Annotated in this window: 48 protein-coding genes and 9 pseudogenes (1 of these 57 running past the window's edge); 28 read left to right on the top strand and 29 right to left on the bottom strand. The window is 54.4% G+C overall.

All coding sequences use genetic code 11. From position 1 onward, the window contains the following. Window positions 1-136 (bottom strand): annotated as a pseudogene (locus F6X59_RS00185) (2-methylcitrate synthase); the annotation flags it as partial. Window positions 137-192: 56 nt separating this feature from the next. Beyond that, window positions 193-1,080 carry a methylisocitrate lyase gene (prpB, locus tag F6X59_RS00190; protein ID WP_152953871.1) on the bottom strand — a complete coding sequence of 296 codons (888 nt, stop codon included), beginning with the start codon at window positions 1,078-1,080 and terminating at the stop codon, window positions 193-195. Between the two features lie 1,095 nt (window positions 1,081-2,175). On the opposite strand from prpB, the gene F6X59_RS00195 reads away from it, so the two are divergent. The 5 genes from F6X59_RS00195 (at window position 2,176) to F6X59_RS00215 (ending at window position 8,438) form a co-directional block, all read left to right on the top strand. Beyond that, entirely contained in the window at window positions 2,176-4,119 is a 1,944-nt protein-coding gene (locus F6X59_RS00195) for a methyl-accepting chemotaxis protein (RefSeq protein WP_013972331.1), read from the top strand. 898 nt (window positions 4,120-5,017) lie between these two features. Continuing rightward, a complete protein-coding gene (locus tag F6X59_RS00200) occupies window positions 5,018-6,085 on the top strand; it encodes an LLM class flavin-dependent oxidoreductase (protein WP_013972330.1) in 1,068 nt (355 codons plus the stop codon). Beyond that, window positions 6,082-6,612, top strand: a complete 531-nt coding sequence (locus tag F6X59_RS00205) for a flavin reductase family protein (RefSeq protein ID WP_013972329.1) — start codon at window positions 6,082-6,084, stop codon at window positions 6,610-6,612. Before F6X59_RS00200 ends, F6X59_RS00205 begins: the two co-directional genes overlap by 4 nt. After that, complete coding sequence (locus F6X59_RS00210; RefSeq protein WP_152953872.1) at window positions 6,609-6,911, top strand: EthD family reductase; 303 nt, start codon at window positions 6,609-6,611, stop codon at window positions 6,909-6,911. The genes F6X59_RS00205 and F6X59_RS00210 overlap by 4 nt, the downstream gene beginning before the upstream one ends. 24 nt (window positions 6,912-6,935) lie before the next feature. Continuing rightward, window positions 6,936-8,438 carry an aldehyde dehydrogenase family protein gene (locus F6X59_RS00215; RefSeq protein ID WP_013972327.1) on the top strand — a complete coding sequence of 501 codons (1,503 nt, stop codon included), beginning with the start codon at window positions 6,936-6,938 and terminating at the stop codon, window positions 8,436-8,438. Between the two features lie 92 nt (window positions 8,439-8,530). On the opposite strand, the gene F6X59_RS00220 is transcribed toward F6X59_RS00215, so the two are convergent. The 3 genes from F6X59_RS00220 to F6X59_RS00230 all read right to left on the bottom strand — a co-directional run bounded on the left by F6X59_RS00220 (window position 8,531) and on the right by F6X59_RS00230 (window position 11,714). Continuing rightward, complete coding sequence (locus tag F6X59_RS00220) at window positions 8,531-9,541, bottom strand: Lrp/AsnC family transcriptional regulator (RefSeq protein ID WP_080563773.1); 1,011 nt, start codon at window positions 9,539-9,541, stop codon at window positions 8,531-8,533. Between the two features lie 62 nt (window positions 9,542-9,603). Then, window positions 9,604-10,719 carry a 3,4-dihydroxy-2-butanone-4-phosphate synthase gene (ribB, locus tag F6X59_RS00225; protein ID WP_152953873.1) on the bottom strand — a complete coding sequence of 372 codons (1,116 nt, stop codon included), beginning with the start codon at window positions 10,717-10,719 and terminating at the stop codon, window positions 9,604-9,606. 41 nt (window positions 10,720-10,760) lie between these two features. Further along, window positions 10,761-11,714, bottom strand: a complete 954-nt coding sequence (locus F6X59_RS00230) for a GTP-binding protein (protein ID WP_013972324.1) — start codon at window positions 11,712-11,714, stop codon at window positions 10,761-10,763. Between the two features lie 239 nt (window positions 11,715-11,953). On the opposite strand from F6X59_RS00230, the gene F6X59_RS00235 reads away from it, so the two are divergent. The 5 genes from F6X59_RS00235 to F6X59_RS00255 all read left to right on the top strand — a co-directional run bounded on the left by F6X59_RS00235 (window position 11,954) and on the right by F6X59_RS00255 (window position 16,374). Further along, the gene (locus F6X59_RS00235; protein WP_013972323.1) at window positions 11,954-13,612 is read left to right on the top strand and encodes an amidohydrolase; all 1,659 of its coding nucleotides are present in this window, start codon (window positions 11,954-11,956) and stop codon (window positions 13,610-13,612) included. A gap of 63 nt (window positions 13,613-13,675) precedes the next feature. Beyond that, the gene (locus tag F6X59_RS00240; RefSeq protein ID WP_152953874.1) at window positions 13,676-13,828 is read left to right on the top strand and encodes a hypothetical protein; all 153 of its coding nucleotides are present in this window, start codon (window positions 13,676-13,678) and stop codon (window positions 13,826-13,828) included. Continuing rightward, window positions 13,825-15,261, top strand: coding sequence for a cytosine permease (locus F6X59_RS00245; RefSeq protein ID WP_013972322.1), 1,437 nt, complete (start codon window positions 13,825-13,827; stop codon window positions 15,259-15,261). The genes F6X59_RS00240 and F6X59_RS00245 overlap by 4 nt, the downstream gene beginning before the upstream one ends. Before the next feature lie 54 nt (window positions 15,262-15,315). Continuing rightward, on the top strand, window positions 15,316-15,684 hold the full coding sequence (locus F6X59_RS00250; RefSeq protein ID WP_080708157.1) for a nuclear transport factor 2 family protein: 369 nt from the start codon (window positions 15,316-15,318) through the stop codon (window positions 15,682-15,684). A gap of 63 nt (window positions 15,685-15,747) precedes the next feature. Beyond that, on the top strand, window positions 15,748-16,374 hold the full coding sequence (locus F6X59_RS00255; RefSeq protein WP_218572239.1) for an NAD(P)H-dependent oxidoreductase: 627 nt from the start codon (window positions 15,748-15,750) through the stop codon (window positions 16,372-16,374). 522 nt (window positions 16,375-16,896) lie between these two features. Here F6X59_RS00255 and F6X59_RS00260 read toward each other — a convergent pair. The 3 genes and pseudogenes from F6X59_RS00260 to F6X59_RS28855 all read right to left on the bottom strand — a co-directional run. Beyond that, window positions 16,897-17,505: a TetR/AcrR family transcriptional regulator gene (locus F6X59_RS00260; RefSeq protein ID WP_178120019.1), complete on the bottom strand. Its 609-nt coding sequence runs from the start codon at window positions 17,503-17,505 to the stop codon at window positions 16,897-16,899. 708 nt (window positions 17,506-18,213) lie between these two features. After that, a complete protein-coding gene (locus tag F6X59_RS00265) occupies window positions 18,214-19,125 on the bottom strand; it encodes a LysR family transcriptional regulator (RefSeq protein ID WP_152953876.1) in 912 nt (303 codons plus the stop codon). A gap of 407 nt (window positions 19,126-19,532) precedes the next feature. Further along, window positions 19,533-19,795 (bottom strand): annotated as a pseudogene (locus tag F6X59_RS28855) (IS5/IS1182 family transposase); the annotation flags it as partial. A 706-nt stretch (window positions 19,796-20,501) separates the two neighbouring features. Here F6X59_RS28855 and F6X59_RS00270 point away from each other — a divergent pair. Next, window positions 20,502-21,377, top strand: coding sequence for an alpha/beta fold hydrolase (locus F6X59_RS00270; protein ID WP_218572240.1), 876 nt, complete (start codon window positions 20,502-20,504; stop codon window positions 21,375-21,377). A 130-nt stretch (window positions 21,378-21,507) separates the two neighbouring features. On the opposite strand, the gene F6X59_RS00275 is transcribed toward F6X59_RS00270, so the two are convergent. Continuing rightward, window positions 21,508-21,885 (bottom strand): hypothetical protein, encoded by a 378-nt coding sequence (locus F6X59_RS00275; RefSeq protein WP_152953877.1) that lies wholly within the window; start codon window positions 21,883-21,885, stop codon window positions 21,508-21,510. A 384-nt stretch (window positions 21,886-22,269) separates the two neighbouring features. Here F6X59_RS00275 and F6X59_RS00280 point away from each other — a divergent pair, with 384 nt between their 5' ends. Beyond that, window positions 22,270-23,007, top strand: coding sequence for a hypothetical protein (locus F6X59_RS00280; protein ID WP_152953878.1), 738 nt, complete (start codon window positions 22,270-22,272; stop codon window positions 23,005-23,007). 98 nt (window positions 23,008-23,105) lie between these two features. On the opposite strand, the pseudogene F6X59_RS00285 reads toward F6X59_RS00280, so the two are convergent. From F6X59_RS00285 to F6X59_RS00295, 3 pseudogenes are all read right to left on the bottom strand, one after another. Beyond that, a pseudogene (locus F6X59_RS00285) lies at window positions 23,106-23,402 on the bottom strand (IS3 family transposase); the annotation flags it as partial. Continuing rightward, a pseudogene (locus F6X59_RS00290) lies at window positions 23,401-24,777 on the bottom strand (IS30 family transposase). The pseudogenes F6X59_RS00285 and F6X59_RS00290, both read right to left, overlap by 2 nt. 64 nt (window positions 24,778-24,841) lie before the next feature. Continuing rightward, window positions 24,842-25,707, bottom strand: a pseudogene (locus F6X59_RS00295) (IS3 family transposase); the annotation flags it as partial. A gap of 62 nt (window positions 25,708-25,769) precedes the next feature. Between F6X59_RS00295 and F6X59_RS00300 the strand changes: the two are divergent. The 3 genes and pseudogenes from F6X59_RS00300 to F6X59_RS00310 all read left to right on the top strand — a co-directional run. Further along, a pseudogene (locus F6X59_RS00300) lies at window positions 25,770-26,099 on the top strand (transposase); the annotation flags it as partial. Then, entirely contained in the window at window positions 26,099-26,236 is a 138-nt protein-coding gene (locus F6X59_RS00305; RefSeq protein ID WP_152953879.1) for a hypothetical protein, read from the top strand. The pseudogene F6X59_RS00300 and the gene F6X59_RS00305, both read left to right, overlap by 1 nt. Before the next feature lie 11 nt (window positions 26,237-26,247). Further along, the gene (locus F6X59_RS00310) at window positions 26,248-26,556 is read left to right on the top strand and encodes a DUF202 domain-containing protein (RefSeq protein ID WP_042132572.1); all 309 of its coding nucleotides are present in this window, start codon (window positions 26,248-26,250) and stop codon (window positions 26,554-26,556) included. A gap of 98 nt (window positions 26,557-26,654) precedes the next feature. Here the strand turns inward: F6X59_RS00310 and F6X59_RS00315 are convergent. From F6X59_RS00315 to F6X59_RS00350, 8 genes and pseudogenes are all read right to left on the bottom strand, one after another. Next, window positions 26,655-26,774: pseudogene (locus F6X59_RS00315) on the bottom strand (IS5/IS1182 family transposase); the annotation flags it as partial. A 203-nt stretch (window positions 26,775-26,977) separates the two neighbouring features. Then, window positions 26,978-28,210, bottom strand: coding sequence for an MFS transporter (locus F6X59_RS00320; RefSeq protein WP_196171641.1), 1,233 nt, complete (start codon window positions 28,208-28,210; stop codon window positions 26,978-26,980). An 81-nt stretch (window positions 28,211-28,291) separates the two neighbouring features. Then, on the bottom strand, window positions 28,292-29,503 hold the full coding sequence (locus F6X59_RS00325) for a M24 family metallopeptidase (protein ID WP_152953881.1): 1,212 nt from the start codon (window positions 29,501-29,503) through the stop codon (window positions 28,292-28,294). 315 nt (window positions 29,504-29,818) lie between these two features. Then, on the bottom strand, window positions 29,819-30,211 hold the full coding sequence (locus F6X59_RS00330; protein WP_075045744.1) for a hypothetical protein: 393 nt from the start codon (window positions 30,209-30,211) through the stop codon (window positions 29,819-29,821). An 86-nt stretch (window positions 30,212-30,297) separates the two neighbouring features. Then, the gene (locus F6X59_RS00335; protein ID WP_075045745.1) at window positions 30,298-31,386 is read right to left on the bottom strand and encodes an ABC transporter ATP-binding protein; all 1,089 of its coding nucleotides are present in this window, start codon (window positions 31,384-31,386) and stop codon (window positions 30,298-30,300) included. 28 nt (window positions 31,387-31,414) lie between these two features. Continuing rightward, window positions 31,415-32,224, bottom strand: coding sequence for an ABC transporter permease (locus tag F6X59_RS00340; protein WP_028699712.1), 810 nt, complete (start codon window positions 32,222-32,224; stop codon window positions 31,415-31,417). Then, on the bottom strand, window positions 32,221-33,138 hold the full coding sequence (locus F6X59_RS00345; protein ID WP_024717429.1) for an ABC transporter permease: 918 nt from the start codon (window positions 33,136-33,138) through the stop codon (window positions 32,221-32,223). The genes F6X59_RS00340 and F6X59_RS00345 overlap by 4 nt, the downstream gene beginning before the upstream one ends. A gap of 24 nt (window positions 33,139-33,162) precedes the next feature. Continuing rightward, window positions 33,163-34,290, bottom strand: coding sequence for a spermidine/putrescine ABC transporter substrate-binding protein (locus F6X59_RS00350; protein ID WP_152953882.1), 1,128 nt, complete (start codon window positions 34,288-34,290; stop codon window positions 33,163-33,165). Between the two features lie 316 nt (window positions 34,291-34,606). Here F6X59_RS00350 and F6X59_RS00355 point away from each other — a divergent pair, with 316 nt between their 5' ends. From F6X59_RS00355 to F6X59_RS00365, 3 genes are all read left to right on the top strand, one after another. Continuing rightward, window positions 34,607-35,389, top strand: a complete 783-nt coding sequence (locus tag F6X59_RS00355; protein ID WP_016488025.1) for a creatininase — start codon at window positions 34,607-34,609, stop codon at window positions 35,387-35,389. Window positions 35,390-35,462: 73 nt separating this feature from the next. Then, window positions 35,463-36,848: a GABA permease gene (gene gabP, locus F6X59_RS00360; protein WP_075045747.1), complete on the top strand. Its 1,386-nt coding sequence runs from the start codon at window positions 35,463-35,465 to the stop codon at window positions 36,846-36,848. A gap of 196 nt (window positions 36,849-37,044) precedes the next feature. Beyond that, window positions 37,045-38,064, top strand: coding sequence for a GlxA family transcriptional regulator (locus F6X59_RS00365; RefSeq protein WP_070094692.1), 1,020 nt, complete (start codon window positions 37,045-37,047; stop codon window positions 38,062-38,064). A gap of 248 nt (window positions 38,065-38,312) precedes the next feature. Here F6X59_RS00365 and F6X59_RS00370 read toward each other — a convergent pair whose 3' ends face one another. Then, window positions 38,313-39,530 (bottom strand): PucR family transcriptional regulator, encoded by a 1,218-nt coding sequence (locus F6X59_RS00370; RefSeq protein ID WP_075045748.1) that lies wholly within the window; start codon window positions 39,528-39,530, stop codon window positions 38,313-38,315. Between the two features lie 725 nt (window positions 39,531-40,255). Between F6X59_RS00370 and F6X59_RS00375 the strand changes: the two genes are divergently transcribed. The 3 genes from F6X59_RS00375 to F6X59_RS00385 all read left to right on the top strand — a co-directional run bounded on the left by F6X59_RS00375 (window position 40,256) and on the right by F6X59_RS00385 (window position 42,200). Continuing rightward, entirely contained in the window at window positions 40,256-40,894 is a 639-nt protein-coding gene (locus F6X59_RS00375; RefSeq protein WP_152953883.1) for a LysR substrate-binding domain-containing protein, read from the top strand. 463 nt (window positions 40,895-41,357) lie between these two features. Next, window positions 41,358-41,660: a hypothetical protein gene (locus F6X59_RS00380; protein ID WP_152953884.1), complete on the top strand. Its 303-nt coding sequence runs from the start codon at window positions 41,358-41,360 to the stop codon at window positions 41,658-41,660. Window positions 41,661-41,882: 222 nt separating this feature from the next. Continuing rightward, a complete protein-coding gene (locus F6X59_RS00385; protein ID WP_028699719.1) occupies window positions 41,883-42,200 on the top strand; it encodes a hypothetical protein in 318 nt (105 codons plus the stop codon). 311 nt (window positions 42,201-42,511) lie between these two features. Here F6X59_RS00385 and F6X59_RS00390 read toward each other — a convergent pair whose 3' ends face one another. From F6X59_RS00390 to tnpB, 4 genes and pseudogenes are all read right to left on the bottom strand, one after another. Further along, on the bottom strand, window positions 42,512-42,838 hold the full coding sequence (locus F6X59_RS00390) for a hypothetical protein (protein WP_152953885.1): 327 nt from the start codon (window positions 42,836-42,838) through the stop codon (window positions 42,512-42,514). Window positions 42,839-43,024: 186 nt separating this feature from the next. Beyond that, window positions 43,025-43,501 carry a hypothetical protein gene (locus F6X59_RS00395; protein ID WP_152953886.1) on the bottom strand — a complete coding sequence of 159 codons (477 nt, stop codon included), beginning with the start codon at window positions 43,499-43,501 and terminating at the stop codon, window positions 43,025-43,027. Between the two features lie 97 nt (window positions 43,502-43,598). Then, window positions 43,599-45,130, bottom strand: a pseudogene (locus F6X59_RS00400) (IS66 family transposase). 18 nt (window positions 45,131-45,148) lie between these two features. Next, the gene (gene tnpB / locus F6X59_RS00405; protein WP_028699721.1) at window positions 45,149-45,508 is read right to left on the bottom strand and encodes an IS66 family insertion sequence element accessory protein TnpB; all 360 of its coding nucleotides are present in this window, start codon (window positions 45,506-45,508) and stop codon (window positions 45,149-45,151) included. Between the two features lie 297 nt (window positions 45,509-45,805). On the opposite strand from tnpB, the gene F6X59_RS00410 reads away from it, so the two are divergent. Further along, a complete protein-coding gene (locus F6X59_RS00410) occupies window positions 45,806-47,356 on the top strand; it encodes an EAL domain-containing protein (protein ID WP_075045751.1) in 1,551 nt (516 codons plus the stop codon). Between the two features lie 595 nt (window positions 47,357-47,951). On the opposite strand, the gene F6X59_RS28515 is transcribed toward F6X59_RS00410, so the two are convergent. Next, window positions 47,952-48,464 (bottom strand): recombinase family protein, encoded by a 513-nt coding sequence (locus F6X59_RS28515; RefSeq protein ID WP_075045752.1) that lies wholly within the window; start codon window positions 48,462-48,464, stop codon window positions 47,952-47,954. Between F6X59_RS28515 and F6X59_RS00420 the strand changes: the two are divergent. Continuing rightward, window positions 48,445-48,570: pseudogene (locus tag F6X59_RS00420) on the top strand (IS30 family transposase); the annotation flags it as partial. The gene F6X59_RS28515 and the pseudogene F6X59_RS00420 overlap by 20 nt on opposite strands. An 87-nt stretch (window positions 48,571-48,657) precedes the next feature. Here F6X59_RS00420 and F6X59_RS00425 read toward each other — a convergent pair. Genes F6X59_RS00425 through F6X59_RS00435 form a run of 3 tightly spaced genes read right to left on the bottom strand, consistent with a single transcriptional unit; the run spans window position 48,658 to window position 52,799 of the window. Continuing rightward, entirely contained in the window at window positions 48,658-50,247 is a 1,590-nt protein-coding gene (locus F6X59_RS00425; protein WP_152953887.1) for an aldehyde dehydrogenase (NADP(+)), read from the bottom strand. Between the two features lie 20 nt (window positions 50,248-50,267). Then, entirely contained in the window at window positions 50,268-51,611 is a 1,344-nt protein-coding gene (locus F6X59_RS00430) for an MFS transporter (RefSeq protein ID WP_152953888.1), read from the bottom strand. 45 nt (window positions 51,612-51,656) lie between these two features. After that, window positions 51,657-52,799 carry an iron-containing alcohol dehydrogenase gene (locus F6X59_RS00435; protein WP_152953889.1) on the bottom strand — a complete coding sequence of 381 codons (1,143 nt, stop codon included), beginning with the start codon at window positions 52,797-52,799 and terminating at the stop codon, window positions 51,657-51,659. Window positions 52,800-52,954: 155 nt separating this feature from the next. Between F6X59_RS00435 and F6X59_RS00440 the strand changes: the two genes are divergently transcribed. From F6X59_RS00440 to F6X59_RS00460, 5 genes are all read left to right on the top strand, one after another. After that, complete coding sequence (locus F6X59_RS00440) at window positions 52,955-53,908, top strand: LysR family transcriptional regulator (protein ID WP_070095587.1); 954 nt, start codon at window positions 52,955-52,957, stop codon at window positions 53,906-53,908. A gap of 213 nt (window positions 53,909-54,121) precedes the next feature. After that, the gene (locus F6X59_RS00445) at window positions 54,122-54,859 is read left to right on the top strand and encodes a hypothetical protein (protein WP_152953890.1); all 738 of its coding nucleotides are present in this window, start codon (window positions 54,122-54,124) and stop codon (window positions 54,857-54,859) included. Between the two features lie 113 nt (window positions 54,860-54,972). Next, on the top strand, window positions 54,973-55,188 hold the full coding sequence (locus F6X59_RS00450) for an AlpA family transcriptional regulator (RefSeq protein WP_010799440.1): 216 nt from the start codon (window positions 54,973-54,975) through the stop codon (window positions 55,186-55,188). A gap of 4 nt (window positions 55,189-55,192) precedes the next feature. After that, complete coding sequence (locus tag F6X59_RS00455) at window positions 55,193-56,080, top strand: ParA family protein (RefSeq protein WP_070087315.1); 888 nt, start codon at window positions 55,193-55,195, stop codon at window positions 56,078-56,080. A gap of 91 nt (window positions 56,081-56,171) precedes the next feature. After that, window positions 56,172-57,671, top strand: the 5' portion of a protein-coding gene (locus F6X59_RS00460; protein WP_152953891.1) for a ParB family protein. Its footprint extends 63 nt past the window's final position; only the first 1,500 of its 1,563 coding nucleotides appear in the window; it begins with the start codon at window positions 56,172-56,174; the stop codon falls past the right edge of the window.

Raw genomic sequence — 57,671 nt, forward strand, 5'->3', positions numbered from 1 at the left:
CACCGGCGGCCAGGTCACGGACGTCGTAGCCACGGTAGGTCAGGCCGGCACCGGCCTGGCCCACGGTCGACAGTGCGGTCTGCCCAGCCACCTGACCACGCAAGCCTGCGCCACTGAGTACTTTTGCTTCGGCCATGAGTTACTCCACCCTTGAATTTCCTGTTGAAGGCTAATCATTAGTCCTGAAGCCACTCAGCCCTTTTTCTGGGCAAACAACGCATCGAGGCTCTGCTCGAAGGCGTGGTAACCAATGGCATGGTAGAGCTCCATGCGGGTCTGCATGGTGTCGATCACGTACTTCTGCGTGCCGTCGCGTCGCAGTGCGGTATAGACGTTCTCGGCAGCCTTGTTCATGGCACGGAACGCCGACAGCGGGTACAACACCAGCGACACGTCGACCGAGGCCAATTCTTCGGTGGTGTACAGCGGCGTGGCGCCGAATTCGGTGATGTTGGCCAGGATCGGTGCCTGCACCCGGTCGGCGAAGGTCTTGTACATCGAAAGCTCGGTGATGGCTTCCGGGAAGATCATGTCGGCGCCAGCCTCGATACAGGCGGCAGCGCGGTCTAGGGCCGCGTTCAGGCCTTCCACCGCCAGAGCGTCGGTACGCGCCATGATCACGAAGCTGTCATCGATGCGGGCATCCACCGCTGCCTTGATACGGTCGACCATCTCCTGCTGGGTGACGATCTCCTTGTTCGGGCGATGGCCGCAGCGCTTGGCGCCGACCTGGTCCTCGATGTGGATCGCCGCGGCACCGAACTTGCACATCGAACGCACGGTGCGGGCGACGTTGAAGGCCGAAGCGCCGAAACCGGTGTCGACATCCACCAGCAAGGGCACGTCGCAGACGTCGGTGATGCGGCGCACATCGGTCAGCACGTCATCCAGGCCACTGATGCCCAGGTCTGGCAGGCCCAGGGAGCCTGCGGCCACACCGCCACCGGACAGGTAGATGGCCTTGAAACCGGCACGCTTGGCCAGCAACGCATGGTTGGCGTTGATAGCGCCGACCACTTGCAGGGGATGTTCGGCGGCTACGGCATCGCGGAAACGCTTACCAGCAGTAAGTAAAGTCATTCGTACCTCCATCGTTGTTGAAAATAGCGGTCAGCGAACAACATTCGGCAACACTGAGCGAACATCGATGTAGCGCCGCACCGGTAAAGCAGCCCGCAGACCGTTAAACCTCGTCTTGAGGGGCTGAAGTATCGTTTGCAGAGCTCAACAAAGGGGCCGGGGTAATAACACCTGCCACTACAAACTCATAGTTATCTCGCAATGCGCACCTCTAAAAATCATGACGACAAACAAGCTCATTGCTGGCACATAACAGAGTGAGCCCAATGCATTAATGAAACCGCCCATTATTTATGGCTACTGCAGCGCTTGAGCACTTCACCTTCACTGTCGAAATCTTGCATCAGAAGGCTCCGCCTGCTGACCGCCACTCCCGCACACTACCACATTGTCGACACATTATTGCAAGCAAAAAAACTCCGAACAACGCATAAATACGATAGACGAATTCAGCAGCAGTAAAATTCTGATATAAATCAATGAATTACGTGAATAAATGAAAATTTCACGCATGCCAAGCGTGAGCCTCCCAGCTAAAAAATCTACAAGCTGATGAGAAAAATCACAGATTGTCGACAATCAGCCCGAAACCCTGGCCCTGACACGCAGCCAAAGAAGCCCCCCCTTCCATTCGACGTTGTCTTCAAGCACAAGCCGACGCGCACGCCAATAAATCTAATGCGCGCATAAATTCTATTGACTTGCACACCATAATCGCACCGCTGCATCATTCATGAACATATCATTAGTTAAAATCAAAAAAACAGAAAACAAAAACCATCACCCTACACCCACCCAACAAAACTAGCACCTCTAAAACCTGAAGAGCCAAAGCCAACAAATTTAAAACCATTGAGACCATGAAAACATACAGCCTTAATCGATAACACCCCAAAGGCATAATTAGGGCTCATAGGCACGCACTCTAAAATTAAAAACAGTAGAAGACCGCACACGGCTCGCCAAATTAGACAATCGTCAAAAAGCACGCACTCCTTGTTATAATCAAGTTTACTTTTAAAAACAAAAATTGAACACTATCGATACCATCGACATCTGCCGCACGTATGGAAAATAACAATTTGGGGAGCATCAATGAACATCAAACAGAAACTAACCTGGGCATTTGCGGTTATTGCATGCCTGCCCGTCGTCCTTGTAGCCACCCTAGTAGTTCTCAACCTACGCGGCGAAGCCCGTGAAGAGTTCATTGATGGCAGCAGTCGCGAAATGCGCCAGGTCAGCAACGCGATGAGCATCTTCTTCCAGAGCATCCAGCAGAACGTCGACTACCTAGCGGCACAACCCTTAGTCGGCGTCACTGGTAGCGATTTGAACAAGTTCATGAACGCTAACCCGTCGTACGAATTGGGCGAGCAGGACAAAAAATTACTTACCGTTTTCACTCGCCTAGCAGAAACACACCCTAATTATGCCTATATATCCTATGGAACTAGCGACGGTGGTTACGTTGGCTGGCCAGCCGGCCAGAAGGTAAGCAACTACGATCCTCGCGTACGCCCATGGTATCAGCTGGCTATGTCAAACCCTGGCAAAACCCTTCGTACGGGAGCTTATTATTTTGCCGTAGATGATGCGGTGTTAGTCAGTACCGTACGAACTGTAGCCAACCAGCTTGGTAACCCCGGGGGCGTAATCAACATTGATGTATCTCTCAAAGGGCTTACCAAAATCGTCAAAGAGATAAAATTGGGCGAGAAGGGCTATTTGATGCTGATGGAAGGGAACGGCAATGTGTTGGTTGATCCACGTGACGCCAACCACAACTTCAAGCAACTGGCCAGCTTCGGTGACGGCTACGCCGAACTGGCCAAGGCCGGCAAAGGCTTGGTGGAGATCGAACTCAATGGCGTACGTTACATGGCCAACGTCTACCCCGACGAACAACTGGGTTGGACCTTCATCGGCCTGATCGAACAAAGCGAAGTGATGCAGACCACCACACGACTGACTTGGCTGATCGGCGCCATCGCCGTGGTGCTGGCCGTGCTGTTCGCCGTGGTCGGTGCGGCCTTCGCCAAGCTCATCGTGCGCCCGATCAACAGCGTCACCAACGGCCTGGAAGACATTGCCCAAGGCGAGGGTGATCTGACCCGCAACCTGGAAATCCGTGGCCGCGACGAAACCGCGCAACTGGCCAGTTGGTTCAACCAGTTCCTGGGGTCCATCCGCACCCTGATTCAGCACATCGGTGCCGCCGCCGGCAAAATCCTCAGCACCTCCAACAGCTCCACCCGCGTCTCCAGCGACATGGCTGAAGCCGCCGGTCGCCAGCGTGAAGCCGTAGACATGGTGTCCACCGCCTTCCACGAAATGGTTGCCACCGCCAACGAAGTGGCACGCTCTTGCAGCCAGGCAGCACAGTCGGCCGACAGCGGCCAACAACAGGCCCGCGAAGGCCAGCAACAGATCGATGCGGCGGTAAACAGCGTGGACCGCTTGAGCCAAGAGATCGAGCAGTCGGCGCAGTCGATCCAGCAACTGGAACGTGACAGCAACGCTATCCAATCAATCCTCGGCACCATCCGCTCGATTGCCGAACAGACCAACCTGCTGGCGCTCAACGCCGCCATCGAAGCCGCCCGTGCCGGTGAGCAAGGCCGTGGCTTTGCCGTGGTCGCCGACGAAGTGCGGGCCTTGGCCAAGCGCACTGCCGACTCCACCGCCGAAATCGACGGCCTGCTCGGCAACTTGGCCAGCCGCACGGCCGAAGTGGCCGATCAGATGCATGCCAGCCTGGAAGTGTCGCAGCAGTCGGTAAGCCGAATCGGCCTGGCCCGCGACAGCTTCGGGCAAATCCGTGAGTCGGTGGATGTGATCCGCGACATGAACACGCAGATCGCCACGGCCGCCGAGGAACAGCACCAAGTGGCCGAGGACATCAACCGGCACATCAGCCAGATTCACGGGGACGCCCAACTGGTGGCCGAACTGGCCCAGGCCGCACGGGTGGATTCGGAGAGCCTGGCCGGATTGTCCAATGAGTTGGATGCGCTCGTGCGCAGGTTCCGAACATGATAGCACCGTGCATGTAACTTCCTGGTAACAGTTGCCCTCTCAGAGGGATCGCTTCTTTAGGGACGAGGCAGGTCGAAGGAATCGACTAATTTGGGATGCCATTCCTTGCCGAGGTCTCAGAAAACTTAACCCTAGTACGTTCAGCCCATTTAATGAATGCACCGCGTAGAGCCTTACTGACCTCGGACACCTTTAGGGGGAAATGACCGCCACCCAAGGGTGCTTGATAAGCAGGCAACGACGCACCTCCACACCCGAGCTTAAGCGCAAAACTACCAAGCTAGTTCTCGATCAGGGCTACAGCCACTTAAAAGCCGCACGGTCACAGGGCCTGATCGAGTCGGTGCAATGCCGCCGGATGAGTCAACCCCTATCAGAGCGCGGCTTTACTTAGCCAACGAGCAAAGTGCTGACACCCAAGCAGCAGAGGACTTACGGGCTGAAGGCTCGGATCAACAGCTTGCCATGGGAAAATCTAGTTAAAAAGCCACTGCGCACTTGATGACCAAGGAGCATGAGCGCTTGCGCTGATTGATCAGCTCCGCCGTGAGGAGTCGATCGAGTTACAAGCTTGACGTTTGACGTGTACCCAGGAAAAGCCTGGCACTTTCCGCCCAAAATCCGCAGGGGATGAACTGGACAGGTAAACGCTGAGTCGATCTCCCGCAATTCCCCACCTCCTCAGGCCAAGAGTATGGGGTTGTCGAACGCCCATCCGAATCCAGCCTCCCCTCCCCCCCATTCCCCCTCTCTCATCCTGCACCCCGCACTGCACTGGGCGGCAGCCAGGCAGCGAAAACAGAAAACGCCAAAAAAAAACACAAAAAACTTGAAACAGGACATATTTCAAGACTAATCTGCGGAAACCGGAAAACAAAAACCAACCTGGAGACGAAAAATGAAGATCAGCCTGTTGCAAGAAGGCGAAACCATCCAAGGCGTCAGTGTTGCACAGCGTTATCAGGAAATGATCGCTGAGGCATGCCTAGCCGATAAGCTTGGCTTCTACGCTTGGGGCACATCTGAGCAACACTTCAACCCTCCAAAATTCACGGTTTCCGCACCTGAAGTGCTCTATGCAGCCATCGCCGCGCAAACCAAGGACATCAAACTGCGCACCATGTGCGCGGTCATGCTGCAGTGGAACCATCCAATCCTGGTGGCCGAGCGCACTTCGACACTGGATATTGTCTCCAACGGCCGCGCCGAAATTGCAACTGCTCGCTCCAACAACCTGGTTACCCTTGAAGCCTTTGGCGTCGATCCAAGCACCACCCGCGCGCAGTGGGAAGATGGCATGGAAGTGCTGGTCAAGGCCTTTGCCGACGAAACACTGCAACATGAAGGGCCGATCTGGAACATTCCTCCTCGCACCATCGTTCCACGCCCACTGCAAACTCCACACCCGCCGATCTATGTCTCGGCTTCCAGCGTCCAGACCCACAGCAACGCGGGTGAGCGCGGTATCGGCGTACTGAGCTTCGAGAACTACTTCGGCTTCGACTACCTCCAGGAATGTATCGATGCCTATCGTGCCGGCCTGGCCACCAACAAAAGCACCATTCCACGCCGCACGGAGCAAGCCGGGCTGTATGTTGCCACCGCCTTCTGCGACACCACGCGTGCTCGTGCGGTAGACATCGCCCGCAATGTCACCACCAGCTACTTCAAGTTCATCATCGACCTGTATGCCCCGCTCGGTAAGAAGGGCTCTTACGAGTACCTGGATGGCCGCATGCTGCGCTTGCTCGAACACGAAGGCGACATGGACTTCCTGATTTCGGAAACGCCTTCGGTAATGGTTGGCGACCCGGATGACTTCATCAAGCGCATCCGCCAACTCGAACAAATGGGCATTGACGAAATTCTGCTGCGCATCGATGGCATTCCACACGAAGACATCATGCGTTCCATCGAACTGATCGGTCGCGAGGTCATGCCTGTCATCAATGGGGGTGGCAAATGAGCCAAGTCCAACTGAAAGCGCCAATCGAGGCGGCAGGTATCGACCTTCAGGTATTCAAGGATGCCATGGCCGACTTTCCGGCAGCGGTCACGATCATCACCACTTGGGACGATAATGGCCAACCGGTCGGTGCGACGCTCTCCGCCGTCTCGTCGCTGTCTGCCTCCCCACCAATGATGCTGGCGTGCTTCGATCGCAAGTCGAAGACCCTTGAATACCTGAAAGCAGGCAAGCCCTTTTTGATTCACGTGCTGGGCGAAGGCCAGGAAGAACTGGCCATGCTGTTTGCGGGTAAGTCCACAGATAAATTCGCTGCTGTCAGCTGGCACCGAGGTGAACTTGGCCTGCCAACACTGAGCGACGCCAATTGCGCGCTGGCGTGCGAGGTCGCAGATGTTTTGCCAGGCGGTGATCACCTGATAGTGACCGGACACATCCGCCATATCGACCATAACCGCGAGCAGCTACCGCTTCTGTATCACCGCCGCAAAATGTTCGGCGTGCCACAACAGGCAGCGCAAGCATGAAGCGGGTGGTGGTGGTTTATGGCATTCCCATAGACACGTGCGCATTCGAGCGCCACTACCGCGACGTGCACGTGCCGCTGGTAAAGCAAATGCCTCTGCTGGCCGGCTTCGAAGCCAGCCTCAGTGATGCAGGCGCCGATGCCGAGAACTGGCATGCCATCGCGATCTTGACCTACCGCGACCAGGCCGATCTGGACACTTCACTGGCATCCCCCGAAGGCGTTGCCGCCGTTCAGGACGTTGGCAATTTTGCTAGCGGCGGCTGCCAGATCTACACCTGCGAATTTGAAAGCTTCTAAAAACAATCAGAGTGAGGCCTTGCCATGAATCTACCACTGGACCCTTTGAAACACCTGAGCGTCAACGCTCGGGCCTTTTTGAAGCAGCCAATGAAGCTGATGATTGACAATCAGTTCGTAGACGCTTGCGAAGGTAAAGTATTTCCTACCTATGACCCTGCGACCAGCCAGCTGATCGCTAATGTTTCCGAAGCAGGGATCGCCGATGTAGAAGTAGCGGTTGCGTCCGCCAACCGTGCACTGGTTGGGCCTTGGGCGAAAATGCTGCCAAACGAGCGAGAAGCGATTATCCGCCGGCTGGCCGACCTTATCGAAAAACACGCCGATGACCTCGCCCAGATCGAGAGCCTGGACAGCGGCAAACCTGCCGCCCAAATCCGCGCAGTAGACATTGAACTTTCGATTGGCGCACTGCGCTACAACGCTGGCTGGCCAACCAAACTGCACGGTCAGACAATTCCGGTCAGCGCTCCGGAAATGCACGTCTATACACGTCGCGAACCGCTGGGGGTAATTGCGGCCATCGTGCCGTGGAACTTCCCACTCTGCCAAGCCTGCTTCAAGCTGGCTCCTGCATTGGCAGCCGGCTGCACTGTCGTACTCAAGCCTGCCGAGCAGACTCCTCTGTCCGCTCTGTTCCTGGCTAATCTGGCAATCGAGGCGGGCCTTCCACCTGGTGTACTGAACGTGCTGCCTGGCTTCGGAAAAGTGGCAGGACAAGCACTTGTGGAACACCCTGGCGTAGCAAAGATTGCCTTCACCGGCTCCGAAGCCGTGGGCAAGCACATCGTGCGCACTGCCGCCAGCGATCTCAAGCACGTGTCCATGGAACTGGGCGGCAAGAACCCCAACGTCATCTTTGCCGATGCTGATCTGGACAAGGCTGCAGCAAGCGCTGCGATGGCGATTTTCTTCTACTCCGGCCAAGTTTGCGCCGCCGGCTCACGGCTGATGGTTGAGCGCAAGGTCTACGAGCGGGTGCTGGAAATCGTCATGGCTGAAACAGCGAAGCTCAAAGTTGGGCATGGCCTTTCTCCAGATACGTTCCTTGGCCCACTTATTTCGGCAGATCAGTTCTCCAGGGTCAGCGGCTTTGTCGAGCGCGCAAAAGCACAAGGCATTGAGTGCGTGATGGGCGGCAACAAAGCAGGTGGTGCACTGTCCGACGGACACTTCCTGGAGCCAACCATCCTGCTGAATGCTTCCGATAACCAGGAGGTCGTGGCCGACGAAATTTTTGGCCCGGTATTAGTGGTCCAGACATTCGACTCGATCGACGAACTCACCACCCGCGCCAACAACACCGGCTTTGGCCTTTCGGCCGGTGTCTGGACGCGCGACGTCGGCAAAGCACATAAGGTGGCTGCCGCGCTGCAGGCTGGTACGGTCTGGATCAATACCTACGGCAACTTCGACTGTGCTGCGCCGTGGGGGGGCTACAAGCAGTCTGGTTATGGCCGTGACAACGGAGCGGAAGGCATCGAGAAATTCCTTCAGACCAAGACTGTATGGACCAACTGTAATTGATACCGTGCTGGAGCCATTCCCACGAATGGCTCCGATACGTCTTCGCAGGAGCTTGAATCACCCTTTTAGCCGACCACCTGGTCGGCTTTTTTTCAGACTCGATCAGACCCTAGCCGCTTGTACAGAAGATCGATGTACGGGAAGCTTTCGATTCGTTCGATACCCTCCACCATCCGTAAGGAGTCGTCAATCAACTCGAACAGGGACGCCCGCGACGCACACACCACTTCAACAAATAGGTCGAATCTGCCGGCACAAATCGTGATGTAGGAAACATTATCGAGCGCCCGCAGACGCTCAGCCACATCCTTGACACGCACCCCGGGGCGTACGGTAATCGCCACCCAAGCCAGCGCTCTCTGCTCAAGGTTCATTGGGCTGGTGATCGCCATGATATTGAGCAACCCCGATTCGAGAAGCGCATTCAGCCGCCCCCGAACCTGGGATTCAGAGATGTCCAGCGCGATCGCGATGTTCTTCAGGGGGGCTCGACCATCGAAACTGAGCTCTCGCACAATCTTGCGGTCAACCTCATCCATCTCCCTGCTCAAGACGCCCGGCGTCTGCGAAGTCGGCGCACGGCCGAAGAACTGCGCCCTCTGGTAAAAAACGCTGTAATAGGGAAAGACCTCAATGCCCTTAACGCCTTGTAATACGGCGACCTGGCTATCCAGAATCCGCTGCATCCGCCCCATGTCTGAACAGATGATTTCCACGAAAAGCGGAAAACGACCAGTGGTGGTAACAACGTAATCGACCTCGGCAATTCCTATCAGCGCCTCCGCCACGGCGGAGACCGGTGCTGTCAGGTCCAAGCTAATACCCATCAGCGCACCTGCCTGGAACCCCAGCGAAGCGGGATCCGTCAGTGCCACGATCTGAATGACGTTCTGCTCCAGCAATTGGTGCACTCGATTGCGGACTGTCCGCTCGGAAATGTTCAGTTCACGTGCGATGGCGACAAAGGGGCGGCGTCCATCTTCTTGCAGATGTGCAATGATTTCTCGATCGGTCGCGGACAAGGGCTGCTCTGAAAGCGGCCCATGCCCCGTCGGCTGAAGTCGTGTAACGGAAGGTGCTTCTCGCAGATCGGCTATGTTCATGTCGTTGACGGTCTAGAAGGCAGATGGCGGTATTATCCACCGCCACCTCTATCGGGCAAGTGTTAACACTCGGCCTCTACAGCCAATACCTCGACCACTTCAAGGTCGTAACCCGCCAACCCCAGGAATTTGGCAGGAGACCCCATGTTTCGCAACTTCCTTACCCCCAGATCCTGAAGGATCTGGGCTCCAGTGCCCAGTTCCGCATAGGTGCGCGAATGACTGCGCTGGCACGATCGGTTAGGTTTGGTCAGTTGTGGAACGCGCTCGAGCAGCGCTTGCGAAGATTCGTGCGTTGCCAGAATCACGACGACCCCATGCCCCACGGATGCCACCTTTTCCAGCGCACCCCAAAGCGTCCAACTGCTGGGCGTCACGCAATCAGCACCAACGAGGTCACACAGTGGGTCAATCGCGTGCACCCTTACCAACGTCGCCTCGTCACCACAAACATCGCCCATGACCATCGCCATATGAACGCCGCCTTCAATCACATCTTCATACGTCACAAGGCGGAAGGTGCCGTGAACCGTGGGCAACTCCCTCTCGCCGATCCGCACAACGGTGTGCTCGGTCGCAAGCCGGTGGTGAATCAGGTGAGCAATGGTACCCATCTTGATGCCATGCTTTTCGGCAAATCGTTCCAGGTCATTGCGTCGAGCCATGGTTCCGTCATCATTCATGACCTCGACGATCACGGAGGCCGGCGTGAGTCCAGCCATGCGGGCGAGGTCGCATCCCGCCTCGGTGTGACCTGCCCTGGTCAGAACCCCACCTTCACGTGCTCTCAGCGGAAAGATATGACCAGGCTGCACCAGGTCATCAGAGGTAGCACCAGGACGAACCGCAGTGAGCACCGTATGAGCCCTGTCAGCCGCGGAAATCCCCGTGGTTACTCCGTGAGCCGCCTCAATCGAGACCGTGAACGCGGTTGAAAATGCAGCACCGTTACTCGGCACCATTTGCTCGAGCCCAAGGCGCAGGCAATGCTCGTCAGTCAGGGTAAGACAGATCAACCCACGCGCCTCACGGGCCATGAAATTGATGACCTCAGGGGTGCATTTCTCTGCGGCGATCAGTAGATCGCCCTCATTTTCGCGATCCTCGTCATCGACCAACAGGACCAGCTTACCTTGGCGATAGTCCTCGAGGATCGATTCGATTGTATTAAAAGGCATATTGTTGTCTTCTTTGGCCTGTACGTGTATGCCTGCCTGCGCTAGCGCAGGCAGGCTTCGAAGGAAGTGCGCAGTGCCTGGGCGTCGAGATTGCGCCCTATGAACACAAGCTTGCTGGCGCGCGGTTCGTCATCCGCCCAACGGCGCTGAACATCGCCATCGGCCATGGCCTGGACGCCTTGGAAAACGAACCGGCGAGGTTCGTTGGTAAGAGACAGTACGCCTTTGTAGCGCAGGAGATCTTCACCGTAGGCTTGTTGCAGCGTCTGTATGAACTTCATGAACCGATCTGGGACTACATCTCTGTCTGTAGCCAACGAGACACTCACGACTTCATCATCATGCCGATGCAAGAGAACAGGCGTCTGCGGCAATGCGGCGTCGAACCGAGTATCGTCCAAGCTGTAGGCAGCGCGCCCTGCCAGAGCGAGCACATCAAGATCACAGTGACTTGTGCGGATAAGCTCAGCCCTGGGGCTTAAGCGGCGCAACAAGTCTTCTACCAGCTGGGCCTTGCTGCCAGACAGCAGTTCTGCCTTGTTCAGCACCACCGTGTCTGCAAATGCCAGTTGGTGAACGATTTCCGGGTGGCGTTTCCAATACCCCTGGATATGCGCACCGTCCACGACGCACACGACAGAATCAAGGATCAGCTCATCATTCAGGTCGTCATCCAGCATGAACGTCTGGGCAATTGGCGCAGGGTTAGCCAACCCGGTGGTCTCGATAATCAACGCATCGAAGCCCCCTTTTTGCACCAAGAGCTCCAAGCTTCTCAGTAGGTCTCCTCGTACGGAGCAGCACAAACATCCGTTGCTGAGCTGGATGACCTGTTCATCGCTGCTCTCGATCAGCTCCGAATCAATCCCCAGCTCGGCAAATTCATTGACGATGACTGCAAATTGCTTCCCGCCTGGATTTGCAAGCATGCGCCTGAGCAGCGTCGTCTTCCCTGCCCCCAGATAGCCCGTCAATACAGTGACTGGAATTTTCATCGTGTTTGCTCCATCGGCAGATTACAGCAACGGTGTCGCCCGGCGGAAACCAGGCATGACCGGGAAAAAAGACGTTGACATCTACTTTCGTTGCTGATTATGTATCATCTCGCTAAGAAAAAAAACAAAAGCGGAAATTTTCAAGACAGAAAGCACGTTTTCCGAATCTGATAGACGGCTGCTGCAGCGCGACGTCTGTAGCGTTAGTTTCTTGAGAACTCCGCAATGGAGAAGCAACGATGATCGAAAGAGAAGCACCGGCCGAGAGAATTCTTTTGGGCGGGAAGGTGATTGCCATGAGCCCCGATGCAGATCCGCAAGCGCAAGGCGTGATCATTCGCGGCGACAGGATCGTAAGGTTGATCCGTCGCGACGAAGTCGAGCAGTTCCGTACGGCATCGACAGTCGTAACCGACCTGGGCAACCGCACGCTGATGCCAGGCTTCGTTGATGTGCATGCCCATGCGGAAGTGGTTTGCCGCACCACCTTCAACACCATCGATTGCCGAGCACCTGAGTGCTCTTCGATTGAAGAGGTGTGCGCGCTTTTGGCAAAAGCCCGTGATGAGCGAGCACCCGGCGAATGGATCGTCGGCCAAGGCAATCTGTTCTTTGACCGCAAGCTCAAGGAAGGCCGCCTTCCCAGCAAGGCCGAGCTGGATGCCGTCAGTACAGATTCACCGATTGCCGTGCGCGCCGGTGGACACATTACCGTGCTGAACAGCAAGGCGCTCGAAGTGGCCGGCATCGACCGCAATTATGTCGCCCCCGAATTCAGTGTGACCGGCCTGCCGATCGTCGAACGAGATGAACACGGTGACCCCACCGGCGTGGTGAAGGAAATGGACACCTTGCTGCCCTTTCCGGGCTGCGACCGCTCGACCCTGAAAAGCGCGCTAAAGGAAGGTTTGTTCGAATACTTCACCCGCTTTGGGGTAACGACAATCGGAGAAATCTCCGAGACCGTCGAGGGTATTCAATGCATGGATGAAATGGCATGTGAAGGTGAATTGCCAGTTGCCATGCGTGTGTACATTTGGGCGCCAGGCACGATGGAGCTCGACGACGCCTGCAATTGGCAAGACAAATTCCAACTCAATGCATCGGAACACATGATCCGCATGCAGGGCATCAAGCTGTTCGCCGACGGTGGTTTCTCAGCCAAAAGCGCCGCCGTGAGCTGCCCTTACCTTGGCATGAATGGCCAATGTGGTGAAATCGCCTTCCCCAAGTACTTCTTCCGCAGGGCGTACGAGCAATCGCAAAAAAGCGGCCTGCAGTTGGCGGTTCACGCAAACGGCGATCGTGCCCAAGAATGGCTATGCGAACTGGTGCAATCCATGGGCGGCGCGAGCAGTGGTCGCACTCGTATGCGCATCGAGCATGCTGGCAACTTCATGCCTCGCCAGAAAACCATGGAAGCGTGGGCAACCGCCGGCATCATTCCCGTCCCGCAGCCAGTTTTCATCTACACCTTCGGGGAGTACTTCCCCGATTATCTGGGTGAAACTGGCCGAATCGGACGCTTCCCGTTCAAAGATCTGCTTGCCCAAGGCTGGCGCCTGTCCGGCAGTTCGGATGTCTGGATTGGCTCAGAACGCGAGGCCACCAACCCGCTGTTCAGTGTCTGGTGCTGTGTCAAGCGCGAAACCTACTCCGGCAATTTCATTGACCCTGAGCAAGCCGTCACCTTGGAGCAAGCTTTGCGCATGCACACACTGGATGCCGCAGCGACCATGGGAGAAGAAGACATCCGAGGCAGCATTACGCCTGGCAAGTTGGCCGACATTATTGCCTTGGATCGCGACCCCTTTGCAGTACCCGTTGATGACCTTAGAAAACTAAAAGTGGAATACGTGCTCACGCAAGGACGCACGGCTCTTAACCTTACCTGTTAACTGCCAATTCAGCCGGCTAGCAATAGCCGGTCCTCACAAGAAAAGGTTGCAGGAGATACAAAAATGCGTGCATTACCGCTGGAACTTGAAAGAAGAATAAGTTTGCTGGAACAAGAACACAACCAGGGTGCCGACTTTGACGCCACGGCCTGGTTCTGGCTCATCGTCCTGGGCGTCATCCTTCCGGTTGCCGTCGCAGTCTGGGGGTGGGCATGAGCAAAGATACGCTGGACGTCGCGGCTGATACATCCGCATGGCCGCTCCTCCCGGCCGAACGCGTCTGGGGGAGCTGGCAGTTGCTGATCGCCCTGACCACTGCGGGTGCAGCAACATGGTGCTATATCATTGGTGAGTACGTTGGCTACTACCTGAACTTTAAACAGGGCTTTGCCGCTCTGACGGCGGGCTGCATGTTCGGCATGTTGCTGACCGTACTCGCAGCACTGCCAATCTGTTGCCGTTTCGGGGTTGACTCGATTGCGTCAAGCAAACCCGCGTTCGGCTCCAGAGGCTGGGTAATACCGGCAACCTTGCAGTTTCTTTCCATTCTCGGTTGGAACTGCCTTTTGCTGATTTTCTTTGGTAAATCCGCTGCACAGTTTCTTGTCGCGGTCGGCTTGGCCACACCTGAACAAAGTGGAATCATCGAGCCTTGCGCGACACTGTTTGCCTGCATCCTTGTAATGCTGCTGCTGCTCAAGGGGTCCGGGGGTGTTGATAGGGTAGCGAAAATTCTGGTCGCTCACGTGTTCGTAGGCCTTTGGATGCTCTACATCATCGTCAATGAGCGTTGGGAGGATCTCGCGATGGCCAAACCAGCCTCCGCATCGCCCGATCCTCTGTGGAATTTCGTCACAGGTCTTGAGTTGGGAATCGCCTCCTCGCTGTCTTGGTGGCCTTACGTGGGCGCTATGTCTCGAATGGTACCAAATGGTCGCAAAGCAGCAGTGCCTGCACTAATTGGACTAGGCGGCTCAGTCGCAGCGTTGAGCCTGATCGGCGTGGCGGGCGTGCTGGTATTGAAAGTTTCCGACCCCTCCGAATGGCTACGAACTGTTGGCGGCCCCACGTATGCAATCATCTCACTTGCGTTCGTGACTGCAGCCAATCTGGGTACCGCGGTCGCAGGCATCTACTGCTCCGCATTGGGTCTTCGCCATTACAAGGCGCTTGAACAGATATCGTGGAAAGTGCTGTTGGTGTTGATAGTGACCCCGATTGCGATTGTTGGCCTGGCGATTCCGAACTTATTCTTCAACAATTTCTCGACTTTCCTGGCCTTCATCGGGGTGGGCTTTGCTCCATTGTGCGGCATACAGATCATCGACTATTACCTGCTAAGGCGCGGAAAAATCAACGTCCGTGGACTATTTGACGAAAATGAACCTAGCTATAGATACTGGAAAGGCGTAAACCCGGCTGCAGTCTTGGGAATGGTGGCGGGAATTGGCACTTATATCTACGCACTCAACCCCTTGACTTACGTATCAAACTTCCCTTACCCACTGGTTCCAGCCTCAATTCTTTCCGCCGGAACTGCGAGCTTGGTGTTTTTACTAGTAACACGTTTGTTTGTAATACCGGCTAAAAAGGGGGGCTACGACAACATAGCCCGCCCCGTCAGCACCAAGAGCCTATCTCCCTTCTGAGTCTCAACCGGCCCGCTCATCCAGCGGGCCACAATTCAAAACAAGGTAACACTTATGCCCGCACTCACATCAACAATCATTGATGACATCATTCATGCCTTCAATCAACATGATGTTGAAAAAGTACTCAGCTACTTCAGCAATAACGGCATCATGATTAGTTCCGGCGGCGACAATTGTCGCGGAACGTATATACAGGGCAAAGAAGCGATCGGCATGGCGTTGCGCTCTAGATTTTCATCATGTCCAGACATCAACTGGAGTGAATGTAAAACCTGGATATCAGGACACAAAGCGGTATCTGAGTTCCGAGTCAAAGCCACCCTTCCAACTGGAAAAAAATTAGATGCCATTGGCTGTGACATCTGGGAATTCTCGGAGGGAAAAATCATGCGAAAAGATACATATTACAAACACACCTAGGACCATACACACCACACCCGAAGTCGAACCAACCTTAAAGTCCAGCAATTCAAAAGTCAGCAATTGCAAAACAAAAAACAGGGAAAGTCATGTAACCAACAAGACTCAAACCTAACACAAACCCATCAGCTTAATGAAAAAATGAATAAAACACTAATCGTCGTAGCACACCCAAATCTTGATCAGGGCATCGCAAACAGCGCTTGGACAACCGAACTTGATACCTACCAAAACGAGTTCACAACCCACCACTTATATAAAGAATATCCCGACGGCATAATAGACGTCCGCAGAGAGCAGGAATTAATTGAGTCGCACTCCGAGTTAGTCTTACAGTTCCCTCTATATTGGTTTAACTGCCCACCATTGCTAAAGAAATGGCTTGACGATGTGTTTACATATGGGTGGGCCTATGGCAAAAATGGTGAAAGCATGAAAGGACGAACAACAGCAATCGCGGTCTCAGCTGGTATATCCGAGGGTGACTTTCAAAAAAATGGGCGCTACAAGTATAGTCTGAGTGAAATACTCACCCCTTTCAAGGTTTCTTTTGACTATGTTGGAGCTCGCTACAAAGGAGTGTTCGCACTTTACGGGATCACAGAGGATACCAACCCTAAAATAATAAAAGCCAGCTCCAGAGATTACATTCAATTTTTAAGGAAGCTAAAGAACCCTGAAAACAAATGAAAATACAGACTCAAAAATTTTAATTAAAATAAAGACACTGGAAATCCATCTCACAACCGCGTTGCTAGAGATATTGTCCTTTTCCAGATCTAAGACGCTGGCTAGAAACCATCGCTATTTTAACCGCACACCAAGGGATACGGACCATACCGTCCAATTGATCCCCGGCGTAGTTATATCGATTTTTCTCGATTGGCAGTAATAATAACTGACCCTGATGTATCCGTGCGGTCTTCAATATGGACAAAAGCCTGCCACCTTGGGCCAGGAGAGTACCAAGCAGGTTGATTTCTTGTAATTAATAAATCACTAGATCGTTATCAACCCATTCACTAAGCGGGCCTGCAAATCGCGTTCTTCAGGGCTCAAGCATGACTACTCTAGTCTGTTTCCTTATTCTTTTCTTAGAGGAGATAGATAATAAATTAGAAAGCAGACTTACAATAACACAAACATTTGCACCCATTGAAAATACACTCACCGCCCCTTGCCTAAGCAACTCAGTGATAAACGTGACCCACCTCAACTGGCAACTTTTTTATCCGATATCTCTTGTTGGAAGGCAGCAGCCAGTGCTGCCTTCACGAAATTATCAACTACTTCGCACCTTTCACAAGGCTCCAACTCATCTAAATTCATCCAGGCCGAAAGGTTATTCAACCAAGCAACAATGCCACGCACAGTTGCACGCAACACAGGAGTAGCGGGTTGTGCTCCTTTGTCGATTAATCGGTGCAGCAAGATATCCTCATAGCGGCGACGCATCAGCAATATCAATTGCCGATGCTTGGGTGCGAGATAACGAAACTCTTGTTCACTCAGCAAAAAACAAATACGACGATGCTCGTGCAAATCTACATGCGCATAGAGCAATGCCTGGAAACAATCACCGGCGACATGCTTTGTTATAGCCGCCGCCTCCAATATGTCTTCGTAGAGTTCTTCAATAGCCTCAAAGAGCAACTGCTCCTTACTCGCAAAATGGTGATAGATTGATCCCGACCCCATCCCCAAATGCTGTGCAAGTTCGCGCATACCGACTTTTGCAAATCCTCTCTCGGCAAATAGCTCTAGTGCCTTATTGCGAATCTCCTCAAATCGCGAACCAGCGGTTTCTACGGAAGCAATCAAGCATTCCTCTTCCGACAACGCAGCGGGGTGAATCGCTCTGTTCATTTTTTTTGCAGGCCTAAGTTAGTGACTACGCAGATTTCGCGCAAGAAATTTTCGAAAAAAACTCACCAGATGCTCTAAAAAAACTATAAAATCATTGACTTAAGAATCTAGTGTATTACCCACCTTAACCAACCACTCACTGGCCTGCGGGCAGGATTCTAGCAAGTAGTGCAGTTTGCTTTTCTCAGGTCGCACCGATAAAACCTCGACTCTCGACCATAAAACAGATCCCGCACCAAGCACAGCTGCTAAACCCCGCTAACACGATGCTCTCAGCGCATGACGATCGCAAGAAAAAAGAAATAATAGGCCTATTATTTTTGATAACAGCTGAAACTGGTATAACAGTTTCAGCTTAATCTAGAATAGATGCCTATCCACTATGGAAGATGCACAACTACTATCTTAGACAATACAGGGCAATGCAAATGCAAATGCAAATGCAAACCATAGGGTTACATCGATAAAAAGGCAGCAGGGCAAGCCTCTGAAAGTAATTAAGCAGAAACCACAACTCATTCCACCCTAGGAAGGAAAGCTACTCTTTCACCCCCTTCAGTTCATCCCCCACAGAACACAACAACCTTCACTCAACCGAGACAAGATTAATCATTTTTTTGTTTGAGCCCACAATCCCGCAAGTTCAGCATCAGCACCAACAACTCAGACGCCCCCAACTTTCTGCACTCTTTTTGCACGACAAAACTCAGAAACCACCCAGTTACGAAACTGGTTTGCCCCCTCGCCTCTAACCGTCGGACTTTGACACAAATAATAATAGACCTTTAATGACAGGGCATTTCCAAATGGCGTTATAAGCTCACCAGATTTAACCTTATCCCTCATAAACAAAGAAGACCCAAGAATTAGACCACTTCCAATTAATGCAGCCTTTTCCAACAGAGCAGGATCCTTTACAACCATACCTCGTCGAGCTAAACCTGGGTCAATTCCTGCCAGCTCGCACCAAGCCACCCACCACTCTCTGTCAAATTCGTGAATCAAGCTAAAATTTGAAAGCTCTTGAAGCGGAAGTGACGTGAGGCCTTTAGTCAATGACGGATTACAGATCGGTAATAGTTCGTCGACGAGCAAAAGCTCATGATCAGCATCTTCCATTTCCTCTCTTGAGTAAAAAATCTTATAATCAAATTTCTCCCTATCTTCTACTGGCGAACTCAAAGAGCTATGCAGTACAACGTCGACATTAGGGCGATTAGAAACGAAACCGTTCAGCCGAGGAAGCAACCAATTTGCGGACAACAACGGAGTTACACTTAGGACCAACCTATTATTCGCGCTTGACAAATTGGAAATCACCTCAAATGTATCAGCAAGCTTATCAAGACACTCGACACTTGACCTCAGTAAAATTTCACCCTCGTGTGTTAACTCAACCCCCTGGTGTTTTCGAGTCAATAGCCGAATGTTGATTTTCTCTTCCAGCTTCCTAATTTGATGACTAACCGCCGCCTGTGTCACATTTAGTTCTTTAGCCGCCATGGTAAAACTCAGATTGCGACCAACTGCCTCAAAATAACGGATCGCCAATAGCGATGGAAGTCTTCTACTCATGGGAACCTATACCTCGCCAAAAACTGTCAGCCGTCCAACTCTACGCATCTATGCTAGACCTTATAGGATATTTTATTCAATAGCGCGAACTGATCAGATTTTTCGCGCACAGGGCAACGATCATAAAATAATTGAGCGCCTTTTCCGCATTCAAGGCGAACTCTGATCAAGTTTCTCAGCGATCGGTAATGACCGGCTTTCTGTCCAAACACAGCTCGACTTTCAGACGAAAATATGTGTATCTCCCGGCACAGAGCCTTGCTTGGTAAGCCTTTCAGGCGTGCTGCTCCTCAGTACTTAATAAGTACCAGCGATCCATCCATAGTTTCGGCAGCGCAAACGGGGTGCTCAGCGGGGCTGGCGACCATGCCATAGAGGCAAGTCTTCCATAAACGGTACTGCCACAGCCCCACAGAAGGGATGTTCGACCTTCGCCCGTCACAGCTTTGTCCTTCTCGATCCTTCGTCTGGCCTTGTAAAGCGCACTGCATTTGCTCAGGTGTTTGCAGGTACCGCGCCGGGCTGCGATCTGCTAGGTCACTTACCCCCTCCACGCCCGGGTCGCTTTTCAACATCAGCATCCCCCCCCGCTTGTGCACGGACGATATGTTCTTGACCATGCAGCAAGCACTGCGACTTCTACCACGTCGGCGTTATTCGTAGTAGTGCCATGACCGTGAAGGACCAGTTACGCCATTATGGCCCTCATGCTGAATAGCACTGGCTGCCCTTCATCATCTGATGCGCTTGCCTTCCTTATTCTTGGTCGAGCTGGGCAGCATACACCACTGCCTTAACCTCAAACTGCCAAGCTTATGCCAGCTTCTCCGACCCCTTGACTGAAATTCCCTGCCTAAAAAAACTAATGGGCCAATTAGTTTTTTTAGGTTGCATCCAGTTTCTGGCAGTCACATAGTTTCACCATATTACTGTGAATCGTAGCAAACGAGCACTCAAACCCAAGAACCACATCAGCCCGGCCGCTCGGTGCAAAATTCAAACACTAGAATATAACACCGCCAACCGCTAAGGTCAGCTTTTCGCAGACGTCGCCAGGATACAGAAACACTGCCTGGACCTATCACTCCAGCGAGCAATACGTGTACTTGACACACCCCAGCGGAGATTACTGAAACACACTAAAATCCAGAATAAAACCAAAAAAGCAATGCAAAAATTTCAGACCTCGCTAGAGTCCAACAGTAAATTTTCAGCCATAGGCATTACAGAACTAATCACCTAATATCACCTGCCCCACACTCATAACACAGTACAGACGATAGATACTCTAAGCGACTTCGAGACCGTTTGCCCAATAGGCACCGTGCGGCTCAAGTCAGTTTAAAAATATAAAAAACAACCATAAGGAGTACTAAGTGGGAAAATATCGCAAATGGCTCCTCGCTTCTGCACTGTGGGCGTCCATGGCCAACGCTGAATACGTTAAGGTTTCCGATGACCTCAACATCCACTACCTCACGTCTGGAGAGGGCCCAAGAGTTGTTTTGCTCGTCCCTGGCTGGATTATGAGCGCAGACGTCTTCGAAAAGCAACTTTCCTATTTTAAAGACTCAAAGAAGTACAAGTTGATTGCTATTGACCCTCGCAGCCAAGGCCTCTCAACACATACTAATGAAGGCAATTATTACGAGCAGCATGGGCGTGATCTTAACGCCCTGATCGTAAAGCTCAATCTGAATAAATTTGTGTTAGTCGGCTGGTCAAACGGTGGATTTGACGCGCTCTCCTACGTGCACCAATTTGGCGCCGACAGGCTGGCTGGCTTTGTAATGCTAGATGCAGCGCCGACAGGAAACGCAACAAGTAATGCAAGTGAGTGGGTTTGGTATTCCCGAGACGATAACGATCACTTCTGTGAACAGCTCACGCAAGGTTCTTTAAATGATCGGCAGAAGATGAACACCGAATTTGCTCACTGGATGGTGACTAACCCTACTCCAGAGTACATGAACTGGATTACCAAAATTTCCAACATGACTAGCGACGGCGTGGCTGCACTGACCAATGCGAACAGTTTTTATCAAGATTACCGAGCGGATCTTCGCGACTTGGAAAATAAAGTACCACTGCTTTACGTAGTACGCCAAGATTGGAAGCATTCCGTACCTAAGTGGAGCAAAGAAAACACACCGACTGCGTCAATAGCGCTTATGGACAAACACATTTCTTTCTGGGAGCATCCGGAGCAATTTAATGTTCCGCTGGAGAAATTCCTGGGTAATTTAAACTAAATCTTCAGAATGCATTAGCTCTCCAGCACCGCATCTATTAGCACACCCCTCTAGCCGCAAAACTCCTCCTCAACAAAAATAGCCCAGCCGAAAGTCTGGGCTTCCAACGCAAAATCAGCAGGATTAACGCCTAGTCACGCGAAGCCCACAATCGCAGCACCGGCTGCCCACTCTGCAGGTCACCACCTAGTCCTTCGATGGCGGCCTGGAGGACTTGCAGTTGCAAGGCCGCCGCCTGCTTGAAAGGTTGTGGGGGCAGCACTTGGATTTCGCGCAGGGTATCGCGCACCTGCGCCGCCTTGGTCGGGTCGACAAAGCCGCGCTGCGGGTGCCAGTGGGCGAGCGCCCCCAGGTGTATGCGCAACGTGCCGGCAGACAGCCGTGCACCGTAGGCCGCTAGGAGCGCAGCACACTGACGCCGGCAGCAGTTCCACCCTTCAAGGTGCTCGATGGTCTGGGCGTGGCCAGCCCGGCATGCCGCCAGCCGATACCGATCTGCGTCGCTCACGTAACCTCCCGCATGCAGCACTCAAGCGCGCAATCCATCAAAAACGTCCGTCAGCTTCCGGAAATCTGTACTCTCGAACGTAAGCTTCTCGCATGGACTTTTCAAGCCTCGTCGCACAACTTGACTAGACCTTCGGACTGCCTATCCAGGACAAAATCAAATCGAAAAAAGTGTGTATATAAGTAGAGTTTTGAGAGAAGATTCTGGCAAAAATGAATAGCGTCGAAACCTGTCGCGATCGGCTCTCTTCAGCCGAACCAAAAGACCATTTCACAGTCACTGCCTTTGGATCCGAAAATCCATTTGGATCCTCCGCTCGACAGAGGGCCCGAATCAGCAGCCCCCGCCAGCGATTAGGATGACCATAGCAGGAGGCTGATTGACATGGACTCGATCAAGAGCTGCTACCACCCCATTGATGCCGCGATCCTTTGGTGCAACCTCACCGATCACTCTACAGAGATCCTGCAAGTAGAGATCTCTCACTCAGGTGAACTGCTCAAACATTTTCCACAATGGCCCAACCTTCAGTTCCATGTAGAGCGAATTTACGACGCCATCGCCTCTGGGGAGTTGGCTGCAACTTTCCTCGGCGGACCCATCACGCCTAATGACCACGTCGAACGCGTGTATTGGTCCATCCGCCGTACAGATCTGAGAGTATGGTCCGCTCTAAACCACCCAGAGGATAAGCCCGAGTTTCTATTTCCAAAGAACACTGACCACCTCGAGTGCGTGAATCTCAACGTTTTCATGGCAGTGCAAGCTGAGCGAGACTTCTACGCGCGCGAATACGAAAAAATGCATCAGGCTTTTGATTCCCTCGCCAAAGAGATGGCTGCGTATAAAGAGCAAGAGCACGAATTGGCAGCACAGCTCGAGGGAGTTGGGCCTGCATCCGAGACATCCACCAAGGTGCACCACACGATTATCGGAGCCCTGCTAGCGGTAATGCTTGAAAAGTCAAAGAGCGGCCAACCGCGGTCAATCTACAAGACCCAGGCTGCGGTAGTCGATGCCATCACTACGCTGTTCCCAGGTGTTGCTGGGTTGAGCAAACGCACCCTTGATCGGAAATTTGCGCAGGCGCGCCGTCGGATTGCCCAGGCGGTAGATGCCTAGCGCCGAATAGCCAGGCAATGACGGCCATTGCCTGGCAATGATTTTTCACCCCCACGGACCTTCAATGACTGTCACATCCCTGAATCGCCCCTGGTTTCCTAGACACTCTCCAAGCTCAGGAAATAGCGTTTCTCATACTCTACTGGAGACAGCTGCATAGCACTGCTGTGTCGGCGTTTAGGGTTATAGAACATCTCGATGTAATCGAAAATATCACTTCGGGCTTCTTCACGGGTTGTGTAGATCTTTCGTCGGACTCGCTCCCGCTTCAAAAGCTGGAAAAAGCTCTCGGCTACGGCATTGTCGGGGCAGTTTCCCCGCCGGCTCATGCTGCTGATTACATTGTTGGCCTTCAAGAAACTTTGCCAATCCGAGCTACTGAACTGGGCGGATTCAACCGGTCGTCGCAACACTGGATTGTTGTACAGACTTCAGATACTCATCCAGTGTTTCGGCAGGTGTTTTCCAGCCGAGTGTTTTTCGAGGTCTAGTGTTAAGTATGTGAGCTACCGCCTGTATTTCTTGGGCACTCCAACGAGAGAGGTCAGTCCCTTTCGGGAAGTATTGCCGCAGAAGGCCGTTCGTATTTTCGTTGGTGCCGCGCTGCCATGGACTATGTGGATCAGCAAAGAAAACCTTTACTCCGGACTCGATGGTAAATCGAGCGTGATCCGACAGCTCCTTTCCACGATCCCAGGTCAAAGATCGCCACAGCTCGCTGGGAAGCTCAGCCACCGTCTTCTTCAATGCATTGGCCATACTAACAGCCCCATAGCCAACCAGCGCCGGGCCATTCTTCGTGCGGGGAATTAGCCCATAACCTTCCTCGCGAGGCAGATGGACAAGCATGGTAAATCGAGTTGAGCGCTCGACCAGAGTTCCAATCGCAGAACGGTTCAGACCGATGATCAGGTCACCCTCCCAATGCCCGGGCACAGCCCGATCTTCTACCTCAGCTGGGCGACTGGAGATCATGACGTCCTCGCTGACGTGTGCCCACACTTTGGCCTGCGCTCTGGCTCTCGGCACGCGCAATGCTCGTCCTGAGCGCAGGCAGCTCACCAGTTCGCGCTTGAGAGCTCCTCTACCCTGAATGTAGAGTGCCTGATATATCGCTTCATGAGAAATGCGCATGGATTCATCATCCGGAAAATCGATCTAGAGCCGGTTGGCAATCTGTTCAGGCGACCAGCCATTGACCCATTTACGGTCACTGCGATGCGGTTTATTTCGGCCTTTGAAGGGTGCTTGCCGAGGCCCAGAAATCTCACGACCATCGGCGTCTTGAACCTTGCCCTCAAGGCGGTCGTGTACGTACTGGTGCAGTCGCGGGTTAGTGACCAGTTTCGCTGGTTTCGGCCTCTTGGCCACCAGTTCTGCCTTCCATTGCGCTACTGACGCTCGATATTCAAGCCGACCGCAACGGGTAGCAGCATTGCGTGTGAGCTCCCGTGAAATTGTCGATGGGCTTCTTCCAAGGCGACGGGCGATCTCACGAACGCCAACACTTTGCGCTCGAAGCAGCCCAATCTCTTCTCGCTCTGCAAACGATAAGTATCGTCCCGATATGTGATTCGACATGAATAATGGCATCCCGCCTCGATGACGGAACCAGCGTGTACCTACCGCTGTTGATACGCCAACGGCATGTGCTGCCTTTTCGCTTGTGATGCCTGTTGCAATCTGCACCCAAAATAGCCGTTCGATCTCATTACGAAGTGAGGGTGCACCTGGAGAACGCATCGCTCCCCGCCCAGTCAATTTTTGCATCCATCCTGCGGGTCGCCCCATAAACACCTCGATCAAGGTGTTGCGACGACCGGTTGAATCCGCCCTGACTGCCTTGATCTGAGTGAATCATCACTTGCTGCTGAGGCTTGCGTCGCCAAACAGCCATCAACATCGCGTCGATAGCTAGGTCGCTGCTCATCCTTGGCTTCATTGACCAACCTATTACTTGGCGTGAGAACAGATCCAGCACTACCGCGAGGTAGAGCCACCCTTCATAGGTGCGGATGTAAGTGATATCTGTCACCCAGACCTTGTTCGGCTCACTGACCTTGAACTGCCGCGCGAGGTGGTTGGGCGAGGCCACTGTTGGTTTTCCACCATAGAACCCTGGACGCCGCCGATAGCCCCTTTGAGAACGCAGCCCCTCCGCCTGCATCAAGCGCCCGACTCGATTTCGACCGCATTCCTCTCCCAGCTCACGCAGGTCATCGTGAATTTTGCGGTAGCCGTATACACCTCCGCTCTCTAGCCAAGCGTGTTTGATCAAGCCAAGCAGACGTTGATCTTCTTTTGCTCGGGAAGATTGAGGCTCGGCCAGCCAGGCGTAATAACCGCTGGGGTGCACCTTGAGGGTTTGGCAAAGGCGCCGCACCGGGTAATCAGTCGAGTGCTTCTTGATGAAGGCGTACTTCAGCCGCACTCCTTGGCAAAGTACGCGGCGGCCTTTTTTAAGATGTCTCGCTCTTCCGTCACGCGCTTGAGTTCAGCGCGTAGCTTGCGCAGTTCGGCCTGCTGATCGTCGTCTTGCTGACGCTGCTCTTGGGGCTTGCTGTAGACCTTGATCCAGGCGTAAAGGCTGTGCACGGACATACCCAGGCGCTGGGCGACATCGGCGACAGGTTTGCCTTTCTCGGTCACTTGCTTGACCGCTTCGATCTTGAATTCTTCGGGGTAACGCTGACGACTCATGGCACCTCCTATTTGGGCCTCATTATGAGGCTTGGAGATGTCTACGAAACTAGGGGCGATTCAAGCCAGGACGACCGCGTAAACGTAGCCGGTGGTTGCTGGCTGACAAGGGATACGATGCCGAGCACCTGCGCCAGTACTGCGACCGTTACCGAATGCAGCCGGTAATCCCATTGCGCGCTATGCCGCGCAAACCTCGACCTGGCTTGCCCCGACTGTTTGACCGGCCCAAATACCGGCAACGGAACATCATTGAGCGGATGTTTGGCTGGCTGAAAGAAAATCGCAGGATCGGCACTCGCTATGACAAGCTGGCCAAGAGCTTTGCAGCCATGGTCACCTTGGCCTGCAGCCTACGTTGCATGCGGCAATACTTTTCGTACAAAGCCTAGTGAGCGTCAATGCGACCCTACGCTGGCTCAACGTCGAGCGCGCCCTGCGTCATCGGCAAGCGCTTCCGTACCCGATCCTGGCACCGCTGCTGGGCTTGTTCGGGCTGATCGTTTCCACCCTGCTGTTGCTGCCTTGAGGGCACCCAACATGCCCCTGCATGACGACCAAGGCCTGCAGCCCGAGCGCACGGCGTTGACCTGGGAGCGCACGGTGCTGTCTACCTTGGTATTGGGATGCATCGTTTTTCGTCATCCCCTGGCCCATTACGTTGCCATGACCACACTCATGCTCATGGCAGTGGCTATCGGCACCGTCTATTCGCTGTTGATTGGCGGCGGCTATCGCAGGTCAGCGCGGCACATCCGCGAAGAAAGCTCGGCCCCCCGACCGGGCGCTGTGGTGGCATTGGGGTTTGGCGTTGCGCTGCTGAGCATTGCAACATGGTGGAGCACCTGATCTCCGAGGAAACACGCACGCCCCTATGCAACGAGCTCTGCCAGGGAACCGCGTTTATAGGCTGGAAGACCGCCTTCGACTTTCGCGTAGTGCGGCTAAATCAGAGCAATCAAATCCTTCCATGGAATCACTTGATCCTTCTCGATAAGAAACAACTCATTGCGGGTCTGCTCACACATACCGGCGGACTCAGCATCGGCGAAGGTCATCTGCTTCATCGGGATAATCGGGTAGTTGGATCTGGGCAGGGCTTTGGCCAGGAAGTGGGTGCTTCTCATCCAGTATTTGGGAGTTCCAAAAAGATGCTCGACAGTCTGTAGCCGCAGCTTCATCTTTTCTGCGTCAATTTCCAAGTGGATCTGTACCGCTTCGCTTGATGTTCCGAGCGCTCCGGTGACTAGGTGTCAGCTGGAGGATAGCGCTAATGGCGGGCTGCCACGAGTCGGCGTCGACCTGAGGTATATCCGAAATACAGCATCGCTACGCCTACCCCGCTAAGAAATATCTCAACGTGCGCATAGCCAATGACCGGCGTATAAAGCACCCCGACTAGCAACGGCCCGAGTGCGCCCAGGCCATAGCCGACGCCTTGCACCATGCTCGAAAGTTCTGCCGCAACCTGTGCGTTTGCCGAGCGCAGCACAATCATGGTGATGGCAATGGAAGTCAAGGCACCTTGCCCGATGCCTTGTACCCCGCCCCACAGCCATACCGTGTCGAGCGGCGCGGACAGGCAGCCGAGAAAACCGACCGTGGTGAGCACCACCACAACAACATTGAACCAGGATTGATTCGGCAAGCGTGTGGCTATCAGCGGCCCGAACAGACAAGCGACCATTTGTAGCAGGATTGAACTGGAGACGATGACGCTGGACTCCAGAGGTGTCATCCCCCGCCCATTCAGAAACGGGGCGAGCCAGCCAAACACGGTAAACGAATACATCGATTGCAGCACCATGAACAGCGTGAGTTGCCAGGCTAGCGCGCAGCGCCACACCCCTCGTACGCGCGGCGCAGCCTTGGGTGCCAGCGCACTGCCCTTGGGCAGTTGGAAAAGCCAGCAGGCACAGGCTGCCGCTGCCGGCACTGACCACAGCGCCAACGCCGTCGTCCAGCCACCGCCCAAGGTGCTTTGCAGCGCCAGGGTGAACCCTGCGGCAGTCGCCGCCCCGCTCAACAGCGCCATGGAGTAGAGGCCGGCCATCAGCCCGGTGATCTTGGCGAAGTCGCGTTTGATAAGCCCAGGGAGCAATACGTTGATGATTGCGATGGCGCTGCCAATGACGATCGAACCGACCACCAGGCCGCTGACGTTCCCGGCGCCACGTATCAATAGCCCTACGGACAATGCCACCATCAATACCAATATCGTGCGCTCTGTGCCTATTTTGCGGGCAAGCCAGGGCGCCACGGGCGCGAACAACCCCAGGCAAAGTACAGGCAGCGTGGTAATTGCACTGGCGACGGCAGGCGTCAGGCCTAGGTCGCTGGATATATCGGCAAGCACAGCGCCGAGGCTTGGGTATGCAGTGCGAAGGTTGAAGGCTACGAAAATGATGCTGCAGACGAAATAAAAAAGCCGCGAACCCTTGGCAATTTTGCCAGGTTGCGGCAGCCCCCGTTCATTGCGAGCGTGCGCTGTAGTGTACTCCACACATGTCCTCCTTGAACCTTGGGCATGGACAACGACATACTGATAAAAAAAGCCGCACAGTTTCCTGTGCGGCTTGCTCGGTTACTTCTTGATGATGTTGTGTTCTGGGCCGTATGGGAACTTGGTGATGTTTTCAGCGCCGTTTTCATTGACGATCAGAATATCATGCTCGCGGTAACCACCCGCACCCGGCAGCCCTTCGGGCAGCATGATCATCGGCTCGATGGACACGACCATGCCAGGTTCCAGCAAGGTGTCGATGTCTTCGCGCAGCTCAAGACCAGCTTCACGGCCGTAATAATGGCTCAGGGTGCCGAACGAATGGCCATAACCGAAGGTGCGGTATTGCAGCAAGTCGTGCTCGAGGAAAATCTCGTTCAACTGATGGGCAATATCGCTGCAACGCATGCCTGGCTTGATCAGCTTCAGTCCGGCCTCGTGGACCTTGACGTTGACCTCCCACAGGCGCAGGTGCTCATCGGAGCAATGGTCGAGGAACAACGTGCGCTCCAGCGCGGTGTAGTAACCGGCGATCATCGGGAAGCAGTTGAGGCTCAGAATGTCGCCCTTATTGACCTTGCGAGAGGTTACCGGGTTATGCGCGCCATCGGTGTTGATACCAGACTGGAACCAGGTCCAGGTGTCCATCAGTTCGGAATCGGGGAAAGTACGGGCAATTTCACGGACCATGGCCTGGGTGGCATGCAGCGCCACTTCGTACTCAGGCACCTGGTCACGCAGAGCCTCAACCACCGCAGCACCACCGATATCGGCAACGCGGGCACCGTGACGAATGATGGCGTGTTCTTCAGCCGACTTGATCATGCGCATGCGCATGCATGGCGCGGCGACGTCCACCAGCTCGGCCTGGGGATAACGGCTGGCCAATTTGTCGCGGTTGACCAGGTTCAAGTGGTCGAACTCGATCCCGATACGTCCGGCCTTGGGCAAGGCTTGTTGAATCGCGACAAAGTAGTTATCGCGCTGCCAGTCAGTGTAGATGATGTTTTCGGTGCCCACGGTACGCCGCCATGGCTGGCCACCGTCGATGTTAGCGCTGATCGACACCACGGCGTCCTGAGTCACCACCAGGGCATAAGGACGGCCAAACGAGCAATACAGGAAATCGCTGTAGTAGTTGATGTTGTGATAAGACGTGAAGACGGCGGCGTCGATATTGTTCTGGGCCAGATAGCTGCGCAACTTGGATTGACGGTTGGCGTATTCCTGGTGCGAGAACGTCGGCTTAACTTTTTCGCCGTTTTGAATCTGTATTGTTTTCGGCATTTGCATGTCTTCACTCCTTGGTAGGTGATCAGTAGAGAGGCCCTGTTTTGGGTGCCACTGGAGATCATTCGAACAGATAAAAGGCGGCCTTTTTTGCGCGAATCCGACCCCTAGATGATCAGATCCGCCTTGCTGTAAACGCCGCTGTGGAAAGGACAATATTGCCCGCCACTGCCGTACAGGCCTCGCTGCGGCAAGAACAGGCAGAGGTATAGATGAGGGGGAATGAAGGAGAGGAAACGCGCGATGTCGCACCCATTGCAGGCGCGGATCAATATAATTATCGAGGCAGGTTCAGCTCTGGTAGCGGGTGAACACGCGCTACGGGGACAACCGGGCAACGCTGATCAATTCGGCCAATTCGCCGACATCGAGCGTGCGGCAGGTCGGTTTGGTCAGCAGCGCCAGCGATTCGCGGACACTGTCGTCGGTACACAACTGCAATTCACTGCCAAGGCACAGAATCAGCACATCGAGGGGCTTGGCCTGGCTCAGTTGCAAGGTGGCCGCCACGATGCCATTGTTGGCCTTCAGCGGCTGGCCCTCAAGGCTCAGTATCTGCCATTCGCAGACCACGCAGCGGGCCACGTCGTTGGCTTGGCGCAAGGGTTCCAGCGCAGCGGCCAAGGCATAGAAATCGAACCCTTCGGCCAGCAGGAAGCCAATACGCACGGCGCTGGCCAGGTTTTCGCTGGTTTCAGTCAATTGCTGCATGTACTGCCTCCTTCGGGTCAACTGGGCGTGGGTACGTCTACAATTGTCCACGCTGCCGCCCCTGCGCAGATGTCAGATATCGACCTCTAATTGCCACGTAAAATCAGCGCCCGCGCATCGTCCCACCCGACATGCACCCTCTGCCCGCTCTTGAGCCCAAGTAGGTCGTAATCCGCGTACGGCTTCTGCACTTGCAGTTCCAGCCCGTTGGCGGCTTCCAGGTATATGTTGACCATTGACCCAATGAATTCCTCCCCCATCACGGTACACGCCAGGCGGCTGGCTGTGGTCGGTTGCGCGGCGAGGTTGATATGTTCGGCACTGATGCACAGGGTGACCTCTTCCCCTACCGCAACAGATCGGTCTTCGGGCAAGCGTGCCAGAAAGCGACCATACGCCGAGTCCAGTTGCACCAGCCCGGTGTCGTCGAAGCCAAGCACAACGCCGCCAAGCATGTTCTTGCCGCCGACGAACTCAGCGACAAAACGGTTGTGCGGTTCGAAGAAAATATCCTTGGGCGTGCCAATCTGCTCAACCCGGCCACGGCTCATGATCACCACGCGGTCAGCCATGGCGAAGGCTTCGGATTGGCTGTGGGTGACATAGACGAAGGTGATGCCAAGGTCCTTCTGCAACCCAGTCAACACCGCCTGCATGCGCACGCTCAAGTGCGCATCGAGGGCACTGAGCGGTTCGTCCAGCAGCAGTATCGGGGGCTCGGTGACCAGTGAACGCGCCAGCGCCACCCGCTGCCGTTGCCCGCCAGAAAGCATGCTGATATCACGGTTGGCAAACTCGCCCAGGTCCAGGCGCTCTAGCCAGTGCAGGGCTTTTTTGCGCCGTTCAGCTTTGCCCATGCCGCGCATGCGCAAACCGAACTCAACGTTTTCAAGCACGCTCAGAAAGGGGAACAGCGCCAGGTTCTGCCACACCAGCGGGGTGTCCCTTTGCCAGGAATACAGGTCGTTGACGCGCTCGCCGTTCAAGCGAATTTCACCGCTGCTGGGCTTGTCGAGCCCGGCAAGCATGCGCAGCGTGGTGGTTTTACCACAGCCACTGGAGCCCATGATCGCGACGAACTCGCCCTTGTAGATTTCCAGGTTCATCGGTTCGACAGCGACGTAACTGCCGAAGTGTTTGGTCACGTTATCGAATACCACTAACGGTTGAGTCATGGGGAGCTCCTGCGTCGGCATGGGATGTTCAGCTTTTTTTGCCGTCAGCCGGTTTCTTCTGCCGGCGCATGAGCAAAACCTGGGCAACGATCGTCAGCGTGATCGTGGTGATGAAAACGATCGTGCCTATCGCATTGATGGTCGGGCTGACCTGCCCTTGCAAAGTATTGAGGATGCGCACCGGGACTGTCTCGTTAAGGCCCGAAACGAACCAGGCCACCGCGAACTCGTCGAACGACACGGCCATGGTCACGAACAGTGCGGCGAAAATGCTCGGGGCGGTGAACGGCAGGATCACGTAGCGCATGGCCTGCCATTGGCTGGCGCTCAGGTTCCAGGCGGCGGCCTCCAGTTGCGGGTCCATCTGCGCCAGGCGCATGCGAATCACCGCCATGGCGAATGGTGAGCACATGACGATGTGGCAGATCATGACGGCATACAGCTCGCCGGACAGGCCGATTCGCGACAAGAACGCGAGCATCGCCAGGCCCAGAATCACCACCGGAATGGTAGGAGGCAGCAGTGCCAATGCCATGTACACCGACTTGCCAAAAAAGTGATAACGAAAGTCGGTATAGGCGGCAGTGAAGCCCAGCAGCGTGGAAACCAGCGATACCACCACACCGACGACCAGGCTGTTGTTGAAGGCTTGCCAGACTTGCGGGTCGGCGGCAATCGCTTCGTACCAGCGCAAACTGAAGCCACCCAGGGGCAAGGATGGGAAGCGGTCGACGTTGAAGGAAAACACGAAGCTGCCAATGATAGGCGTGAGGATGAACAAGAACACCAGGACGACGAAGCTGCGCAGCATGAAGTTGATGACACGGTGTTCGTTCATGCGCGCCTCCTATAGGCGTGGCGAACCATCAGGAACGCCGTGGCCAGCAAGGTCACGATCATCGTCGTGGCAATAACCGCCGCGCGTGGCCATTGCTGCCCCGATTTGGTCGTGTCGGTAATCAGGGTGCTCAAGGTTGGTGGTTGGCCGCCCCCCAGATAGAGCGGGCTGACAAAGTCACCGAAGGTCATGATGAAACAGAACAGTGCGGCGATGACGATGCCGACCCGCGCCGATGGAATCACTACCCCAAATACCGTGCGCAGACGGCCCGCGCGCAAGTTGTGGGCAGCTTCGATCAGCGTGCGGTCGATGTACATGAGGCTGAACAACTGCAGCAACACCACCAGCGGCAGGCACAGGGTGAAGTAACCCACATAGCTACCAAAACTGGTATTGAGCAAGGGCAACGGCCCAATCCCCAGCAACGCCAGGGCGCTATTGAGCAGCCCCTGGTCACTGAGAAAGACTTGCCAGGAATAGGTGCGCACTAGGTAACTGGTAAAAAATGGCGTGATCAACAACAGCACCAACCATTGCCGGGTCGATTCGCGGAACTTGAAGGCAATGGTATAGGCGCACGGAAAGGCTACGGCACTGATCAGCACACTGGCCCCCGCCGCCATCGCCCAGGTGTGCAAGTAGGCATCCCAGAAGTACTCGCGGCTGAACAGGTACTTCCAGTTCAGCCACTCGAACGCAGGGACCATGCGAAAGTTGCGCACCAGCCAAAAACTGATGGTCAGCAGAAACAGCAAGGGCGCTACAAAAAACAGTAACTGCCAGACCAGTATCGGCAGCGACAGGATCAGCCCATACCCCGGTAAGCGCCAGGTGCGCTTGCCGAACTGCCCACGCGTGCGTGCAGGCTCCTCACTGGCGGGCAGTGGGGGCGATAGCTTGTTCGAAATCATTACGCCGCTCCTGTGTAGGCGCCATCAAGCGCCCTTGTACTGCGACCAGAAGTCGTTCCAGTCCTCCAGGCTCTGCTGCATGGGGAGCGCGCGATACTGAATACGCCCCTCGCGGATGTCGTCCATGACATTGCGCTGGCCCAGTACCATGCCTTGGCGTCTGGCTTCGGCAAGGTCGGTCTTGTTCAGCAACTCCCAGCCGCGCTTATTGGGAATCAGCGCCGGGTAAGCCTCCATCTTCGCCGACTTCACCTGGCCTTCAGGGGAGGTGATGTATTGAATGAACTTCTTCGCAAGTTCCGGGCTGCGGGCTTTCTTGGCGATGCAATAAGACTCGGTCCATTGCAGGCCGCCCTCCTCGGGTATCACTGTTTTTACCGGTGCCCCGGCACGCTGCAAGACCCCGGTAATCCAGTCGCCAATGCCACACATCGCGTGGATCTGGCCGTTTTTCAGGGAGGAGAAGGTACCGCCATAATCGAAGAACCCGGCCACTTGTCCGCGTAGGCTCATGGTTTTGTCCTGGAGCCTCTTCCAGTGCGCCGCGTCGATGTCGTAGGGCAGCCTGTTGCCATTGAGCAAACTGATCTGGCCCAGGTTTGGCAGGTGCCAGTCGAAGTGGCCGACCTTGCCCTTGAGGCTATCGTCCCAGAACACCTGGTAGCTTTTCGCCTTGGACTCCGGCAGCAACTGGGTATTGAAGGCGATACCGAGAAAGCCGAAGCGGACCATGACCGAATACAGTTCATCGCCCTGCCAGTGCCCTGGAAAGTGCTGAAACTCTGGGTAGAAGTCATCGAAGGGATAATCGGCAGGGTCCAGTCGCTCGATATAGTCGGCGGCGTTGAGTTGTTGCACATACTCGGCATCCGACAGGATCAGGTCGAAGGTGCCCGGTGGTGACTGCGAAATGAGCCCCAGCATGTTATCGCCGCCGGTGTAGTACTTGGCCCGCACCTTGACCCCATGCTCGCGCTCGAAATCCGCGACGATGTCGGGCGCGGCGTGGCCTGCCCACGCCAGTATCACCAGTTCTTTTTCGGCTGCGGCAAAGGTTCTGTTCGGAAGTACCCCGGAGAGCGCCGCCACACCGGCCAAAATGCTGCTGTTCTTGATGAATGTACGGCGTGAAAAATCGGCGCGACGCGTCATGGAGATACCCTCGGTAATCAAAAGTGCCTTGGCCCAGCCGCGCTTTCGCCCCGCTTCCCCAAGGTTTTCACCGCCTGTGTGATTACCGATTGCAGCAGATTGCCATCAGGGCAAGTTGTGTTTTTCCGACCTGTAATTTGTCAAATTCGCCCCCTGCCCCACCCGACCCACCTAGATCGCAGGTCCGTCAGCATTTGTCAAATTCAGGTCGGGAACTGACAAGTGAATGTCGTTGTGATCTGATCAAATCGTTGCATGTACTGGCTCGCTGCAAACGGACTACTTCAACGAATACAAGAATAAAGAGAGATAACCGATGAACGAAAGCGTAGTGGTTGGCGAACTCACCTGGCCTGAGTACGCACAGAAGGTAGCTTCCGGCAGCACGATTTTCTTGCCGGTGGGCGCCTTGGAGCAGCACGGTCATCACATGTGCATGGAGGTGGATGTGCTATTGCCTACCGCCCTGTGCAAGGCAGTAGCGCGAGAAGTCGACGGCTTGGTGTTACCCGCCTTGGCCTATGGCTACAAGTCACAACAGAAGTCGGGAGGTGGCAACCACTTTCCCGGCACCACCAGCCTGGATGGCGCAACGCTGACCCATACCATCCAGGACATCATCCGCGAACTCGCCCGGCATGGGGCGCGCAAGCTGGTCTTGATGAATGGCCATTATGAAAACTCGATGTTCATCGTCGAAGGCATCGACCTGGCGCTGCGCGAACTGCGTTATGGCGGTATCACCGATTTCAAGGTGGTCGTTCTGTCCTACTGGGATTTCGTCAACGCGCCGGCGGTCATCGAAGAGCTCTACCCCGAAGGTTTCCTCGGCTGGGACATCGAACACGGTGGCGTTTTCGAAACTTCACTGATGCTGGCCCTGCACCCTGAAAAGGTCGACCTGAGCCGCGCCGTCGACCACCCTCCGGCAAAATTCCCACCTTACGATGTCTTCCCCATCATCCCTGAACGCACCCCCGCCTGCGGAACGCTTTCCTCGCCTAAGGGCGCCAACCGAGAAAAAGGCGAGTTGATTCTGCGAGTTTGCGTAGAGGGCATTAGCAGCGCTGTGCGGGAGGCCTTCGACCTGCAGAAATAACACCGATCTCCAGCCCAGAGCAGCACCGCCGTTCGCAGTTCACCCTCCCTCAAGAATAAAAAGGGTAATTAGCATGTCCAGCAACTCAACTCTGGCCCCCGGCCTCAAGCAGCGCCACGTCACCATGTTGTCAATCGCCGGCGCTATTGGCGCCGGCCTCTTCATCGGCTCGGGGCATGCCATTGCTGCAGCCGGTCCTGCGGCAATTCTCGCGTACATCATGTCTGGCACACTGGTCGTTCTGGTCATGCGCATGCTCGGAGAAATGGCGGTGGCCTCGCCAGATACCGGGTCATTCTCCACCTACGCCGAGCGCGCAATGGGACGTACAGCAGGCTTTACCATTGGCTGGCTGTACTGGTGGTTCTGGGTGCTGGTCATTCCAATCGAAGCCATTGCAGCAGCGGCCATTCTGCATGCCTGGTTCCCTGCGATAGAAACCTGGGAATTCGCACTGGTGGTGACCGGTTTGCTGACCGTAACCAACCTGTTCAGTGTGGCGCGCTACGGTGAATTCGAGTTTTGGTTCGCGATGCTCAAGGTTATCGCGGTGCTAGGGTTCATTGCTCTGGGTGCATTGGCACTGACAGGCGCGCTGCCCGATATTTCAGTTAGCGGTGTGGTCAACCTGAGTCATGAGTTTGGTGGTTTCATGCCCAACGGCATGACCGCTGTCATCGGTGCCATGCTCACCACCGTGTTCAGTTTCATGGGAACCGAAATTGTCACCATTGCCGCCGCCGAGTCGAAAAACCCCTCCAAGCAAATCACCCGTGCCACCAATTCCGTGGTGTGGCGAATGGGGATCTTCTACATCGTCTCGGTGTTCCTGATCATCTCCATCGTGCCCTGGAACGACCCCATGCTGGTGCAGGTCGGCTCCTATCAACGGGCCCTTGAGCTGATGAACATCCCGCACGCCAAGATGATCGTCGATATCGTCGTGCTGATTGCCGTTGCCAGTTGCCTCAACTCGGCCATCTACACCGCATCGCGCATGGTCTATTCGCTGAGCAAGCGCGGTGACGGCCCTCGCGTTCTGCAGCGCACCTCAGCGGCGGGCGTGCCAGTGATTGCAGTGCTGGCCAGTACCGCAGTGGGCTTCTTGACCACAGCACTCAATTACTTTGCTCCCGACGAGGTGTTTTCCTTCCTGCTGGCAAGTTCGGGGGCGGTAGCGCTTCTGGTCTATCTGGCAATCGCTGTTTCGCAATTGGTTCTGCGTAAACGGATGGATAGCCAAGGTACTGCGCTGGACTTCAAGATGTGGCTGTTCCCCTGGCTCAGCTACCTGGTCATCTTCTCCATCATCAGTATCTTGACGATGATGCTGATGATGCCAGGGCATCGAATGGAAGTGGTGGCAACCGGTGCGCTGGCGTTGTCCATCGTCTGCATGAGCGCCATTTTCTCGTCTAGAAGGAGCACTTCGGCCACGGTGGCGAGCAAGCCTGCCTGACCAGGCCAACTCATTACCCACCCTGCGAAGGCGTTACTTTCGCAGGGTTTTTTGCTTTTCGCCGGGGCACCTCCCAATGCTAAGGCACTGCGTGTACTATCACTCGGATAAATGCATCAACCTAAACATAATGAATTGCCGATTTACGACAAACAGACGCAGAGCACGTCATTTTTGCATTCAAGGAGTCATATTGATGGGTACGTTGAAATCCTCGCCGTCGGCACCGGCATACCCTGTCAATGATGCCCCGCCGCTGAAGGTCGTCGGTTTCCTGGTCATTCCCAATTTCACCACCATTGGCTTCGCCTCGGCGGTGGAAACCTTGCGCATGGCCAACCTGGCAGCACGCAAAACCATGTTCCAGACCCTGATCATTGCAGCCGACATGGAGCCAGTGAGTGCCAGCAACGGCATGCGAATCCTGCCCGATTTCAGTATCAAGGATGCCCCAAAGCTGGACATGCTGTTCGTGGTGGGCCCAAACCCGATAGTCTCCGACCACAATACCCGCCCCATCCTCAACTGGCTTCGCAAGTTGGCACATGACCAGGTACCATTGGGCGGAATTTGCACAGGCAGCCATTTGCTAGCGCGCGCCAATCTGCTCACGGGTTATCGGTGCACCATCCACTGGGAAGATATCGAGGCGCTAAAAGAGCGATTTCCCGGCATTATCATTTCCAACCAACTGTTCGAGCTTGACCGTGACCGTTTCACGAGCTCCGGCGGCGTGGCCTCCATGGACATGATCCTACAACTGATTGCCCGAGAACCTGGCGGACGGGACATTGCCAGTCATGCGGCTGAACTGCTGTTATGTGATCGAGTACGTGGTTCGCAAGAGCGCCAGCGCGTGCCTTTGCGGCAAAAGCTCGGCACTTCTCAGCCCAAACTCAGTCAGATTGTTACAATCATGGAAGCCAACCTTGAAGACCCGATGACCTTGGAAGAGCTTGCAGAACTAAATGAGATCTCGGTTCGGCAAATGGAGCGTTTGTTCCACAAGCATCTTCAAAACACACCGAGTCAGTATTACTTGGAACTACGCCTGACACGGGCTAGGCAACTATTGCTACACAGTGAATCCCAAGTGCGTGATATCGCCCTCGCCTGTGGTTTCATTTCGCCAGCACACTTCTCAAAGTGCTACAGTCGTTTCTTTGGTGTCTCACCAATCGGCGAGCGGAAAAAGGTAGTCTCTTCACTTCACTGAACAACCCTGTCGTTAGTTTTCGTGGCGCGGCCCAGGATTTCCTCGCCATGCTCCCCTCAGCTGGCCCGCAATGTGAGGGCATCCAAGTGAATGTGCGCTCCACGAGGGCGCCACCACAATTCTGCAGGGGAATCTCGGTCATTCCGCACAGTTTTGGACCATCACTTGGATCTGGCTAGATGTCATGCCATTCAGGACGAAGCGGACTACGCTTGCTACGCAGGCGCGCATTGATGATGTTCATGTCATTATTCCTTACCTCGGGCGACAGACATGTGCCATACCATAATAGCGATCGAAGCATTCATACGAAAAAGTGGATCGTCCAGGGATTTTCCACTCAGTTGTTCGATGCGCTGGATACGTTGATTGATGGTGTTACGGTGAAGTCCCAGGCGCTGGGCAGCCTTGAGCCCGTTGCCATTTTCCTTGAGCAAAGCGTCGAGGGTATGCACGAGTACTTTAGGGTGTTTACGGCCGGGCACGAACAACGGGCCGAGTGTCTTTTCGACGAAGTCGTCGATGAGCGTGCGGTCGACTACCCCCTGCAGCAAACCCAACACGCCCAACTCGTTGAAATCGCAGTAACCGCTCTCCGGGCGCAGTTTCTGCGCCACATTCAGCGCCTGGCGCGCTTCGTTGAGCACTCGGCGGTAATGACCACAATCTTCAGCAACCCTCGACAGGCCCATGTACATATCCAACTCCCCTGCCACTCCGATCAGTTGCCGACGCAACGTGGTCAAGGCTGCCGGCAGGTCATCGGCATCCGCCAGCAGTAGCACGAAGAGGTCGCCCGGCATCTCTACCGTCATCGTTCCCGGGCGGCTGCGACCCCAGGCTTCAAGTTGGTCTTCCATGGACTGGCGAGTGGCTTGCCACAGCTGCTCGCCTTGGGCCAAGCCTTGGCGCTCAAACAGCGTCTCGATACCTGACAAGCGCAGCACGACCAGTCGCCGTGGAATATCAAGCATCAGTTGCAGATGCGCAGCCCGCTGTCGGGCAATGGCCAGACTCGGGTAATCTCCGGTCAGCAACTGGCCGAGAATGTGGTTACGTGAGCGCCGCACTTGAGTCATATGCATCAGGGCCGTATCGATCAGGTGGGTCACAAACACCAACTTCAGCGGAGAGGGCTGCTCGATCAGCGACAAGCCCAACTGTTCAGCACGAGCGATCACTGCAGACGGGATGCACTGGGGAAACGGGCCTCCAGTAAGAACCACCATCCCGGCAATACCCAACACAGCACCAGTCTCGACCAAAGTGAGTAGCTTGCGTTCGTCACATAGGTAATTGATTTCCGAAATAAATACTAGTTCGCCGCCCATTTTACACGCGGTGATACCCTCATTTCCCGCCACGTAGGACCAGCATACTCGCCGTTGCAAGTAAAGCTCGCCTGCACGGACCCTCATGTCTTCCAAGCCGGGCAGGTTCAGGACCTCACTCAGAGTCAAGCTCATGGCTCGACACCCGCCAGGCTCTGCATCTGACGCCCTCTAACTGGCTCGCACATGAGAATGTCGGGCTGTACCATGGCGTCACTGCTCGCCGAAGATATCAACTTTAGAAATTGAAAGGACATGCCAGTACTGCTCCTACGCCATGACCGAATTGCGCATGCGGTTAAGTCTCAGCAAGTTCATCGACGACCATGCCGGGGACTTGTAATAGAGATGCTACCTGAAATCGTTCATGATCACTCCCTCAAACGGCGAGATGACTGCGATCAACAGCACCAAGTATCGAGATGCCCTCCCGTACATTCCATCTACTCTCACGACTTTGGAGATAATCCCATCAAGCTTCATGCACTCGACGACCACGCGGACGTATGACCAAGTTTCCGGTGGAGTGATGCTCACCCCCTATCCAAACGTTACAGCTTAGTGCTCGCTTTCTCTACGATCTCTTAGCAACATCTACGTGAGCAACCGAGCGGCCTCGCCCTGCTGGTGCTCAACACTGCCCGGTATCAAGCGACATCACTGACCGTGCCCGCCGCCGCACGCCGCTACACCTTGCAAGCAACCAACGCTGACCGACAAAACGGTGACGTTCAATGGCAGACTCCTAAAGCTCGGCACCAACGATGAAATGCCGACAATGGACTTTGTGCCGACCAAAGCCGGCAAACTGGCCCTCGAGTCGGCAAGCGATACTTTCCTGAGCCTGCCATCCGCTGGAAATGAGACCTGCAATTACATTAGCCCTGAATTGGCCGGCCTCTTTCGGCCGTCTGGTGGTCATCCCGGCACTGCCCACCTTTTACCAAATCTACCACGAGATCACGCTGGAGATCGGCATCGGTGACCGAATGATTGATCTGGTACAAGAAGGCGTCGATTGTGTGGTCAGAGTCGGCGAACTGTCGGACTCAACCTTGGTCGCGCACCCTTTGCCCCCGTTGCGCCAGGTCACCTGCGGTAGTACCGACTATGTGGCCCGTTATTGCCTTCCCTCCAAGCTCGAACAACTCGAAGGGCAGCGTTGCGTGGACTACCTATCGGCCACCACCGGCAAGCTGCAACCTTTGGAGTTCTGCGTCCACGGCCAGGTGTTGCTTCGCACCCTGCCAGCCAGCCTGGCGGTCAACAATGAAGAATCTTATGTGGCTGCCTGCGAGGCTAACTTCGGCCTCGTCCAAGTCCCTTATTACCATGTCGCCCGTCAACTGGAACACGGGAGCTTGATCGAAGTACTGCCCCAGCATCGACCGCCGGATTTACCCATCACCATCCTCTACCCCCACCATCGACGTCTAACGCCACGCTTGCGGGTGTTTATCGACTGGCTGGATGCGCAGTGCAGAAACCCAAACATTTGAATACAACCTCAGGCGTGGTGATCAGTCAGTACGGTGCGATCTACTGAAAGCCTGCTGCTTTCGGTGCGAATGATCCTGTGTGACTGGATAGGAAGTCGAATCAAGGCTTGCCACCTGAAATCACATCCAGCGAGCCCGCAATCTTAATCTGCTGGTGCGAGTATCGGTGCTCGCTAGTCGTTTCACATCTGAAGCAGGTAGAGGTTTGTGCGAACATCGTGAAATCTCAAAAAGCAGTAGGATGGGATAGCGTAGGAACTGTGAAATACAATGACTGTTATAAAATATCAGACGTATCAACTTATTGCGGGACGAACGGAAGCGGAGTTATTGCGCTGAAATTCAGTAGAGATAACGCAAATGGCAGCACAACACCTTAAAGCTCTTGACCAAACCGACTAGCAAGGCGGTTTTTATTAGACCAAAGTATTATTGCCTTGGGTAAAGAATTATTTTTAGTGTCGTGAAACACCAAAAGCAGGAAGCAAAGGATGCGACAGAAATTATCGAAATCCATAGCATTTCATCGGTTCAGGACTGGTATTTCGACTTGGACAGTGGAAATGACCCAAACGATTATAAGGGAATTGTCTGCTTGGCGTTAGTCACCACTATGGATCTCGACGATGAAGACCATAGGATAGAAAAGAAAATTGTCCCGGTAGAATCACAAGACTTTTATGCTTTTCGAGTCGGAGAGATTTACCAACTAAAATGTGAGGCTCTGGTCAGAGGGAATCACATTCGAATGCGCAATCCAAAATGATACGCGCTTTGCGCCGTGTTGGTTGGAATACCAATGGCGCATTCCAGAGCAAAATTTTAAGTGCATATGTGAACAGCCTTTGCCAAGATGTTCCCTCACGGGCTATTATCCCTGATATAGTTAAATTCCAACTTTTGTCTCACCAAGACTTTCGTGCGATGGCAAATAAATTGACAGCCTTGTAGGTTGTGTATATGCTTGGGAAAAGAGGAGTGCGTGGCAATGGATAAAGCAAAGGATTATGAAGGCGCAGTCATTCAGATCAATAATTCAATTCGTGAATTAGAAAAGATAATTCTATCCGACCGAATCGAAGGGGTTAAAGTCTTAGAGTTTTTCCTTTCTTTCAATCCTGCAATATTTAATCAAGACGATTTGAGCATTAAAATGGATGCATGGCGATTTCTTGATGGGCATTGCAAAGCTCATGCACGCCTGATTGTTGAACAAAGCATATCCTTTGATATACCCATCTGGAAAACCTATCGGGAGAAAATCCAAAAGGTGATTGACCTTAGAAGAGAAGTTTTCTCGGTCTAAGCAAAATTATTGGATTAGGAGGAGAAGGATTCGCCAAGATGCTCCCCTTACGGGGTTGTTTAACCAAAGGCAAAAGCATCATCCTCTCCAGTGTAGAACATCCCTCGGGCCATTTCTGGTGGGATTTCTATTTGCTGTTCAGTTCGTAGCAGGGACTGCTGAAAATCAGCCAGTAGTTTAGGCGCAACCAAAACCTTACCTATTGTTATATTCGACCTCCTATGATTATCCCAATGCCATTCTACCAATTTATTCAACGAAAACTCATGCTTTTTGAAACTGAGAGTAGATTCTTCGTTTTCACCACCGAACTACATACGCTGAAGAGCATTTAGGTTTTTACTAAACTGACGACCATGAACAAATTTATCAAATACTACGGCAAGGGCAGGAAGATCATCAACCTGATAGCAAAAGAAGCATGCACTTACACGGTCTAATTTGAGATCACCAAGATAGTACTGATTGGTTATACCACTATAAGAGAGACTTTTTCGCTCCCATTCACCAGCGTAACCCTCCCAAAAACTATCATTTTCAATACGATAAATATCAAAGCCCTGCTTTATAGTCAGCCTGGTCTGCATTTCGCTTTTTAGTCCCTTGTTAAGGGTGAGATTGTAGATTTTAAATGTCATGTAATGCCTAATATTGTTGTTTTTATATCGTAAAACTTAAAGTTAAAAAATCAAGAGCAAGACAATGATTTAATGGTCTTTCGGTGCTGGAAATTGCAAGAGCAAAACCATGTCTAAAAGGCAGATTCAAATAATACTTACAACCCCCTCACCGCAGTATCCCCTTAGATAACAGGACGAAGTAGTTCACCCTACTTGCAACCCCCAAGCTTGCTGCCTTTGTAACTTCTTACGCTTGCAATAAGTCGTTTTGCCTATTCCTAACTTTTCCCATGGCTTAGTTCGAGCATCACTATTCTTCTGTTCACTCGCTCCACGCTGCCTGCGCTCCCATATTTTCCTTTCTTTTCCTCGGCGTGCTCTTTCCACTGGATCAATGATAGTAATCATGTGTTGTTGTTCCTCCGGCGTGATATTGAAAGCACGTATCAGCGTTGAATTACGGGGAGTGTAGAGTGGCTTATAGCTTTCCCCATTAAACTCGACCTTCTCACCTCTGCAATGCTGACAGACCTTCTCAAACACGGTTCCAAGCGCCGCTTCTTCCCAATCACCATTGGGGAAGAACCTCTCTGCTACGGCTTTGGCCTCAACCCAAAAGTTCATACTGTTGACCTGGAAGCTCATACCCATGAAATTGAGTGACCAGAACAGGAACAGCATGCGCTGTCCTTCCTGAACGCCACCACGGAGGCTCGCCAAGGTGCGAAGGTCTGTAACCGATCCATGAACCCCACCTACCGCAAGGTGGAAGCCAAGGTTACCGTGGCATCTCTGGCGAACAGTTCCATGGCAGCAGCGCTTCGTAGTCTGCTACTGACGACGCATGCGGCAGTCGCTCAAGTACGTGGCGCAGCCACGTATAGGACTCTTGGCCGTTGATCTTGGCGGTTTCGACCAAGCTGTAGATCTGCGCGCTGGCCGTGGCTCCCTTGGGCGTGTCACTGAACAGCCAAGCCTTGCGCCCGATCACAAACGGCTTTATGGCCCGCTCTGCCAGGTTGTTGTCGATCGGCAGGTGGCCCGCCTCGACGTAGCGTTCCAGGCGGTTCCAATTGTTTGCCAGATAATGCAACGCCTTGCCCAGTACGCTTTGCGGTGTCACTTGCGAGTGCGTCTTGTCGAGCCAACTTTTCAACTGCTCAAGGATCGGCAGGCTTCGTTCCTGACGACCGATAAATCGATGTTCATCGCTGGCATCCTTGAGGTCGCGTTCGATGCCATACAGTTTGTTGATCATCGTCAGCTCAACATCGGCGCGACCGGTCTTGCCCTTGGGCTGCACCTTCTGCGCTTCGACGAATTTACGCCGGGCATGCGCCATGCACGCCAGTCGTTCAACACCCGGCTGTAGCGCCAACGCGTTGTAGCCAGCGTAATCATCGGTCATCACGCAGCCGCGATAGCCCTCCAGCAGGCGCAGCGACACCTCCTGCGCGCGACTGGTGGTGTAATCGAACAGCACGACTTGTCGATCAGGCGGGCCACTGGCCTGCACCCACATCCAGGATTGACTGGTCGGATCACGATCCGGCTCTTTGAGCACCTGCACTCTAGTTTCGTCGCAATGGATCACCGGGCTTTCCAGCAAGCGGTCACGCATCAGGTTCAGCAATGGCTGAACGTGTTCGCTGCACTGGATGACCCAGCGGGCCAGGGTTTGCCGGGGAATCTCGATACCATGTCGGCTCAGCACCGTCTCGAAGCGGTGCAACGGTAGGCCATCGACGTACTTGGTGGTCAGCAACATGGCCAGCACGCTGGGACTGGCCATGCTCTTTTCGATCAATTGCGCCGGCTTGCCAGCGGTGAACGGCGCAGTTTCGCAACCACGGCAGCCATAGACTTTGCGTACGTGTTTGAGCACACGGATCTGCATCGGCACGATGTCGAGCTGTTCGCTGGTTTGCTCGCCAATCACGTGTTTGCGGCAACCACAGGCGCAAGTCAGTTCGTGATCGGGCAAGTCATGAATGACTTCAATACGTGGTAGGTCAGCCGACAGGGGTTTGCGTTTGCCACGCGGCTCGGTCGGGGCAACAACGTCTTCGTCGGCATCATCAGCGGCAGGTACCCACTGGCTTTCAGGTTCGTTAAACAACGCCAGTTGGGGTGTGTTGGACTCGACGGTTTGCTCGACTTGCGATTGAACAGTCGGTCGCGCAGCAGCTTGACCTGTTCTTTAAGATCGACGATCTGGCCTTTATCGACCGTGCGCTCGGCCAACAACTGCGCAAGCAGTTGTTTGAGCGCGGCAGGGTCGTCAGGAAGGTCATCGGGCACTGAAATCATGGCCCGGATTATACCGGCTCAAGCGACGAAACGGGGTGTCAAAACCTGATGCGGACGGTTGCGCCAGAGATCGAAACCGTCGAGTAGCCAATTCAGTTCCTGGACGGTCAGAATGATAGCTTCGTCGGTGGCGTCGGGGGAGGTTTTGAAACGCTCGGCTTCGAGGCGCTTGAGCCAAAGGCAGAAGCCGTTGCGCTCCCAGTACAACACCTTAATGCGGTTGCGGGCTTTATTGAGGAAGACGAAAAGTACCGGGTCGAACACGGCGACTTTGATATCCAGTTCGACCAGGGCAGTGAGCCCGTCGATGGACTTTCGAAAGTCCACGGACTTGGGATAGAGGTAGACTTTTTCGACTTTGCTGTCGGGACGCATCATGGTGGGCTGGCTCCAGAAAGAAATCGGGAGCGCAGCATCGTGAATCAGGTGGACACTTGGAATGTGGGGATGATGGATCCCTTACATTTGTCCAGCGCCTCGGACTTGTCCGAGGCTTTGGTTTTTAGCCGGATTTGTCCGGCTGGCCCTGACTTGTTAGGGCCAGCATTTGGCGCTGGATTTGTCCAGCGCCGTCACGCATAGCGTGATGGTTGAAAATGCTCATATAGCCCCTATGCAACCCCACAGAGATATGGCATAAGGCGGAAATAGGGAATCATGGGTGGTGCGGTGCGCATGAAAAAGCTCGAAAAAAGCACTCTGTGCTATTTAGCTGGATGCCTGACAGTTGGAGTGCTGTTCTCATTTGGAGTGACACAGCTTTTATGGTTGGCTAGTGCAGATAACAGGATAGAGTCCCACGCTAAGGTTATTCTCAATCATGCCGAAATGGTCGCAGGAAACCTTACAGCTGCACTTGATGAGCTAAACAATACCTCTGACGAGTCTTGCGGGCTAACTGACCTAGACACGTTAAAACGAGTTTTATATGAATATCGCTTTGTAAAAGATGCAGGGCGAATAAAAAACAACACTATTACTTGCTCCGCTATGTGGGGCGTAATCCCTGCTTTCAGGTTGGCTGGTGAGGGTAGACTTACGAAAAACAATGTTAGGCTGTGGAGTGCAGCTTCAAGCTATTTTCCCGGCGCAATAAAAATTGATGTTTCAGCAAAAGAAAACTCATTTGTGGTTACGTCACCCACCGCATTTGCACCTTTTGAATCACCGCCAGCAGAATTAAATGCATTTATTGTCTCTCGTGACGGCAAAACCATCATGCGCACGTTCGGCGATTTTCAGCAAGGAAATATCCTAAGCAGCGCATCTGCAAGAGTGTGCTCTGAAAAATACGACATTTGTGTTAGCTCGAACATTCAAGCAAATGTTTTCAAGGCCAGCAAACCTACTCTTTTCCTGTTTGTCGCATTAACTGGCTGTTCTTTGGGCTTGTTGGCTTTCTATGCTGCCCACCAATATCGTAGAGTTAGAAACTCACTTTCATATCGTTTAAAATACGCTATTAGAAATGGGCTAATATCAACTACATATCAGCCAATTGTTCATGGCAAGACCGGCAAGGTTTCCGGGTTCGAAGTTTTGGCGCGCTGGCACGATAAGAAATTCGGATCAGTCCCTCCAAATGTCTTCATCCAAAAAGCGGAAGCTCTTGGTTTGCAAGAGAAGCTGAACAAGCTGATTGTTAATAGGGCTTTGGAAGAGTGTTCGAGAGGCCTGGCTTGCCATCCGGGAGTATATTTGAGTTTTAACATTGAAACCAAGGACCTGCTGGATGGCGGTCTAATTCGACACATATCAGATACAGCAAGAAGTCACGGCGTATCAGCTAGCCAGATTGCAATTGAAATTCTTGAAGGGGCAACGGCTGAAATTAGCCAGGTCGAACAAAAAATTGAGTCCATTCGAGCTTCTGGTTATAAAGTATTAATTGACGATTTCGGCTCAGGATATTCAAGTCTATCCTATCTGGCCGGGCTCAATGTTGATATTATAAAAATTGACAAGTCGTTCTCAAAAGCTGCTGGAACAGACTCTCCGGCAGCAGTAGTGCTGCAAAAGATTCATGAAATAGCAAAAGCTTTAAACGCAAAAATAATTTTTGAGGGCGTGGAGACGGAAGCTCAGAAAAAAGCAATTCTTGATTTCTGTCCTGATGCACTTGTTCAAGGATGGCTATTCAGCAAGGCATTGCCAATTAGCGAACTTACTGAAAAAGTCAGATCGCAAAGAGCTAGGGGTGAAGCGATGAATTTTGCACATGAATAAATTTTATATTAGCCCTAAAAGGTGCCCAATCTTTGATTGGGTGCGTTTTAGAGCTGGTAGCGATTTAGAGATGGGGGCTTCTTTTCGGCAGTGTATCCATTCGGGGTGAAACTGATGCGGTCAATGTGCTCATCAGCCAAGTGAACATCCATGATGAAATGTTTTTCTTAGTAGGCGTTATAGTAATTCTTACGTTTTGACCGATTAGAAAATTATTTACTCGCATTCGCCCATGCTCGTTCAAAAGGAGCTTGTAAATTTCCATAACGTTAAGCATGGATTTACTGACCAGATGCAGCGAACTAATTCTTAGGCTAATCTCATTATGCTTTGCTTTAAGCTGGTCCAAGTCGTGAGCTACTTCCTCAATTTTGCTTAGAATGTATTTTTTGGCCGTTTCCGAGGCATTAGTAAGAATGTCGAAATTGCTTGCTAACGATTTTTCCTGTTGAAGAATTTTTCCAGCTAGCTCTTGCTTTTCATTTTCCAGCGACTTAATATCCTTAGGCTTTGGTATTATTCTGTGAAATGGGATAAGAGATTGGTAGGAAAGGAATATTTCCTCTATTCGTGCATATCTATATCTGACGCCTTTTCATGGTGATGCATACGTGCAGCGCCCAGCCAATGAGGCCGAGCACACCAAGTCAACATACTCTCTTTTTTGTGCGTGGTAACGGAAGCCCGAGCCACAGGCACAAAAAACAATCCCTCGTAAGATGTTTTTGAATTCTGCGACCTTCCGCCCTGCAAGTTTTGGGTCTTGTCGCTCACTCAATTTTGCGCCGACTCTATAAAACTCTGACTCTGAAATTACTGCCGGATAATAGCCTTTAATCTCTTTTTTGACCTGAATCGGCTTACCTGATTCGTCCCACTCCATAGCGATAAAAGACCCGTAAATTGCGGGCTGTCGAAGAACCTTCCCAACAATGCTTTCAGTATATTTCTTGGGGAAGTTCATCTTGTTTAATTCTTGGGCAGTTGCTCTTGCACCCATTTCAAAACAGAGTTCTGCGGCACGTTTCACGGCTTCTGCATGTTCGTTAAGGATGAATCCCTCATCAACATAGCTGATCCAGAAAGGGGTCGCACTGCAACTGAACATGCGTCCGCGTAAGCGCTTCGACTTCAAATGCCCAATCGAAGTTATGGGCGAGGTGATGCAGAAGGCCATGGCTATGCGGCATGATGCTCCAGCTTCAATTCAATGACCGTGTTGCACTCAGCTCCTGCAACCGCCATTTGATCAATTGGATGCCAGCAGCCACGGCTGCGTGTGGCTGCTGGCATTTGTTGCTCTAGCCTTTCGGAGCAGTGGTTTTTCCGTCTACCAGGCGCCAGATATTCAAAGGGTTGTTTTGCTTCAATGCCTCAGGGAGGAGGACATTTGGCAAATTTTGATAGCAAACAGGACGAAGGAAGCGGTCGATTGCAGTCGAACCAACCGACGTTGTGCGGCTGTCAGAGGTAGCAGGGAAAGCACCGCCGTGTACCATGGAGTCACATACCTCCACGCCAGTTGGGAAGCCGTTGACCAATACGCGGCCAGCCTTCTTCTCCATGGCTTGCACCAAACCTTGAGCAATCGCCAAGTCCTCATCTTCAAGATGAAGTGTCGCCGTCAGCTGACCCTCGATGGATTTGGCGAACGCGAGCATTTCGTTGACGTTCTGGCAACGGATGACGATAGCTGCCGGGCCAAACACCTCCTCCAAGAGCTGTGCATTGGCTGCCACGCTTTCGAAGGTCGTTTGATAGAGATGCCCCTGTGCCTGTGTGGCTCCAAGATCAGGCTGGCCTGAAGCAACGGCCTGAACGCAGGACTGACTGGTGATGCGATCAATCCCTTGCGAATAGGCAGAATGAATGCCAGGAGTCAGCATGGTTTGCGCAGCCTTGTCGCCCAGATGAGCTCCGGCCTTGTCCAGGAAGGCTTCCAGGTCAGGGCCATCGACTGCAAGCACGATGCCTGGGTTGGTGCAGAACTGGCCTGCGCCCATTACCAGAGCGTCGATGAAGCCGGTGGCGATGGACTCTGCCCGAGCAGACAGTGCACCTGGCAGGAGGAATACCGGGTTGATGCTGCTCATTTCGGCGTAGACGGGGATGGGTTCAGGCCGCGCTGCCGCTGCCCGCATCAATGCCAGGCCACCGCTACGTGATCCGGTGAAACCTACGGCTTTGATAGCCGGGTGCGATACCAACTGCTGTCCTACATCGTTGCCATCACCGACAATCAGCGAGAACGTTCCCTCAGGCAATTCAAGGCGCTTCGAAGCTTCCTGGATCACTCGCCCTACGAGCTCGGAGGTTCCCAGGTGAGCGCGGTGTGCTTTCACGACAACAGGGCAACCTGCGGCCAGTGCGGAAGCGGTATCGCCACCTGCGACGGAAAATGCGAGCGGGAAGTTACTTGCACCGAAGACGGCGACAGGCCCCAGCGCAATTTTGCACATGCGCAGGTCGGGGCGTGGAAGCGGCTGACGATCTGGCAGAGCCGAGTCAAGTGTCGCATCCTGCCAACGGCCTTGGCGAAGAACAGATGCGAAAAGTCGCAGCTGACCCACGGTGCGCCCACGTTCGCCTTCAAGTCGAGCCATGGGCAGTCCGGTTTCGAGGTGGGCACGCTCAGTCAGGGTCGAGCCCAGCCCAACGATACCTTCCGCAATTTCCTCGAGGAAACGAGCACGCAGTTCAGGTGCGGCGGAGCGGAACGAGTCAAACGCCTGCTCAGCCAGCTCGCAGACCTCGCTCACCAAAGCCCCGCTTGCGCAGTTGAACACTGGGCTAGGAATTGGTTGTTGGTCGTGAGGATTGATCGCATAGAGCTCACGGCCTTCGCCGCGCACCGCTCGATGACCGATTAGCTGTTCACCTTTGAGTTGCATATTTCTACTCCGAAAACTCGTTACTTGTCAGTGGGAATGGGCAGCTTCAGAAGAAGCACGTAAGCCATTGCTGCTACCGATGCCACGGCAGCACTGATCAAAAATGCGGAAGCGAATGAGCCGGATTGTTGGATGCTGAAGCCAGTGACAATGGGTGCCACCGATCCCGCCAGGTAACCGCCGAAGTTCTGGATAGAGCCGAAGGAAGCAACCCGTCGACTATCCACGACTGTGTTAGCGATCATCCAAGCAGTTGAGCTGGCCATGTTGACGCTGAACAATGCACCGCACAGCAACACCACGCTGAGGATGAAGCCACTGCCGAACGACAGAGGGATGGTGAATGCAGCAGCTGAGAACAGTGCGCAGACAACTACGAGCTTCCGGCTACCCAGTACGGTGGCCCCATTCTTCACCAGTCGGTCACAGAAACGGCCAGCGACGATGGTGCCCAAGGCGCCAAATACATAGGCCAAGGAAACGATCCAGGCAGTTTGATACAGGCTGAGACCGTGCTCACGCTCGAAATAACCTGGCAACCAGGTGAGGTGCAGCCATAGCATGTAGATCACGCCCATGAACCCCAGGACTGCACCCCAAGTGCTTTTGTGCTGGAACAGCTCAGCCCACGCGCTCAACTGAGCTTTCACGCTGGGCCTTGCTGTAATTGCTGCCTGCCTCTGTGCTTGCGTAGCCAGTAGACGTTCGCGTTCCTCTGCAGGAAGCTCAGCCAAAAAACGCTCTTTGCTCTTGTAGAAGGCGAACCAGCAGGCAGCGATCAAGATTCCAAAAACGCCGGTGGCAATGAACATGCCACGCCATCCCCAATTGACCATCAGCAGGGTCAAGAGTGGTGGCGCGATGCAAGGCCCTATGCATGTCGACGACAACACGATCCCAGTGGGCGTCCCACGCTTCTCAGCTTCGAACCACTCTGAAAGTGCCTTAGCAGCTGAAGGAAACATTGGTGCTTCACCGATACCCAGCACGATCCGCAAACCGATGAACGCAGAGAATGTGTTGATCAAGCCAGAAGCAGTTTGAGCAACAGACCAGCCAAGAAGCGCTGCGCCCAGTGAAATCTTGCTGCCCAGGCGATCAATGATCACACCCAGTGGAAGCTGAGCCAGGGCATATGCCAACGAGAACGCTGACAGGAGGATGCCCATCTGGGAAGGCGTAATCCCCATATCCCGCTGGATAGAGGTGTTTGCAATCGACAGAGCGCTCCGATCCACATAGTTGATGATGCCGATCACCAGCAGCAGGCTGACGGTGATGACCTGGTACTTCTTGAAGGGGTTTGAGCTCGCCACCGTTTCAGGCTTACGGTTGAGCTCCGCTTCCGCATATTTGGTGTTCATAGGCGTTCACTTTCTTGTTATTGGATGAGGGCAGGATTTCGAGGCTTACATGGAGGCCTCGAGAATCCACTGGTAATCCTCTGCAGAAGCTTCACGCGGGTTTGTGCGATGGCTGTGATCTGCGAGAGCGCCTTTGATGATTTTGGGGAACATGTCTTCAGTGACTTCCAGCTCCCGCAGGCCGGTTGGCAGGCCGAGTGCTCGGGTCATGTCCCGGATCGCATCTTCGATTTGGCTTTCGTCAGCCAACCCCATCGCTTGAGCAATACGCGCTGTCTTGTGCTCGTTGACCATGCTCGCTGCCTTGCGGTTGAACTGGATCACAGCCGGCAGGAAGATTGCGTTGAGAGTGCCGTGGTGCAGGCGAGGATTGATGCCGCCCAGCGAGTGGCTCAGGCTATGAACGCAACCCAGACCTTTCTGGAACGCGAGAGCGCCTTGCAGGGAAGCACTCATCATGTTGGTGCGACCTTCCAGATTTTTCGGATCTTGGGTAGCGGTTTCGATGAAGCGCCAGGCACGCCACAGGCCGTCCAATGCAATACCGTCCGCAGGTGGGTTGAACGACGGAGCCATGAAGGTTTCGAGGCAGTGGGCAATCGCATCCATCCCGGTAGCAGCAGTCAAAACTGCAGGCAGGCCAAGAGTCAGTTCCGGGTCACAGATTGCAGATTTTGGAACAACGTGGGGGGAGATCACGCCAACCTTACGGCCATCGTCCAAGATGAGAATGGCGCCACGACCAACTTCGCTGCCGGTGCCGGCAGTGGTCGGCACTGCGATCACAGGGGCCGTTGCTGGAGTGATGCGAGCCAGGCCACCTTCGATGACAGCGAAGCTTTTCAGCGGGCCTTCGTGCTTGGCGCATACGGCTACACCTTTGGCAAGGTCAATAGCGGAACCGCCGCCGATGGCGATGATGCCGTCGCAACCGCATTCCTTGAACATGGCCACTGCTTCACGAACAGCATTTTCGTTTGGGTTGGGTGGCGTGCCGTCATAGATCGGCAGCTGAACAGTGGAGTCGGTGAATTTGCTCAGAGCTACATCGACGATACCTGCCGCACGGACACCACGGTCAGTGACGATCAAAGGGCGGGTAATACCAATGCGCTGACACTCTGCAGGCAGGAGCGAAATAGCTCCGACTTCAAACTGGATCTGGGTGATGTAATTGATCAGGGACATGGGGTCTCCTCGAGCCTACTGGCTTTGTTATTTTGGGCCGATCTCAGGCCAATCCGCCGCACCGAGTGCGACATCGTGCCGCGCCAGTATAGAAATCTGAATTCAGCCGTGGTATTGAGAACAATCCATACAGGTATAACTAGGATTCATACCAAATGACCCCGTCCCTCAACTCGATCATGTCCAGGCTCCACGCTAGACACCTGCGATTGCTCATCGAGCTGGACGAGCACCGCTCTCTTCTCGGAGCCGCAAATAGCGTGGGGCTGACACAACCTGGGGCAAGCAAGGCCCTTCAGGAGATCGAGACGACTTTTGGTACGACGCTTTTTAATCGCAACAACCGTGGGCTTGAACCAACGGCTGCCGGCTATTGCGCCATCAGGTACGCCAGGGTGGTGCAGACTGATATCTCGAACCTGCGGCACGATTTGGATGCGATCCTGAGAGGGGTCGGGGGACGCCTTGCGGTGGGGGCGATCATGGGGGCAGTGCCGCTGTTGATGAAGGCGGTCTCCCAGCTGACTGCTATACAGCCGGAAATGTCATTCGAGATCATTGAGGACACCAGCCAATCGCTCTTAACCCAGATCGAGAGCGGGCGTCTGGACATGGCCCTGTGCCGGACGAGTGTGAGCAGTTCGCCGCATCTTTTCTCGAGTGCGTTTGTTCAGGACGAGACTCTGGCGGTCATCGCCAACATCGACCACCCCCTCCAGGCCGCTGGAGCACTTCGCTTGGAGGAGTTGGCTGAAAGTCGGTGGATCGTCTACCGGGCCAACATGCCTATGCGGGTGCAGCTTGAGCGAGAGTTCCATGATGCGGGCATCCGCTTCCCTCTGCACCTGGTGGAGACCACGTCGATTCTGGCAACGCTGTCACTGCTGCAGAACCAGCCCGAATTCGTTGCGCTTGTGTCAATCGATGTGGCCAAGCAGTGCGTCCAGCACAACCGCGTATGCATCTTGCCCTTGGCCATCAAGTCCGTAAGCGACCCCTACGAGTTGGTAACACGCAGAGGTAGCCAGGCCACGCCTGCTATGGAGCAATTGAGGGGGTTGCTGATACCAATCGGGCTCGACGATGCAGGCAGCCCTGAATCGCTTTAATCAGGAGGTGGTCGGGCACTGCGACCGAACCACAATCCCCACTGACCTACGTCAAAACTCGTCGCAGCCTGAAGAGTTACGGCGAACTATAATGAAAATACTTTGTCACGTTATTGGATCCGAAACTGCTTTCGGAGTCTAGCTCGCTCGAATGAGATTCAAAATAATGATCCCATCGGCGATTAGGACGACTTCAGCTGGAGGCTGTTCTCCATGGACGCGATCAAAAGCTGCTATCACCCCATCGATGCGGCAATTCTTTGGTGCGATCTGGCCGATCACACCGCAGAGATCTTACAGGTCGAAATAGCCCACTCAGGTGAGCTACTCAAGCATTTTCCGCAGTGGCCCTGTCTCCACTTCTATGTGGAGCGCATCTACGACGCCATTGCCTCGGGTGAGCTACCGGCAACGTTCCTCGGCGGGCCCATTACGCTCAACGACCACGCCGAGCGAGTGTATTGGTCCATACGCCGTCCGGATCTGCGGGCCTGGTTTGCGCTAAACCATCCGGAGGAAAAACCCGAATTCGTGTTCCCCAAAAATATCGACCACCTCGAATGCGTGAGTTTGAACGCCTTTTTGGCTGTGCAAGCTGAACGGGACTTCTACGCGCGTGAGTTTGAGAAAATGCATCAGGCCTACGATTCTGTTGTCGAAGAGATGACGGTCTACAAGCGCCATGAAAACGAGCTAACGGCGCAGCTTGATGCAGCGGAGCCAGCCCCTGAAGCCTCCGCCAGCGTCCACTACACGATCATCGGCGCCCTACTGGCAATCACCGTAGGCAAGTCGAAATCCGGCCAAGTGCAGTCGATCTATAAAAATCAGACTGCGGTAGTCCAGGCTATTTTGTCTCAATTTCCCGGCCTACATGGTTTGAGCAAACACACCCTTGATCGGAAATTTGCGTTGGCTCGCCGCCATTTGGCCCAAGCGGAGCAGGCCTAACTCCGAATAGCCAGGCAATGGCGGCAATTGCCTGGCAATGATTTTTCACCCCCACGGACCTTCACTGACTGTCACATCCCACTGCGCGCCACATGGCGCTAAGGAGTGACACCATGCAACCGGCCAGCCCTGCCCCAGCTTCCGCCGATCGCCACATCATGCGCCGCGATGAGGTGGAACAAAAAACCGGCTTCAAACGCTCGCACATCTACAACTTGATGAAGGCCGGACTATTCCCGCAATGCCGGCGCATCGGCACGCGCGCGGTCGGTTGGGACTCGCTGGAGATTGAGCAGTGGGTTCAGGATCGCCTGTCTGTTCGGGAGTAGTGCCATGAAAGTCCTTTCGCTGATCTCGACCAAGGGCGGGGCCGGCAAGACCACGGTTGCCGCCAACCTCGGCGGCCTGCTTGCCGACGCGGGCTTGAAGGTGCTGCTGCTCGACCTAGACAGTCAACCGACGTTGTCCAGCTACTACGCTCTGTGCAAGTCACGTGAAGCGGGCAGTTACGAACTGATCTCGCAGCGGCTCACGGTTGCCGAGCAGATCATTTCCGTCACCACCATCCCGCGGCTTGAACTGATCGTTTCCAACGACCGCGCGGGCCACCTGGGCACCGTACTGCTGCACGCGCCCGATGGCCGACTGCGCCTGCGCAACCTGCTACCCGCATTTGCCGATCAGTACGATGTGCTGATCGTCGACACCCAGGGCGCGCGCAGCGTGGTGGTGGAAATGGCCATCCTCGCCTCCGATTGTGCGCTATGCCCGTTGCCACCGGAAATGCTCGCGGCACGCGAACTGCGCCGCGGCACGCTCGGCCTGTTCGAAGAGCTGGAACCCTACCGCTACCTCGGCGTGTACTTGCCCCCGGTGAAACTGCTGCTCAATCAGGTGAACGCCAACCGGCGCGATACCTGCCTGATCATGCAGAGCCTGCGCAACACCTTTGCCGCCGACCCGCATGTCAGCGTTTGTAAAACGGTGATTCCCGATCGCGTCGCGTACCTCAATGCCGCGTCATTGGGATTGCCGGTGCATCGGATCGAGTCGAAAGCCGCCCCTCGATCGCGCAGTCGCTGCGCGGCCGATGTCATGCGGGCACTGGCCAATGAACTGTTCCCGGAGTGGGAGCAGCGACTGGCCCAGCCCAGGGGCCGTGCGCGCTCTTATCCCGACAGCATTGCCTCAGAGGAATGCGTCACCGGCCGACCCGCCTAGTGCCCTGCCCTTCCCCCCGCTGCCCCACCCACGCAGACAACTGGGAAGGCCAGGGCGGGGCCGCCTGCACTGACAGATCAGGGGCAAACCCATGAAACCACCAACCTCCGAAGACATTACACGCCAGCTCCAGCACGGGCACTTCCCACAGCGGGCAACACAGGTATCGCCCACCGATCCCGACTGCGACACGCCGATGGTGGTGACCCTCGAGCAACTGCGGCCCTACGAGCACAATCCACGCTTCATCCGTAATCCGCTGTACGAGGAACTGAAGGCCTCCATCCGCGACCGCGGCCTGGACCAGCCCCCCTCTATCACGCGCCGGCCCGGCGAGCCGCAGTTCATCATCCGAAATGGCGGCAATACACGGCTGAGTATCCTCGGCGAACTGTGGCAAGAAACCCGTGACGACCGTTTTTTCCGCATCCATTGCCTGTTTCGCCCCTGGCAGTCGGAGCTCCATACGCTGCTGGGCCATCTGGCCGAAAGTGACCTGCACGGCCAACTGACTTTCATCGAGCGGGCCCTGGCCGTGGCCAAGTTCCGCGACATGCTTCTGGTAGACGGTGGTAGCCTGAGTCAACGTGAACTGGCGGCGCAACTATCGGCCGGCGGCTACCCAATCTCGCAATCGCACATCAGCCGGATGCTGGACACCCTGGAGCACCTGCTGCCGGCGATCCCGCAAACCTTGTACGCCGGCTTGGGCAGACCTTCGATCGAGCGGACCCTTAACCTGCGTCGACGTGCCGAATCGGTGTGGAATCGGTACGTTGCGACACGGTTGGATTTCACCGCGTTGTGGTTGGAGGTGCTGTCTACGTTCGACTGCACAGCCGCCGAGCTGGACACCGCCGAGCTGCAGGACGAACTGCTCGCGCAGATGGCGAAAATCTTGGACCAGTCACCACGTCTGCTGGCGTTGGAGCTGATCCAGGATAGCGGCCAGCCATCGCGTCAGTCACTGACGCCCGGCATGTCCCTGTCTCCCCCGCTGAGCCTGGGCCAAGACACCGATAGCACTTCCGGTAGTGAGCCTGAGGCTCTCACGGGACTCCACTCACCGCAACCGGTCTACCCTCTGCAACGTGCTGACAGACAATCCGAACAAGCAGACCTGACGCAGCCTCCCGCCGCCGCCCGTGAACAGGAGCGTAGCCCAACTGCGCCACCGCCCGCTCAGTCTGCCGATTCCGAGCGTCTCTGCTTGCCCGATTCACTGGATGCCCTCTGGCCGATTCCGCCGGTTCTGCAAGATCTGGTGCAACTGCGCCAAGCCTGCGCGCAGCTGGCCAGCGAACTGGCCGGCTACGCCAATGCGCCACACATGGTCTGCGCCACGGAGGAAGGCCTGGGTTTCTCATTGGCGCCCGATACAGCAGCGCCTTCTACACCGCACCGCACCGGTATTCAACTGCTGTTGGGTGCGCTGCTGCGCGTGCAGGATGACGTTGCTTGGGAGCAACGGCAGCAGCTCCCGGCAGCGCTGTTTGGTCAACTGCTGCTGGGTGTCTACGACCTGCCACTGATCGAGCGCCCAGCGCTCGCGATCGGGATTGAGCGGCTCCCCGATCCTCAATTGGCGCAA

Origin of the sequence: Pseudomonas sp. MN1F (genome assembly GCF_009391885.1) — a bacterium.
Lineage (GTDB): Bacteria > Pseudomonadota > Gammaproteobacteria > Pseudomonadales > Pseudomonadaceae > Aquipseudomonas.

What these genes read in the sequence shown, in the direction of transcription:
- F6X59_RS00385 (WP_028699719.1), top strand. Translation starts at nt 41,883, where the DNA reads ATGGATAAAGCAAAGGATTATGAAGGCGCAGTCATTCAGATCAATAAT.
- ribB (WP_152953873.1), bottom strand. Translation starts at nt 10,719, where the DNA reads ATGCCTTTTAATACAATCGAATCGATCCTCGAGGACTATCGCCAAGGT.
- F6X59_RS00325 (WP_152953881.1), bottom strand. Translation starts at nt 29,503, where the DNA reads ATGCAAATGCCGAAAACAATACAGATTCAAAACGGCGAAAAAGTTAAG.
- F6X59_RS00205 (WP_013972329.1), top strand. Translation starts at nt 6,082, where the DNA reads ATGAGCCAAGTCCAACTGAAAGCGCCAATCGAGGCGGCAGGTATCGAC.
- F6X59_RS00455 (WP_070087315.1), top strand. Translation starts at nt 55,193, where the DNA reads ATGAAAGTCCTTTCGCTGATCTCGACCAAGGGCGGGGCCGGCAAGACC.
- F6X59_RS00390 (WP_152953885.1), bottom strand. Translation starts at nt 42,838, where the DNA reads ATGACATTTAAAATCTACAATCTCACCCTTAACAAGGGACTAAAAAGC.
- F6X59_RS00330 (WP_075045744.1), bottom strand. Translation starts at nt 30,211, where the DNA reads ATGCAGCAATTGACTGAAACCAGCGAAAACCTGGCCAGCGCCGTGCGT.
- F6X59_RS00230 (WP_013972324.1), bottom strand. Translation starts at nt 11,714, where the DNA reads ATGAAAATTCCAGTCACTGTATTGACGGGCTATCTGGGGGCAGGGAAG.
- F6X59_RS00215 (WP_013972327.1), top strand. Translation starts at nt 6,936, where the DNA reads ATGAATCTACCACTGGACCCTTTGAAACACCTGAGCGTCAACGCTCGG.
- F6X59_RS00195 (WP_013972331.1), top strand. Translation starts at nt 2,176, where the DNA reads ATGAACATCAAACAGAAACTAACCTGGGCATTTGCGGTTATTGCATGC.
- F6X59_RS00370 (WP_075045748.1), bottom strand. Translation starts at nt 39,530, where the DNA reads ATGAGCTTGACTCTGAGTGAGGTCCTGAACCTGCCCGGCTTGGAAGAC.
- F6X59_RS00265 (WP_152953876.1), bottom strand. Translation starts at nt 19,125, where the DNA reads ATGAGTAGAAGACTTCCATCGCTATTGGCGATCCGTTATTTTGAGGCA.
- F6X59_RS00245 (WP_013972322.1), top strand. Translation starts at nt 13,825, where the DNA reads ATGAGCAAAGATACGCTGGACGTCGCGGCTGATACATCCGCATGGCCG.
- F6X59_RS00395 (WP_152953886.1), bottom strand. Translation starts at nt 43,501, where the DNA reads ATGCTGTTCCTGTTCTGGTCACTCAATTTCATGGGTATGAGCTTCCAG.
- F6X59_RS00235 (WP_013972323.1), top strand. Translation starts at nt 11,954, where the DNA reads ATGATCGAAAGAGAAGCACCGGCCGAGAGAATTCTTTTGGGCGGGAAG.
- F6X59_RS00410 (WP_075045751.1), top strand. Translation starts at nt 45,806, where the DNA reads ATGAAAAAGCTCGAAAAAAGCACTCTGTGCTATTTAGCTGGATGCCTG.
- F6X59_RS00340 (WP_028699712.1), bottom strand. Translation starts at nt 32,224, where the DNA reads ATGAACGAACACCGTGTCATCAACTTCATGCTGCGCAGCTTCGTCGTC.
- F6X59_RS00435 (WP_152953889.1), bottom strand. Translation starts at nt 52,799, where the DNA reads ATGTCCCTGATCAATTACATCACCCAGATCCAGTTTGAAGTCGGAGCT.
- F6X59_RS00240 (WP_152953874.1), top strand. Translation starts at nt 13,676, where the DNA reads ATGCGTGCATTACCGCTGGAACTTGAAAGAAGAATAAGTTTGCTGGAA.
- F6X59_RS00355 (WP_016488025.1), top strand. Translation starts at nt 34,607, where the DNA reads ATGAACGAAAGCGTAGTGGTTGGCGAACTCACCTGGCCTGAGTACGCA.
- F6X59_RS00210 (WP_152953872.1), top strand. Translation starts at nt 6,609, where the DNA reads ATGAAGCGGGTGGTGGTGGTTTATGGCATTCCCATAGACACGTGCGCA.
- F6X59_RS00430 (WP_152953888.1), bottom strand. Translation starts at nt 51,611, where the DNA reads ATGAACACCAAATATGCGGAAGCGGAGCTCAACCGTAAGCCTGAAACG.
- F6X59_RS00445 (WP_152953890.1), top strand. Translation starts at nt 54,122, where the DNA reads ATGGACGCGATCAAAAGCTGCTATCACCCCATCGATGCGGCAATTCTT.
- gabP (WP_075045747.1), top strand. Translation starts at nt 35,463, where the DNA reads ATGTCCAGCAACTCAACTCTGGCCCCCGGCCTCAAGCAGCGCCACGTC.
- F6X59_RS00335 (WP_075045745.1), bottom strand. Translation starts at nt 31,386, where the DNA reads ATGACTCAACCGTTAGTGGTATTCGATAACGTGACCAAACACTTCGGC.
- F6X59_RS00345 (WP_024717429.1), bottom strand. Translation starts at nt 33,138, where the DNA reads ATGATTTCGAACAAGCTATCGCCCCCACTGCCCGCCAGTGAGGAGCCT.
- F6X59_RS00200 (WP_013972330.1), top strand. Translation starts at nt 5,018, where the DNA reads ATGAAGATCAGCCTGTTGCAAGAAGGCGAAACCATCCAAGGCGTCAGT.
- F6X59_RS00220 (WP_080563773.1), bottom strand. Translation starts at nt 9,541, where the DNA reads ATGAACATAGCCGATCTGCGAGAAGCACCTTCCGTTACACGACTTCAG.
- F6X59_RS00425 (WP_152953887.1), bottom strand. Translation starts at nt 50,247, where the DNA reads ATGCAACTCAAAGGTGAACAGCTAATCGGTCATCGAGCGGTGCGCGGC.
- F6X59_RS00280 (WP_152953878.1), top strand. Translation starts at nt 22,270, where the DNA reads ATGGACTCGATCAAGAGCTGCTACCACCCCATTGATGCCGCGATCCTT.
- F6X59_RS00375 (WP_152953883.1), top strand. Translation starts at nt 40,256, where the DNA reads ATGAGACCTGCAATTACATTAGCCCTGAATTGGCCGGCCTCTTTCGGC.
- tnpB (WP_028699721.1), bottom strand. Translation starts at nt 45,508, where the DNA reads ATGATGCGTCCCGACAGCAAAGTCGAAAAAGTCTACCTCTATCCCAAG.
- F6X59_RS00365 (WP_070094692.1), top strand. Translation starts at nt 37,045, where the DNA reads ATGGGTACGTTGAAATCCTCGCCGTCGGCACCGGCATACCCTGTCAAT.
- F6X59_RS00250 (WP_080708157.1), top strand. Translation starts at nt 15,316, where the DNA reads ATGCCCGCACTCACATCAACAATCATTGATGACATCATTCATGCCTTC.
- F6X59_RS00350 (WP_152953882.1), bottom strand. Translation starts at nt 34,290, where the DNA reads ATGACGCGTCGCGCCGATTTTTCACGCCGTACATTCATCAAGAACAGC.
- F6X59_RS28515 (WP_075045752.1), bottom strand. Translation starts at nt 48,464, where the DNA reads ATGTTCAGTTGCAGTGCGACCCCTTTCTGGATCAGCTATGTTGATGAG.
- F6X59_RS00450 (WP_010799440.1), top strand. Translation starts at nt 54,973, where the DNA reads ATGCAACCGGCCAGCCCTGCCCCAGCTTCCGCCGATCGCCACATCATG.
- prpB (WP_152953871.1), bottom strand. Translation starts at nt 1,080, where the DNA reads ATGACTTTACTTACTGCTGGTAAGCGTTTCCGCGATGCCGTAGCCGCC.
- F6X59_RS00310 (WP_042132572.1), top strand. Translation starts at nt 26,248, where the DNA reads ATGCCCCTGCATGACGACCAAGGCCTGCAGCCCGAGCGCACGGCGTTG.
- F6X59_RS00440 (WP_070095587.1), top strand. Translation starts at nt 52,955, where the DNA reads ATGACCCCGTCCCTCAACTCGATCATGTCCAGGCTCCACGCTAGACAC.